General features: G+C 72.3%; 45 protein-coding genes, 1 tRNA gene and 2 pseudogenes (1 of these 48 cut by a window edge). 21 read left to right on the top strand and 27 right to left on the bottom strand.

Annotation, left to right across the window (positions count from 1 at the left end; genetic code table 11):
• A partial coding sequence (locus WDV06_RS02470) for a response regulator transcription factor (protein ID WP_463668205.1) occupies positions 1-1,241 on the top strand: 1,241 nt, incomplete at its 5' end.
• A gap of 13 nt (positions 1,242-1,254) precedes the next feature.
• Complete coding sequence (locus tag WDV06_RS02465) at positions 1,255-1,830, top strand: antibiotic biosynthesis monooxygenase (protein WP_395507903.1); 576 nt, start codon at positions 1,255-1,257, stop codon at positions 1,828-1,830.
• Positions 1,831-1,848: 18 nt separating this feature from the next.
• Here WDV06_RS02465 and WDV06_RS02460 read toward each other — a convergent pair whose 3' ends face one another.
• The 15 genes and pseudogenes from WDV06_RS02460 to WDV06_RS02390 all read right to left on the bottom strand — a co-directional run bounded on the left by WDV06_RS02460 (position 1,849) and on the right by WDV06_RS02390 (position 15,969).
• A complete protein-coding gene (locus WDV06_RS02460; RefSeq protein ID WP_395507902.1) occupies positions 1,849-3,498 on the bottom strand; it encodes a long-chain fatty acid--CoA ligase in 1,650 nt (549 codons plus the stop codon).
• A gap of 185 nt (positions 3,499-3,683) precedes the next feature.
• Positions 3,684-4,217, bottom strand: coding sequence for a SigE family RNA polymerase sigma factor (locus WDV06_RS02455; protein WP_395507901.1), 534 nt, complete (start codon positions 4,215-4,217; stop codon positions 3,684-3,686).
• Positions 4,218-4,351: 134 nt separating this feature from the next.
• On the bottom strand, positions 4,352-5,518 hold the full coding sequence (locus tag WDV06_RS02450; RefSeq protein WP_395507900.1) for a lipid-transfer protein: 1,167 nt from the start codon (positions 5,516-5,518) through the stop codon (positions 4,352-4,354).
• On the bottom strand, positions 5,515-5,904 hold the full coding sequence (locus tag WDV06_RS02445; RefSeq protein ID WP_395507899.1) for a MaoC family dehydratase: 390 nt from the start codon (positions 5,902-5,904) through the stop codon (positions 5,515-5,517). Before WDV06_RS02445 ends, WDV06_RS02450 begins: the two co-directional genes overlap by 4 nt.
• On the bottom strand, positions 5,901-6,962 hold the full coding sequence (locus tag WDV06_RS02440; protein WP_395507898.1) for an acyl-CoA dehydrogenase family protein: 1,062 nt from the start codon (positions 6,960-6,962) through the stop codon (positions 5,901-5,903). The genes WDV06_RS02445 and WDV06_RS02440 overlap by 4 nt, the downstream gene beginning before the upstream one ends.
• Before the next feature lies 1 nt (position 6,963).
• On the bottom strand, positions 6,964-7,902 hold the full coding sequence (locus tag WDV06_RS02435) for a bifunctional MaoC family dehydratase N-terminal/OB-fold nucleic acid binding domain-containing protein (protein WP_395507897.1): 939 nt from the start codon (positions 7,900-7,902) through the stop codon (positions 6,964-6,966).
• The gene (locus tag WDV06_RS02430) at positions 7,899-9,053 is read right to left on the bottom strand and encodes an acyl-CoA dehydrogenase family protein (RefSeq protein ID WP_395507896.1); all 1,155 of its coding nucleotides are present in this window, start codon (positions 9,051-9,053) and stop codon (positions 7,899-7,901) included. The genes WDV06_RS02435 and WDV06_RS02430 overlap by 4 nt, the downstream gene beginning before the upstream one ends.
• Before the next feature lie 191 nt (positions 9,054-9,244).
• Positions 9,245-9,556, bottom strand: coding sequence for a hypothetical protein (locus WDV06_RS02425; RefSeq protein WP_395507895.1), 312 nt, complete (start codon positions 9,554-9,556; stop codon positions 9,245-9,247).
• A gap of 386 nt (positions 9,557-9,942) precedes the next feature.
• Positions 9,943-10,326, bottom strand: a complete 384-nt coding sequence (locus tag WDV06_RS02420; protein WP_395507894.1) for a DUF6344 domain-containing protein — start codon at positions 10,324-10,326, stop codon at positions 9,943-9,945.
• A gap of 132 nt (positions 10,327-10,458) precedes the next feature.
• Positions 10,459-10,546 (bottom strand) — tRNA-Ser (locus WDV06_RS02415).
• Positions 10,547-10,606: 60 nt separating this feature from the next.
• Positions 10,607-11,544 (bottom strand): annotated as a pseudogene (locus tag WDV06_RS02410) (trypsin-like serine peptidase).
• 187 nt (positions 11,545-11,731) lie between these two features.
• Positions 11,732-12,778: a YeiH family protein gene (locus tag WDV06_RS02405; RefSeq protein WP_395507893.1), complete on the bottom strand. Its 1,047-nt coding sequence runs from the start codon at positions 12,776-12,778 to the stop codon at positions 11,732-11,734.
• On the bottom strand, positions 12,778-13,326 hold the full coding sequence (locus WDV06_RS02400; RefSeq protein ID WP_395507892.1) for a cysteine dioxygenase family protein: 549 nt from the start codon (positions 13,324-13,326) through the stop codon (positions 12,778-12,780). The genes WDV06_RS02405 and WDV06_RS02400 overlap by 1 nt, the downstream gene beginning before the upstream one ends.
• 102 nt (positions 13,327-13,428) lie before the next feature.
• Positions 13,429-14,334, bottom strand: coding sequence for a LysR family transcriptional regulator (locus WDV06_RS02395; RefSeq protein WP_395507891.1), 906 nt, complete (start codon positions 14,332-14,334; stop codon positions 13,429-13,431).
• A 105-nt stretch (positions 14,335-14,439) separates the two neighbouring features.
• On the bottom strand, positions 14,440-15,969 hold the full coding sequence (locus WDV06_RS02390) for a S1C family serine protease (protein ID WP_395507890.1): 1,530 nt from the start codon (positions 15,967-15,969) through the stop codon (positions 14,440-14,442).
• 266 nt (positions 15,970-16,235) lie between these two features.
• Here WDV06_RS02390 and WDV06_RS02385 point away from each other — a divergent pair, with 266 nt between their 5' ends.
• The 3 genes and pseudogenes from WDV06_RS02385 (at position 16,236) to WDV06_RS02375 (ending at position 18,855) form a co-directional block, all read left to right on the top strand.
• Positions 16,236-17,036, top strand: a complete 801-nt coding sequence (locus WDV06_RS02385) for a glycerophosphodiester phosphodiesterase (protein WP_395507889.1) — start codon at positions 16,236-16,238, stop codon at positions 17,034-17,036.
• 109 nt (positions 17,037-17,145) lie between these two features.
• Positions 17,146-17,724 (top strand): annotated as a pseudogene (locus WDV06_RS02380) (ATP-binding protein); the annotation flags it as partial.
• A 156-nt stretch (positions 17,725-17,880) separates the two neighbouring features.
• A complete protein-coding gene (locus tag WDV06_RS02375) occupies positions 17,881-18,855 on the top strand; it encodes a DUF5926 family protein (RefSeq protein WP_395507888.1) in 975 nt (324 codons plus the stop codon).
• Positions 18,856-19,068: 213 nt separating this feature from the next.
• Here WDV06_RS02375 and WDV06_RS02370 read toward each other — a convergent pair whose 3' ends face one another.
• On the bottom strand, positions 19,069-19,629 hold the full coding sequence (locus tag WDV06_RS02370; protein WP_395507887.1) for a hypothetical protein: 561 nt from the start codon (positions 19,627-19,629) through the stop codon (positions 19,069-19,071).
• Positions 19,630-19,766: 137 nt separating this feature from the next.
• A complete protein-coding gene (locus WDV06_RS02365; protein WP_395507886.1) occupies positions 19,767-20,495 on the bottom strand; it encodes a bifunctional DNA primase/polymerase in 729 nt (242 codons plus the stop codon).
• Between the two features lie 419 nt (positions 20,496-20,914).
• On the opposite strand from WDV06_RS02365, the gene WDV06_RS02360 reads away from it, so the two are divergent.
• Positions 20,915-22,504, top strand: a complete 1,590-nt coding sequence (locus WDV06_RS02360; RefSeq protein ID WP_395507885.1) for a PP2C family protein-serine/threonine phosphatase — start codon at positions 20,915-20,917, stop codon at positions 22,502-22,504.
• A gap of 134 nt (positions 22,505-22,638) precedes the next feature.
• Positions 22,639-24,105, top strand: coding sequence for an aminopeptidase P family protein (locus tag WDV06_RS02355; RefSeq protein WP_395507884.1), 1,467 nt, complete (start codon positions 22,639-22,641; stop codon positions 24,103-24,105).
• Between the two features lie 128 nt (positions 24,106-24,233).
• On the opposite strand, the gene WDV06_RS02350 is transcribed toward WDV06_RS02355, so the two are convergent.
• Positions 24,234-24,713, bottom strand: coding sequence for an ATP-binding protein (locus tag WDV06_RS02350; RefSeq protein ID WP_395507883.1), 480 nt, complete (start codon positions 24,711-24,713; stop codon positions 24,234-24,236).
• Positions 24,714-24,937: 224 nt separating this feature from the next.
• On the opposite strand from WDV06_RS02350, the gene WDV06_RS02345 reads away from it, so the two are divergent.
• The 9 genes from WDV06_RS02345 (at position 24,938) to WDV06_RS02305 (ending at position 34,793) form a co-directional block, all read left to right on the top strand.
• Positions 24,938-25,738, top strand: a complete 801-nt coding sequence (locus tag WDV06_RS02345) for a hypothetical protein (RefSeq protein WP_395507882.1) — start codon at positions 24,938-24,940, stop codon at positions 25,736-25,738.
• A gap of 113 nt (positions 25,739-25,851) precedes the next feature.
• Positions 25,852-26,577: a YcnI family copper-binding membrane protein gene (locus WDV06_RS02340; RefSeq protein WP_395507881.1), complete on the top strand. Its 726-nt coding sequence runs from the start codon at positions 25,852-25,854 to the stop codon at positions 26,575-26,577.
• Positions 26,578-26,689: 112 nt separating this feature from the next.
• The gene (locus WDV06_RS02335) at positions 26,690-27,343 is read left to right on the top strand and encodes an SCO family protein (protein ID WP_395507880.1); all 654 of its coding nucleotides are present in this window, start codon (positions 26,690-26,692) and stop codon (positions 27,341-27,343) included.
• Positions 27,340-27,879: a copper chaperone PCu(A)C gene (locus tag WDV06_RS02330; RefSeq protein ID WP_395507879.1), complete on the top strand. Its 540-nt coding sequence runs from the start codon at positions 27,340-27,342 to the stop codon at positions 27,877-27,879. The genes WDV06_RS02335 and WDV06_RS02330 overlap by 4 nt, the downstream gene beginning before the upstream one ends.
• A 22-nt stretch (positions 27,880-27,901) precedes the next feature.
• The gene (locus tag WDV06_RS02325; RefSeq protein WP_395507878.1) at positions 27,902-29,899 is read left to right on the top strand and encodes a copper resistance CopC/CopD family protein; all 1,998 of its coding nucleotides are present in this window, start codon (positions 27,902-27,904) and stop codon (positions 29,897-29,899) included.
• Positions 29,900-29,904: 5 nt separating this feature from the next.
• Entirely contained in the window at positions 29,905-31,191 is a 1,287-nt protein-coding gene (efeB, locus tag WDV06_RS02320; protein ID WP_395507877.1) for an iron uptake transporter deferrochelatase/peroxidase subunit, read from the top strand.
• A gap of 42 nt (positions 31,192-31,233) precedes the next feature.
• Positions 31,234-32,169: a prephenate dehydratase gene (gene pheA, locus WDV06_RS02315; protein ID WP_395507876.1), complete on the top strand. Its 936-nt coding sequence runs from the start codon at positions 31,234-31,236 to the stop codon at positions 32,167-32,169.
• Between the two features lie 537 nt (positions 32,170-32,706).
• Entirely contained in the window at positions 32,707-33,984 is a 1,278-nt protein-coding gene (serS, locus tag WDV06_RS02310; protein ID WP_395507875.1) for a serine--tRNA ligase, read from the top strand.
• Entirely contained in the window at positions 33,981-34,793 is an 813-nt protein-coding gene (locus WDV06_RS02305; protein WP_395507874.1) for an HAD family hydrolase, read from the top strand. The genes serS and WDV06_RS02305 overlap by 4 nt, the downstream gene beginning before the upstream one ends.
• 137 nt (positions 34,794-34,930) lie before the next feature.
• Here WDV06_RS02305 and WDV06_RS02300 read toward each other — a convergent pair whose 3' ends face one another.
• From WDV06_RS02300 to WDV06_RS02280, 5 genes are all read right to left on the bottom strand, one after another.
• Complete coding sequence (locus WDV06_RS02300; protein WP_395507873.1) at positions 34,931-35,584, bottom strand: rhomboid-like protein; 654 nt, start codon at positions 35,582-35,584, stop codon at positions 34,931-34,933.
• Between the two features lie 81 nt (positions 35,585-35,665).
• Complete coding sequence (locus WDV06_RS02295) at positions 35,666-36,385, bottom strand: ABC transporter permease (RefSeq protein WP_395507872.1); 720 nt, start codon at positions 36,383-36,385, stop codon at positions 35,666-35,668.
• A gap of 15 nt (positions 36,386-36,400) precedes the next feature.
• On the bottom strand, positions 36,401-37,312 hold the full coding sequence (locus WDV06_RS02290) for an ABC transporter ATP-binding protein (RefSeq protein ID WP_395507871.1): 912 nt from the start codon (positions 37,310-37,312) through the stop codon (positions 36,401-36,403).
• Between the two features lie 49 nt (positions 37,313-37,361).
• Positions 37,362-38,249, bottom strand: a complete 888-nt coding sequence (locus tag WDV06_RS02285) for an ABC transporter permease subunit (RefSeq protein WP_395507870.1) — start codon at positions 38,247-38,249, stop codon at positions 37,362-37,364.
• Positions 38,239-39,234: an ABC transporter ATP-binding protein gene (locus WDV06_RS02280; protein WP_395507869.1), complete on the bottom strand. Its 996-nt coding sequence runs from the start codon at positions 39,232-39,234 to the stop codon at positions 38,239-38,241. The genes WDV06_RS02285 and WDV06_RS02280 overlap by 11 nt, the downstream gene beginning before the upstream one ends.
• Positions 39,235-39,458: 224 nt before the next feature.
• Between WDV06_RS02280 and WDV06_RS02275 the strand changes: the two genes are divergently transcribed.
• The 3 genes from WDV06_RS02275 (at position 39,459) to WDV06_RS02265 (ending at position 43,246) form a co-directional block, all read left to right on the top strand.
• Positions 39,459-40,334 (top strand): M24 family metallopeptidase, encoded by an 876-nt coding sequence (locus WDV06_RS02275; protein ID WP_395507868.1) that lies wholly within the window; start codon positions 39,459-39,461, stop codon positions 40,332-40,334.
• A gap of 5 nt (positions 40,335-40,339) precedes the next feature.
• Positions 40,340-42,115 (top strand): SDR family oxidoreductase, encoded by a 1,776-nt coding sequence (locus tag WDV06_RS02270; protein ID WP_395507908.1) that lies wholly within the window; start codon positions 40,340-40,342, stop codon positions 42,113-42,115.
• Positions 42,116-42,331: 216 nt separating this feature from the next.
• The gene (locus WDV06_RS02265) at positions 42,332-43,246 is read left to right on the top strand and encodes a MerR family transcriptional regulator (RefSeq protein WP_395507867.1); all 915 of its coding nucleotides are present in this window, start codon (positions 42,332-42,334) and stop codon (positions 43,244-43,246) included.
• Between the two features lie 116 nt (positions 43,247-43,362).
• Here the strand turns inward: WDV06_RS02265 and WDV06_RS02260 are convergent, their stop codons facing one another.
• The gene (locus WDV06_RS02260; RefSeq protein ID WP_395507866.1) at positions 43,363-44,163 is read right to left on the bottom strand and encodes an aquaporin; all 801 of its coding nucleotides are present in this window, start codon (positions 44,161-44,163) and stop codon (positions 43,363-43,365) included.
• Between the two features lie 131 nt (positions 44,164-44,294).
• Here WDV06_RS02260 and WDV06_RS02255 point away from each other — a divergent pair, with 131 nt between their 5' ends.
• Positions 44,295-44,834, top strand: a complete 540-nt coding sequence (locus WDV06_RS02255) for an RNA 2'-phosphotransferase (RefSeq protein ID WP_395507865.1) — start codon at positions 44,295-44,297, stop codon at positions 44,832-44,834.
• Positions 44,835-44,872: 38 nt separating this feature from the next.
• Here the strand turns inward: WDV06_RS02255 and WDV06_RS02250 are convergent, their stop codons facing one another.
• Positions 44,873-45,775 (bottom strand): LLM class flavin-dependent oxidoreductase, encoded by a 903-nt coding sequence (locus WDV06_RS02250; protein WP_395507864.1) that lies wholly within the window; start codon positions 45,773-45,775, stop codon positions 44,873-44,875.
• 93 nt (positions 45,776-45,868) lie between these two features.
• Here WDV06_RS02250 and WDV06_RS02245 point away from each other — a divergent pair, with 93 nt between their 5' ends.
• Positions 45,869-46,759, top strand: coding sequence for a Cof-type HAD-IIB family hydrolase (locus WDV06_RS02245; RefSeq protein WP_395507863.1), 891 nt, complete (start codon positions 45,869-45,871; stop codon positions 46,757-46,759).
• Here WDV06_RS02245 and WDV06_RS02240 read toward each other — a convergent pair.
• On the bottom strand, positions 46,756-48,492 hold the full coding sequence (locus WDV06_RS02240) for a sensor histidine kinase (RefSeq protein WP_395507862.1): 1,737 nt from the start codon (positions 48,490-48,492) through the stop codon (positions 46,756-46,758). The two genes, WDV06_RS02245 and WDV06_RS02240, sit on opposite strands and share 4 nt — an antisense overlap.
• A 37-nt stretch (positions 48,493-48,529) precedes the next feature.
• Positions 48,530-49,386: the end of a thiol reductant ABC exporter subunit CydD gene (gene cydD, locus WDV06_RS02235; protein ID WP_395507861.1), read on the bottom strand. 2,683 nt of this gene lie beyond the right edge of the window; the window shows 857 of its 3,540 coding nt (coding positions 2,684-3,540); the start codon falls outside the window, past its right edge — the gene reads right to left on this strand; its stop codon occupies positions 48,530-48,532.

Genomic DNA, 49,386 nt, shown 5'->3' with positions numbered 1-49,386 from the left:
GCCCCGCCGACGCCGACGGCGAGGGCCCGGGCGGACGCCGTGGCCGCCGGGTGCTCGGCGCCCCCGCCTCTCCCGCCGCCTCCCCGGGCCCGCAGGCCACGGACGCTCCGGGTGGCGCGGAGCCCACGCTTCCCACCGGGCGGCGCCGGGCGCTGCCCGTGACCCCCGCCTGGCCCGTGCCGGCGGCCCGGACGGCGCCCGAGGACGCGGAAGCCGCGGCGGCCGCCGTGCCCGGCGCCCGGCAGCCCGGTGACGCCCCGGCGGGAGGCCAGCCGATCAGCGTGCGCGCGCTCGGCACCCTGGGCCAGGGCATCTCCGTGGACGCGGGCGCGGCCGGCCCCGGCGGATCCGGCTCCGGCCGGCGCCGTCGGCTCTCCGAACCGGCGCCCCAGGGGCGGGCCTTCGCCATAGGGGCCCCCGAAGCGGGCGCCGCCGAGGGCCCGGAGCCGCTCGACGGGCCCGGTGGAGCCGTCGAGGTGGTCAACCGTCCCGTGCCGCAGCCCATGGACGACGAGCTTCCGCCCGAGCCGCTGGACAACCCGCGCCGGCTGCTGGTGTGGCCCGCGCCGGACGCGCAGACGCAGCAGGCACTCAGCGAACGCGGCTACCGCCCGGTGATCGTGCATTCGCGGGAGGAGGTGGACGCGCAGATCGCGGCCTTCCCGGCCGCCCTGTTCGTCGACCCGCTGACCGGCCCGATCACCCGGACCGCCCTGCAGTCCCTGCGCCAGGCCGCGGTGGCCGCCGAGGTCCCCGTCCTGGTGACGGCCGGGCTGGGGCACGCCACGCGCGAGGCCGCGTACGGTGCCGATCCGGCCGTCCTCCTCAAGGCGCTGGCGCCGCGCGACAGCGAACAGCACCCCTCCCGCGTGCTGCTGATCGAGGAGCACGACGAGGTCGCCACCGCGCTGACGGCCGCGCTGGAGCGGCGCGGCCTTCAGGTCGCACGGGCGGGAGCGGACACCGACGCGGTGGACCTGGCGACCCGGATGCGTCCCAACCTGGTGGTCATGGACCTCATGCAGGTGCGGCGCCGACGGGCCGGGATCGTGGACTGGCTGCGCGCCAACGGGCTCCTGAACCGCACCCCGCTCGTCGTCTACACGGCCACCGGGATCGAGCCGGGCGACCGTCCGCGGCTGGCCTCGGGGGAGAGCGTGCTGTTCCTCGCCGAACGCGCCACGACCCCGGACGTACAGGGCCGCATCGTGGACCTCCTCGCCAAGATCGGCACCAACTAGCCATCCTGGTCCGATGGCCACCACCGACACGACCGAGCACAGCGTCCCCGCCGACAACGGCGAGGTGAGCCTGCTCATCGCGCGTCAGGTGGAACCGGGCTACGAGGAGGCCTTCGAGAGCTGGGCGCGCGGCATCCTGGAGACCGCCGCGCGCTTTCCCGACCACCTGGGCTACGGGCTGTTCCGGCCCGCGGCCGAGGGCGCCCCGTGGTTCCTCGTCCACCGCTTCCGCGACCAGGAGGCGCTCGCGCGGTGGCAGGAGTCGCCGGAGCGGGCCGAGTGGTTCGCCCACTGCGAGGGCCACCACCACACCGAGATAGCCCGGCGCGAGCTGCACGGCATGGAGACGTGGTTCGCCAAGCCGGGTACGACCCGGCCCGCGCCGCCGCGGTGGAAGATGGCGATCAGCTCGGGGCTGGCCATCTTCCCGATCTCGCTGATCGGCAACGCGGTGCTCGGGCCGTACCTGGTGGACGTGAACTTCGTGCTCCGGACGGCCGCGTTCGCTGCCGTCTTCAGCACCCTGATGACCTATGCGGCCATGCCCGCCGTCAGCCGGCTGCTGCGACCGTGGCTGACGCGCGGCTGACCGGCTGCCCGGGACCGGCTAGCCGAGGGTGGTGACGTCCAGGTCGCCGTCGGCGTACTGCTTGCGGATCACCTTCTTGTCGAACTTGCCGACGCTGGTCTTCGGCACGGCCTCGACGGACGTCCAGCGCTCCGGCAGCTGCCACTTGGCGATCGACCGCGCGAGGAAGGCGCGCAGTCCCTCGTAGTCGGCCGTGGCGCCCTCCTTGAGGACGACCGTGGCCAGCGGGCGCTCGCCCCACTTCTCGTCGGGGACGGCGACGACCGCCGCTTCGGCGACCTCGGGGTGGGCCATCAGCGCGTTCTCCAGCTCGACGCTGGAGATCCACTCGCCGCCGGACTTGATGACGTCCTTGGCCCGGTCGGTGAGGGTGAGGAAGCCGGCGGCGCTGATCACACCGACGTCCCCGGTCTTGAGCCAGCCGTCGGCGCTGAACTTGTCCTCGGGCCGCAGCGGTTCTCCGGACGCACCGCCGTAGTAGGCGCCCGCGATCCAGTTGCCGCGGACCTCCAGCTCGCCCGCGGACTGCCCGTCCCACGGCAGGACGTCGCCGGCCGGCCCGATGAGGCGGGCCTCGACGCCGGCCGGGAAGCGGCCCTGGGTCACGCGGTACGGCCACTCCTCCTCGGCACTGAGCCCGGCCGGCGGGTGCGCCATGGTGCCCAGCGGGGAGGTCTCCGTCATGCCCCAGGCGTGGCAGAGGCGGACGCCGAGCTTGTCGTAGGCCTCCATCAGCGAGGGCGGACAGGCGGCGCCGCCGATGGTCACCTGCTTCATCGAGGTCAGGTCGCGCGGGCGGGCGGTGACCTCGGCGAGCAGTCCCTGCCAGATGGTGGGGACCGCCGCGGCGTGCGTGGGCTTCTCCCGCTCGATCATCTCGGCGAGCGGTGCGGGCTGGAGGAAGCGGTCCGGCATCAGCATGTTGATGCCGGTCATGAAGGTGGCGTGGGGCAGGCCCCAGGCGTTCACGTGGAACTGCGGGACCACGATCAGGCTGGTGTCGTGGTCGGTGAGGCCCATCGACTCGGTCATGTTGACCTGCATGGAGTGCAGGTAGACCGAGCGGTGGGAGTAGACGACGCCCTTGGGCTCCCCGGTGGTGCCGGAGGTGTAGCACATGGCCGCGGCCTGGCGCTCGTCCAGTTCGGGCCAGTCGTAGTGGTCGGCGCGGCCTTCGAGGAGCTCCTCGTACTCGTGGACCCGTACGCCGAGCCCGTCGAGGGCGGAGCGGTCGCCGATGCCGGAGACCACGACGTGCTCGACCGTCGGCAGGTGCGGCAGCAGCGGCGCCAACAGCGGCAGCAGGGTGCCGTTCACCAGCACCACCCGGTCGGCCGCGTGGTTGACGATGAAGACCAGCTGCTCCGGGGGCAGCCGCAGGTTGAGCGTGTGCAGGACCGCGCCCATGGAGGGGATCGCGAAGTAGGCCTCGACGTGCTCGGAGTTGTTCCACATGAGCGTCGCGACCCGTTCGTCCTGCCGGACTCCGAGCTCGTCACGCAGGGCGTGCGCGAGCCGCGCGGCGCGGACGCCGATCTCGGCGAAGCTGCGCCGGTGCGGCTCCGCCTCGCCGGTCCAGGTCGTGACCCGGGAGTCTCCGTGAATCGTCGACCCGTGGGCCAGGATCCGCGAGATCAGCAGCGGTACATCCTGCATGGTGCTCAGCAAAGCGTCCTCCCGGTGAGCGCTGCGGCGCTGCGGCGGCTGTCGGATGCTGCCGATTCTGCGCACGTACCGGTCGGCATGTCACTACCCGGGAGTACAAACAGGCTGGTCGATCACTGTCCGGGCCGGTGGTCTGGCCGATGTTTCACGTGAAACGGGGGCCGGCCGTGTTTCACGTGAAACGGGGCTCAGCGCACCGGGGTGAGTTCCGGGTCCTCGCGGAGTTTGACCAGGGCCCTGGAGACGGCGCTCTTGACCGTACCCACCGAGACCCCGAGCAGTTCGGCGGTCTGCGCCTCGCTCAGGTCCTCGTAGTAGCGCAGCACCACCATGGCCCGCTGGCGGTCCGGCAGCCGGGTCACCGCCCGCCACATCGCGTCGCGCAGCACCTGCGCCTCCGCGGGGTCGGCGAAGGCCCGCTCCTCGTTCTCGGGAACCTCGTCGCAGATGAACTCGTCGACCTTGCGCTTGCGCCACTGCGAGGTGCGGGTGTTGACCAGGGCCCGCCGGACGTAGCCGTCGAGGGCGCGGTGGTCCTCGATGCGGTCCCAGGCGACATAGGTCTTGGCGAGGGCCGTCTGGAGCAGGTCCTCGGCATCGCACGGGTTGGCCGTCAGGGAGCGCGCGGTGCGCATCAGGGCCGTGCCACGGGTCCGGACGTACGCCGAGAACGACGGGTACGGCGTCGGGTTCGAGGCGAGCGTGCACACAGGCGTGGTCATGGCTCCACGCTAGGAGCGGAGCACGCTCCTGGGATCGCCCGCAGGTGCCGAAACGGGGTCCCCCTCAGGTTGTACGGCCCGGCCGCGTCCCACCTCCTGTAGGTGGAGGAGGGGGCGCGCGACCAGGACCGGAGTCAGAGGTCGGCTCCCAGGATCAGCCCGGAGGTCGGCACGCCCGTGCCGGCCGTGACGAGGACGTGCCCGGCACCCGGCACCTGGTTGACGGAGGTGCCGCGCAGCTGGCGGACGGCTTCGGCGATGCCGTTCATCCCGTGCAGGTAGGCCTCCCCGAGCTGGCCGCCGTGGGTGTTGATCGGGAGCGCGCCGGCGGCCGTGAAATCGGCGGCCTCGCCGGGGCCGCAGAAGCCGAACTCCTCCAGCTGCATGAGGACGAAGGGCGTGAAGTGGTCGTAGAGGATGCCCACGTCGATGTCGGAGGGCCTCAGGCCGCTGGTCCGCCACAGCTGGCGGGCGACCACGTCCATCTCCGGGAGGCCGGTGAGGTCGTCACGGTAGAAGGAGGTCATCGCCTCCTGTCGCCGGCCCGCGCCCTGGGCTGCCGCGGTGATCACGGCGGGGTTCCGGCGCAGGTCGCGGGCGCGCTCGGTGGTGGTGACGACGAGGGCCTGGCCGCCATCGGTCTCCTGGCAGCAGTCCAGCAGCCGCAGCGGTTCGACGATCCAGCGGGAGGCGGCGTGGTCGGCGAGGGTGATGGGCTTGCCGTGGAAGTAGGCGGCGGGGTTGTTCGCGGCGTATCCGCGTCCGGTGACGGCCACGTGCCCGAAGGCTTCGGGGGTGAGGTGGTAGGTGTGCAGGTAGCGCTGGGCGGCCATGGCCACCCAGGACGCGGGGGTGAGCAGCCCCCACGGCAGGGACCAGCCGAGGGCCGCCCCCTCCGCGGAGGGCTCGCGCTGCTGGACGCCGGAGCCGAAACGGCGGCCGGAGCGCTCGTTGAAGGCGCGGTAGCAGACGACGACCTCGGCGACTCCGGTGGCCACGGCGAGGGCGGCCTGCTGGACGGTGGCACAGGCCGCGCCGCCCCCGTAGTGGACGCGGGAGAAGAAGGAGAGCTCTCCGATGCCGGCGGCCTGGGCGACGGTGATCTCGGGACTGGTGTCCATCGTGAAGGTGACCATGCCGTCGACGTCGGCGGGGGTGAGTCCGGCGTCGTCGAGGGCTGCGTGCACCGCCTCGACGGCGAGTTTGAGCTCGCTGCGGCCGGAGTCCTTGGAGAACTCGGTCGCCCCGATGCCGGCGATGGCGGCGCGGCCGCCCAGGTCGTCGCGGAGGCGGACGCTCATGCCCGGGCCCCCAGGGTGACGGTCACGGTCCCCGTGACGTGGTGGCCGAGGCGGTTGGCGCCGACCACCCGGATCTCGGCGGTGTCCCCGTCGAGGGCGGTGACGGTGCCGGTGAGGGTCATGGTGTCGCCCGGGTGGTTGGGCGCGCCGAGGCGGATGGCCACCTTGCGCAGGACGGCCTCCGGTCCGAGGTGGTCGGTGATGTACCGGCCGACGAGCCCGTTGGTGGTCAGGATGTTCATGAAGATGTCCGGGGAGCCCTTCTCGCGGGCGAGCTCCGCGTCGTGGTGGACGTCCTGGTAGTCGCGGGACGCGAGGGCACCCGCCACGATCAGGGTGCGGGTCACCGGGATCTCCAGCGGTGGCAGCGCGTCGCCGACGTTCATGCGTCCTCTCCCTTTTTCTCCCCGTCGGATTTCTCCCCCTCGGATATGAGCGCGCCCAGCTCCGACAGCAGTTCGCTGCCGCAGCCCAGGTAGGCGTCCAGCTGGCGCCCCCACAGGAAGTGCCGGTGGACGGGGTGCTCCAGGTCGGCGCCCATGCCGCCGTGCAGGTGCTGGCCGGTGTGGACGACCCGCTTGCCCGCCTCGGAGGCCCACCAGGCCGCCGTGAGGGCGTGCTCGCGGGCCGGGAGTCCCTCGTCGATGCGCCAGGCCGCCTCGTACGCGGTGACCCGGATGGCCTCGGTGTCCATGTGGGCGTCGGCGGCGCGGAGCATGACCCCCTGGTTGGTGGAGAGCGGACGGCCGAACTGCTCGCGGGTGGAGGTGTACTCGACGGCACGGGCGAGGGAGCCGGCGCAGACACCGGCCTGGAGTCCGGCGAAGGCGGTGCGGGCGGCGGCGAGCACGGCGTCGTGGGCGTCGGGGCCGCCGAGCCGTTCCGCCGGGGCGCCGGTCAGGGTGAGGCTCCCCGCCGACCAGGGGGCGGTCGTCTCCACCGGCCGCGTTGCGACACCGGGTGCGTCCGTCCTCACGAGCCACAGTGTCCGGTCGCGGTCCGGGACCAGCACGTGCGTGGCGTCGCGAAGCCAGGGAACGACGGGGGCGGTGCCGGTGAGGCGGCCGTCGGAGCCGGCGGTGACCGTCCTGCGGGCGGGGAAGGCGCCGGTGGCGACGGCTTCGCCGGAGCCGAGGGCCGGCAGCAGGCGGGCGCGCTGCTCGGAGCTGCCGTGCGCGGCCACGGGGAGGACGCCGTAGGCGCAGGTGGCGGCGTACGGGACCTGGGCGGTGGTGCGGCCCTGCTCCTCCAGGAGGAGGACCAGGCCGAGGAGGCCGACCTCCTCGACGGCGGCGGTCAGGCCGGCGGCGGTGAGCGCCTTCCACAGTTCGGCGTCGCTGCCGGTGCCGGCCGCGGCGAGGCGTTCGTGGGTGGCGAGGTCGTGGAAGATCCGGGCGGCCAGGGATGCCGCCGCGGCCTGCTCCTCGGTGGGGTGGAAGTCCATGTCAGGCCGCCTCTCCGCGGAAGACGGGCAGTTCGAGGGTGCCGTCGACCCGCAGGAACTCCAGTCGGACGGGCAGGCCGATGCGCACCTTGTCGTGGGGGACCCCGGTGATGTTGCTGATCATCCGCACGCCTTCGGCCAGCTCGACGAGGGCCACCGCGTACGGGGGGTCGAAGGCCGGGAAGGGCGGGTGGTGCATGACGACGTACGAGAAGACGGTGCCGGCGCCGCTCGCCTCGACGGTGTCCCAGTCGGGGGAGGAGCAGGCGTTGCAGCCGGGCAGCCAGGGGAAGCGCAGGGTCGCGCAGGCGGTGCAGCGCTGGATCAGCAGCCTGTGGTCCCGGACTCCGTCCCAGAAGCCCTGGTTGTCGCGGTTGACCACGGGGCGGGGGCGCTGTGCCTCCGGGGCGGCCGCGGTCTTCGGCGGGGGCGGGATGGCGGCCGGGGCGTACTTGAGGATGCGGAAGCGGTGGGTTCCGGCGAGTTCGCCGTCGGCGCGGACGTCCATCCGGGTGGTCACGAAGTGGCCGGTGCCGAGTCTGGTCGTCTTGCGCGGGGAGACCGATTCGATCACAGCGTCGAAGGTGACGGTGTCGCCGGGGCGCAGGGGACGCAGGTACTCCTGCTCGCAGTCGGTGGCGACCACCGAGGTGCAGCCCGCGCCGTCGAGGAGTGCGAGCAGTTCGTCGTAGGCGGTGGAGCGGCCGGTGTGGCCGGAGAGCCCGCCCATGGTCCAGGCCTGGAGCATGGTGGGCGGGGCGATGGCGCCGGGTCCGGTGTAGGCGGGGTTGGCGTCTCCCATGGCCTCGCACCAGTGGCGGATCATGGGCGCGTTGACCGGGTCCTTGCCCCGCCCGTCGGTGGCGGCGGGCCGTCCCTCGAAGGCCCTGAGCCGCCGGAGCAGCTCCGCTTCCGCGGCGGCCGTCTCGTCGGCGGTCATCGCTTCCTCCCCTTCATGCCGAGCCGCATCATGGCGACGATCTCGCGCTGGACCTCGCTGACCCCGCCGCCGAAGGTGTTGATCTGCGCGGCGCGGTTCATCCGCTCCAGCTCGCCGCCGAGGAAGGCCCCGGGCCCGCGGACGAGGGCCTCCTCGCCGACCACCTCCTGGCAGATCCGGTACACCTCGACGGCGGACTCGGTGCCGAGGAACTTCACTCCGCTGGCGTCGCCGGGGGCCAGGGTGGCGGCGCCGACGTCCTGGACGAGGCGCCAGTTGAGGAGGCGTACGGCGGCCAGCCGGGCGTGCGCCTCGGCGAGCCGGGCCCGGACCCAGGGCCGGTCCGCAGGACGTTCTCCGGTGGCGGGGTCGGGCGTGAGGGCGTGGGCGCGGGCGGCCTCGTAGAAGTCCTCGGCCTGCATGCCGATGGCGGCGAGGGCGACGCGCTCGTGGTTGAGCTGGTTGGTGATCAGGCCCCAGCCGCCGTGTTCGGGGCCGACGAGGTGGCCCGCGGGGACGCGGATGCCGTCGTAGTACGTCGCCGTCGTGGTGAGGCCGCCGACGGTGTCGATGGGGGTCCAGGAGAAGCCGGGGCTGTCGGTGGGCACCAGGATGATCGATATGCCCTTGTGCTTGGGAGCCTGGGGGTCGGTACGGCAGGCGAGCCAGATCCAGTCGGCGTTCTGGGCGTTGGAGGTGAAGACCTTCTGGCCGTCGATCACCCAGTCCCCGTTCCCGTCGCGGACGGCGCGGGTGCGCAGGGCGGCCAGGTCGGTGCCGGCCCCGGGCTCGGAGTAGCCGATGGCGAAGACGGTCTCGCCCCGGAGGATGCCGGGCAGGAAACGGTCCTTCTGCTCCGGGGTCCCGTACTTCATGAGGGTGGGGCCCACGGTGTTGAGCGTGACCATGGAGACGGGGGCACCGGCCCGGTAGGCCTCGTCGAAGAACACGAACTGCTCGTCGGGGCCCAGGCCCCGGCCGCCGTACTCGACGGGCCAGCCCAGGCCGAGCAGCCCGTCGGCGCCGATGCGGCGCAGCAGGGCGCGCTGGGCGGACGGTTCCGCGGGGGCGCCGTCCGGCATCAGGTCCCGGAAGTAGGCGCGCAGCTCGGCGCGCAGCCGCGACTGCCCTTCTGACGGAGCGAGGTGCACGGCGCTGGCCTCCCGGCATCGCAGCGGACGAGTGGAACTGACTGTCCGTCAGATTTACTGCCGATGTCAAGGTCGGGAGACCAGGCGGCGGGCCCGTGAGCCCGGGCACGCGGGAGGGCGCCCGCACTACCGGACCCCAGCCGGTCCGGTCGTACGGGCGCCCTCAGCGGTCTGCGCGGTTCAGGAGGCTCCTACCACCACGGGAAGAAGTGCACCGCCACGTTGGAGTTGGCCTGGTGGATCGCCGTGTAGGCCGATCCGTTCACCTGGGCGGTGTTGTTCTGGTTCGACGCGCCGGCGCCGGTGGCCACCTGCTGCGAGGTGGAGGAGTTGCCGTGGTTGTTGCCGCCCACGCCACTGCCGATGACGCTGGCGACGCTCGCATTCGATCCGTCGTTCGCGAACGAGCCGTTGTCGGCCGACGCGACCCCGCCGAACAGAGCGGCGGCGAGGGGCAGCGAGGCGACGGCGGCGATGACGCGGGCGGTACGGATGCTTGCCATTCTGAGTCCTCCAGGAAACCGAAGTCGGGTTCATCCCGAGGCAGTTGGCCGACCACCTCGGTCGTTCGTGGTGCTGACGACGTCGCGAGACCAGAGTTGCCCACCGAATCCCCGGCGAACCACCCCGCAGCCTGCTATTCCCCCGCAAGCATGAGCAACAAGGGATAAACGCGGTGTGCGCCACTACTGCCCCAACCGAGTGCCCCCGTCACAGGCGGAATCCGCACCGGGCGGATGGTGAATCGTTCCGCCACATTCGCTCGGCCCGGATATGCCGAAAAGGGCCGCACCGTCCGGGAACCCCGCCGTCTCCCGGCCCTGCGGCCCTGTCGTATCAAGCTTCGCGCCCCCCGTGCGCCCCCTCAATGCGCCGGAGCAAGCCCCCGCTACGCGGCGAGCGCGACCGATTCCCGTTCGGGCTTGGTGAGCGCGAGCGCGGCCGCGGTCGCGGAGCGGCGCACGGAGGGGCTCTTGCCGTGGGCCTCGGCCCGGATGCGCTGCTTGATCGTCGGCGGCAGCGAACCGCCGCGCATCATCGCCCGCCACGTCCGCCGCGCAACGGCAACCGGCCGGCTCACCGTCGCGGCCGAAGGAGTGGCCGGCGCGGTCGGCGCGGCCGCAGCCGGAGCCGCCCTGCCCACCAGGCCCACAGCGGCGAGGAGCGCCACGAGAGCGGCGAGGAAGGAGCTCCAGAGCGACGTGATGCTGGTGCGGTGGGCCATGACGAACGCCTCGATTCCCGATGTTCCGACGGGCGGATCTGCATACATTCGTCATGATGCGAGCGCAATCGCACGTCTTCGACCACGCGCGCCGATCTTCCGACAAACACCACCCGGAAAGCCCAAGAGGGTGGGCCCCGGAACCCGGGGCCCACCCTCTGGCATGCCGCTTCTCTGAGCTGGCGGTGGGTGTGGGATTTGAACCCACGGTGACTCGCGCCACGACGGTTTTCAAGACCGTTCCCTTAGGCCGCTCGGGCAACCCACCTGGCCCGTACAGAGTACCGGGATGTGGGGGCGGGTGGGGTGGGAGTCGGCGTGGCGGAGGTCAGGACGTCTGGGCCTTGTCGTAGGCCGCCTTGGCCTCGTTGCCGAAGTAGGGGCCGAACATCGTGTTCGGCAGGAAGTTGTAGCCGAAGCTGTTCACCGAGACCTGCGTGCCCAGGCCCGTCGACTCGTCGAAGTCCTGGAACCAGGGGCCGCCGCTGGAGCCGCCCGTCATGTTGCAGGCCATGCTGTGGTCCTTGGTGAGCAGGAAGTCCTTGCCCGTGCCGGCGCTGCAGTAGACGAGCCTGGTGCCGTCGTAGGGTGCGGCCGCGGGGAAGCCGAAGGAGTACATCCTCTTGTTGTAGCCGCCGTTGAACTGGATGCCCTGCGCGCCGACGGTCTGGCTGAGCGTCCGGCCGTTCAGCGGGGCGACGACGGCGAGGCCCACGTCCATGTTCATGTCCTCGCTCGCCGCCCACTGGTCGGTGGCGAGGGTCTTGGTGGCCTGCCACTGCCCGTACGGGGCGTTGCCGTTGTCGTAGCCCGGGACGAAGATCCAGTTCGTGTGCCAGGCTCCCTGGTACTTCACGCAGTGGCCGGCCGTGATGACCGTGCTGCCGTTCTGGCTGGTGATGGAGTCGCCCGAGCAGGAGGCCGTGCGGCCCTGGAAGGTGAAGAACACCCGGCCCGAGGTCCGCACCACCGCTCCGCCGCCGGTCCAGGCCGCGCCTGGCTGCGGGAACGCCGTGGGCGAGGTCGGCGCCACCCGGGTGGGCGGGCCGGCCGCCACGGGGCCGTGCGGGCCCCTCCGGGAGCCGCCGTCACGTCGAGCGGGGTGGCCTGGCGCATCCGCTCGGCCGTCCAGAAGCCCGGGGTCCGGCCGGGCCGGAACGAGGCGGGCGACTCCGCGGCCGCCGAGGGGGAGGCCGCCGTCAGGGCGCCCGCGAGCAGGGCTCCCGCGGCGAGGAGGACGGACACCGCCGTGCGATGACGATTCACGCAGGACTCCTTCTGCCGTGCCCGGACCGGACGGAGCCGGGCAGGGTGGGGTGAAGAACTGTCGGTGCGGATCGGCTGTTCGACTTGCGGGGGCAGGGTCGCACGCGGGCCCGGAGATGTCAGGGGGCGGTCCGGGCGTTCGGTCGGATCCGGCCAGGGATTGACCAACTCCCCCTGGTTGACGCGCTCATGTGGTCACCAGGACGCCGGCGTAGGAGACGCCCGCGACCACCACCCAGGCCCCCAGGCCCAGGAGCGCGGCGCGTCCGCCCGTACGGGCGAGGCTCGGCAGGTGGACGGCGCTGCCCAGCCCGAACAGGGCCGCGGCCAGCAGGAGCTCCTGCGCCGTGTGCGCCCGGTCCAGTGCCACGTGGGGCAGCAGACCCGTCGCGCGCAGCGCGGCCGCCGCCAGGAAGCCGACGACGAACAGGGGGACCGGGGCCGGCCGCTTCCCGGAGGCGGTGCGTACGCCGCGCCGCCGCGCCCGCATCGAGAAGGCCACGGCAGCCACCAGCGGGGCCAGCAGGGCCACCCGCATCAGCTTGACCAGCACCGCCTCACCGAGCGCGGCGGGGCCGGCCGTCTGGGCCGTCGCCACGACCTGGCCGACGTCGTGGACGCTCGCGCCCACCCAGCGCCCGAAGGCGAGGTCGGAGAGCCCCAGGGGACCCTGAAGCAGGGGGAGTACGGCGATGGCGAGCGTTCCGCAGAGGGTGACGAGGGCGACCGAGGCCGCCACGTCCTCCTCGTCGCTCCCCGACACCTCGCTCACCGCGCCGATGGCCGAGGCGCCGCAGATGGAGTAGCCGGTGGCGATCAGCAGGGGCTGGTCACCGGGGAGCCCGAGGCGGCGGCCCAGCCAGACCGTTCCGAAGAAGGTCGCCACGACCACCGAGCTCACCATGGCCACCGTCGACCAGCCGAGCCGCAGCACCTGGTCCAGGCCGAGGCCGAGGCCCAGCAGGACGATGCCGATCCGCATCAGCCGCCGGCCGGCCAGCGACAGGCCCGGGCGGGCCGGTCCGCGTACGACGCCCCGTATGCCGGGGAGGTGGGCCACCGCGATGCCCAGGACCACCGAGGCGGTCAGCATCGGTACGGCGGGAACCACCTGGTGCACGCACCAGGCCGCCAGCACACCGGCGGCCGCCAGGCCCAAACCTGGCCAGGGGGACGATGTTTCACGTGGAACAAGGGGGACCGCCTCGCTCTGCGGGCGGTGGAGGAGGGCCATCAGTCGACGGGGAGCGTGTAGACGCGGCGGATGCTGCTGCCCAGCCGGGAGACGTCGGCGCCGTAGATGTGGACCGATATCGCCGTGCCGGTACAGGAGTTGCGGACCTTGTGGATGTCCCCGGGCGGGGCGAACCCGCAGACCTCGCCCTGGGCGTTGACCACGTCCTCGGTGGCCACCAGACGGGCGGCGTCCGCGCCGGGCGCGAGCCGGTAGCGGCGTTCGCTCTCCTCGCCCTGGTGCACACCGGCCACGCACCACGAGACGTGGTCGTGGATACAGGTCTCCTGGCCCGGCATCCAGACCAGGGCCACGACCGAGAAGCTGCCGTCGGGCTCGGCGTGCAGGATGTGCTGCCGGTAGTGGTCCGGGTCGCCCTCCTGCTGCTCCGCGGTCAGCAGATCGGACGCGCCCAGGTGCGGGGCGAGGCGCTCGCCGACGAGGTAGGCGGTCAGATCGGGGGCCAGCCCCCGGTCGACGACCGTGCGGATCTCACTGACGAGGGCGGCCATCCTCGTGGTCGTACGGGCCGGCGTGGTGGTGGTCATACAAGCAGCGTCGGTCGCGCGATCCATCACGTCCAACGACAGTTGTGACCTGAAATCCCAACTCCTGCTTATGGATCGGGGGTGGCCGGAGACCGGGCCGGGTCAGCAGCCGACCCGGTTCGACGCGACCCGCCTGAGCTCGTCGAGGACCACCGCCGTCGCGGGGATCCGCAGGTGGTCGCGGTAGACGTATGCGGCGATGTGACGGCGGGCGGCCGGCTCCAGCACCCGGCCGCAGACCCGGGTCAGCGAGAGGGAGGGCAGCACGAGGGCGGGCATCATCGCCACGCCCAGCCCCTGCGCGACCAGGCTCTGGACCACCAGGTTGTCGTCGGTGGCGAACCGGATGTCGGGGACGAAGCCCAGCTCGGCGCACTCGTGCAGCAGGTTCGCCCGGCAGCGCGGACAGCCGGCGATCCACTGCTCCTCGGCGAGGTCGGCCAGGTGCACGGCCCGGCGGCGGGCGAGCGGGTGGCCGGTCGGCAGCAGCACCGTCAGCTGGTCCTCCAGCAGCCTGACCTCGGCCACCTCCTCCGGGACCTCCTCGTGCAGCCCGGGATAGGTGAAGGCCAGGGTGATGTCGCACTCGCCGCGCAGGAGCCTGCGCAGGGATTCCGGGGGCTCGCCTTCGAGCAGCTCGACCTGCACACCGGGGTGGTCCTTGGCGAGGCCGCTCAGGGCCTCGGGGACCAGGGTCACGTTGGCACTGGGGAACCCGCAGACCCGGACGCGCCCGGTGCGCAGCCGGGTGTACGCCTTCAGCTGGGCTTCGGCGGCCGAGAGGCTGCCGAGGATGGACTCGGCGTGCCGGGCCAGGGACTCGCCCGCCTCGGTGAGCTTCATCTTCCGGCCCACGCGGGTGAACAGCGGTGTGCCGACGGCGCGTTCGAGTGCCTTCATCTGCTGGGTGATCGCGGGCTGGGTGTAGCCCAGCGCACGAGCGGCGGCCGAGTACGAGCCCGCGGCGACCACTTCGTGGAATGTCCGTATGTGCCGTGAATCGAACACCAGCGAAGCATAAGCAGATATTGGGAGGGGCCGTAGCCGGATTCCCGGCCACGGCCCCTCCCATCAAGCCACCGTCGAGCGGTGCCTCCGTCCTCCTCGCGGCGGTTACTTGTCGCCGACGCGCGAGCCGAGCGTGATGTCGACCGTCGTCGGCTTGCCGCCGCGCAGGTAGGTCAGCTTCACGGTGTCGCCCGGCTTGTACGTCCAGATCAGGCTGATCAGGGTGGGGCCGCTGTCGACCTGCTTGCCGCCGAACTCCGTGATCACGTCGCCGGGCTTGAGGCCCGCCTTGCCGGCGGGGCCGTTCGGGTCGACCAGTTCGCCGGCCGGGGCGCCCTGCTCGGAGATCTTGGCGCCGTCCGTCTTCGCCTGGAGGTCCACGGAGACCGAGATCACCGGGTAGACCGGCTTGCCGGTGCTGATCAGCGAGGTGGCCACGTTCTTGGCCTGGTTGATCGGGATGGCGAAGCCCAGGCCGATCGAGCCGGCCTGTCCGCCGCCGAAGCCGCCGTTGCCGGCGGACTGGATCGCCGAGTTGATGCCGATGACGGCACCCCGGTTGTCCAGCAGCGGACCGCCGGAGTTGCCCGGGTTGATCGACGCGTCGGTCTGCAGCGCGCTCATGTACGAGTTCTTGCCGCCGGAGCCGTCGCCGGAGGCCACCGGGCGGTTCTTCGCGCTGACGATGCCGGTGGTGACCGTGTTGGACAGGCCGAAGGGGGCGCCGATCGCGATGGTCGGGTCGCCGACGGCCACCTTGTCGGAGTCGCCGAGCGCCAGCGGCTTGAGGTTGGCCGGCGGGTTCTTCAGCTTGATGACGGCCACGTCGTAGCCCTGGGCCCGGCCCACGACCTCGGCCTCGTACTTCTTGCCGTCCGAGAAGGTGGCGGAGAGCTTGCCGCCGTTGGCGGCGGAGGCCACCACGTGGTTGTTGGTGAGGATGTGGCCCTGCTCGTCGTAGACGAACCCGGTGCCGGTGCCGCCCTCGCCGTCCCCGGCGGAGGCCTCGATGGTGACGACGCTGGGCAGCGCCGCGGCGGCCAGGCCCGCGACGGAGCCGGCGTCCCGCTTGAGGTCCTTCGGGGTGTTGGGCGCGCTGATCGTGGTCGAGCCGGAGCCGCTGTGGTCGCGCTGGGCCGCCCAGTAGCCGACGCCGCCGCCCACACCGCCCGCGAGCAGGGCCGCCACCAGGACGGCCGCGATCAGACCGCCCCGGCCCTTCGGCTTGGGCTGCGGGGTGCCGTCGGCGGTGAACGGCACGCCCCAGGTGCCACCGCCGCCCTGGCCGGCGCCGCCGTACGCGGGGACCGCCGGGGGCGGCGGGGGCCAGGCCTCGGCGCCGTACGCGGTCGCGGCGGGGGGCGCGGGCGGGGCGGCCGGGGCCTGCTCGTGGCCGTACGCCGGGGGCGCGGAAGGGGGCGCGGAAGGGGGCGCGGCCGGGGGAGCCGACGGGGTGGGCGGGAGCTGCTGGGTGTGCTCGGTGCCGGGTGCCGGCGCGGGGGCCTCGGCCGGAGCCGGGGGCTCGTGGGCCGCGGGGGCGGCCGGGTCGGGTGCGGAGGCGGCCACCGGCACGGGGGGTGCGGACGGGGCCGCGGGGGGCTTCGGGGCCGCGGTGCCCTCGTTCTCGGTGCTCACAGCGCTGTCTCCTCGTCACACACGGCTTACTCGGCCCATACGGCTGCTGGAAATATCAGGCATATCGACCCGACACCCTCCGGGCATCGGTCCGACTGAACGTTCGACGCGCCGCAGAAGTTCCAGGGTGAAGCCTTTCCCATGACCCGTCAGAGCACTGTAAGCCGGACCTGTGCGTCTCACGGCTTCCTTTATATCCGACATATCGGACGCACCTCCAGGAGTCACCCCGACGCGCGGGGGTGCCTCGGTGGCACCATGACCGGGTGACCCACGCTACGCCGCGCCCCATCCAGATCGTCGCCCACCGCGGGGCCTCGGAGGACGCCCCCGAGCACACCCTGGCCGCCTACCGCAAGGCCATCGAGGACGGCGCCGACGCTCTCGAATGCGACATCCGGCTGACCGCCGACGGCCATCTGGTGCTGGTCCACGACCGCCGCGTCAACCGCACCTCCAACGGCCGGGGCGCCGTCTCGGCCCTGGAGCTGGCCGACCTGACCGCCCTCGACTTCGGGTCCTGGAAGGACCGAGAGGAGTCCCCCGACTGGGACGCGGACCCGGAGCGCACCTCCGTGCTCACCCTGGAGCGGCTGCTGGAGCTGGTCGCCGACGCGGGCCGGCCCGTACAGCTGGCGATCGAGACGAAGCACCCCACCCGCTGGGCCGGACAGGTGGAGGAGCGCCTGCTCTTCCTCCTCAAGCGCTTCGGACTGGACGCCCCGCCCGCCGACGGCCCCCACCCCGTCCGGGTCATGAGCTTCTCCGCCCGCTCCCTGCACCGGGTGCGCGCGGCCGCCCCGACGGTCCCGACCGTCTACCTGATGCAGTTCGTCTCGCCCCGGATGCGCGACGGCCGCCTGCCCGCGGGCGTGCGGATCGCCGGGCCGTCCATGCGCATCGTCCGCAGCCACCCCGGTTTCATCCGCAAGCTCCAGGCCGCGGGGCATTCCGTCCACGTATGGACCGTGAACGATCCGGATGATGTTCAGCTATGCGCGGATCTGGGTGTAGAAGCGATCATCACGAACAGACCCCGACAGGTTCTGTCGCAACTCGGCCGCTGACGTCCCGTTTTGCACACCAGCCACAGACACCCCGACCGTGACAGGGCGTGCCCCGGCGCATCCGTTCCGTGTTCGTTGGTCATGAATGCGTCAGAGGTGAACGGGACGGCGGTTTCCGGTCCAGGCCAGTGGGGCATCCAGACCATGGCGTGGGGCTAAGGAGGTTCCGGGGGTGGCGTTGGTGATGGCACAGGAAGTGCCCACGTCGTCGTGCATGGACATTCGCCATGGTCCTGCGGGCGTGGGCGAGGCGAGGCACCGGATGCGCGAACAACTGCGCCTCAGCGGGGTGTCCGAATCGGTCGTGGACGATGCCGTACTGATCCTTTCCGAGCTCCTCAGCAACGCCTGCCGACACGGCCGGCCGCTGGGCGCCAGGGAGGTCGGTGACGGCGACGTACGCGCCGCCTGGCGCGTCGACAAGGCGGGACGGCTCACCGTCGAGGTCACGGACGGCGGCGGCCCGACCCGCCCCGTTCCGGCGACGCCCTCGGTCACCGCGCACGGGGGCCGGGGGCTGAACATCATCAGCGCGCTGGCCCAGGACTGGGGAGTGCGCGACGGCGCGGCGGGCGAGCTCACCGTGTGGGCGGTCGTCGCCCGGGGGCCCCGGCACGACGACTTCGCTACGCGCGTCGCTCCCCCCGCGATCGACTTCGCCGCCGCCTTCGACGATCTCGACGTCTGACGGCCCCGACCGGCACCACCGGCCATCCGCGAAGCGGCCGTCCGGGAGCGCACGCCGACCGTGCTCCCGGCCGCACCCCACCGGTTCCGGCGGTACGAACGGCTAGGCTCGCGCCCAGAGACACCGCCGTACCGCCGCAACCGGGAGACACCCACGATGGCCAAGAAGCGCCCCGCCGCGAAGACCGCGAAGCCGCAGCTCGACAACGGGGAGATCCCGGTGGTGGGCGCGCGCGAGCCCTGTCCCTGCGGTTCCGGGCGCCGGTACAAGGCCTGTCACGGAGCGGCCGCCGCGCACGCCGTCACCGAGCACGTCGCGCGCCCCTTCGAGGGACTGCCGGGCGAGTGCGACTGGGTGGCGCTGCGCGAGCTCGTCCCCGCCGCGACCGTGCCGCTGACCCTCAAGGGCGGCCTGCCCGAGGGCGTCCCGTCCGTCACGCTGGTGACGGTCCTGCCCATGGCCTGGCCGGCTCTGCGCCGCGAGGACGGTTCCGTCCTGCTCGGCCTGCAGAACGAGTCCAGCTCCGGTGACCTGGCCCGCGACATGGCCGACACCCTGGAGCGCGCGATCGCCGCCGAGCCGGGCAACCCGGTCCCGGCCCGCCGCGTACCGGCCGAGGGTCCCCGACTTCAGGATCTCCTCGACCCGAACGGCGTTTTCGAGCCGGTTGTCCACGCGGGCTTCGAATTCTGGATTCCGGACGCGGAGAGCGCCCAGAACGCCTCCCCGGAGATCGCCGCCTCCCTGGAGCGCGCCAACGCCGCCGCCATCCCGACCGTCAAGCTGACGGGCGTGGACGCGGCCTACTGGTGCGAGACCCCGGACAAGAACCACCTGCGCTGGGTCATGCCCCACCCCGAGGAGAAGCTGCTCGACGCGCTCGCGCGGCTGCACGCCGCGGGCACCTCCTCCCTCGGCGAGGGCACCAAGCTCGTCGGCTCCTTCCGCGCCCACGGTCTGATGGTCCCCGTCTGGGACCTGCCCACCGGAGTCACCGCCGCGGACGTGGAGAAGCCCGCCGCCGAATTCGCGGAGCGCCTGGCCACGGCCCTGGCAGCCGACGCCCCGCTGACCGCGGAGGAGCGCCGGGCACGCGGCGGGCTCACCAACCGCCAGGTGACGCTGAGCTGACGGCCGCCCGGCGGACGGGTGTCCCGCGTACGGTGGACGGCCGCGCGCGGGACCGGTGACCGGTGTCACAACTCCCGCTAATCGCCTGCAAATCGATGTCTGAATATCAGAGATCGAATTTGCGAACAGGCGATCTCTTGTTACCGTTCTTGTAGCCCGGTCGCTGGTGCATCCCCCGTCGCCAGCGACCGGGCCTCTGTCTTTCGGCGGTACTCAACCGCCCGACGGTGCCGGTGAGTTGCTCCCGGACCGCAGCAACAGCCGCCCTTGCTCGTCCGGAACTGCAAACTCCGCTACGGCCGAGTACGTCTCCGGCGCCCCTGCCGACTCCCCGCGGGGCGTCTCGCACAGCCCCGGATCGTCACCCGCCGCCACCGCACAGCGGATCTGCACCGTCCGCCCGGCCGGCCCCATCACCGTGAGCACGGCATCCAGCGCGCGGCCGCTGGTGTTGCGGTAGTAGCTCCGGCCCCAGGTCCGGCCTTCGCTCGCCAGCACGCACGTCTGCGCCTCCAGGCCCTGCGGGGCGGAGAGTTCGGGACCGCAGCGGGATTCGGTACGGGGCTGCTCCGGCGGTCCTGGCCGCGCGGGACCGGTGGCGGGCCGCGCCTGCCCAGCCGTACGGGAGGAGTCGGAAAGGCCGAGCGAAGAGAGCAACCCCCCGCCTTTTCCGTCGGCCTGACCGGCGAAATCCGGCCCGGCGATCGCTCCGGCCAGGGGAAGCGACAAGATGATCAGCACACCGGCACCGATACCGATCAGGCGGAGATTCATTCGCCGAAGATAGCGACGCGGGAAAGGGGCGCGGAGATCCCCGCGCCCAATTCCCCGGGAAACCAGGCGTGCCGACACCCGTACGAGTGATGCTCCGGCCACAGGGGGCCGCGCTCCCCGGACCGGCTCCCGGGCGTTCAGTACGCGAGCCGGCTGCCGCCGCCGGGAGCACTGCTGCTCGCCTCGACGAGGGCGTCCACGACCGCCTCCACCTCCGGCAGCCACAGTTCCTCCCCGCCGGGGCGCCGCGCTTCGGGCTCGCGCTCCCAGCGCACCTGCCCGCCGCCGGACGCCGCGGAGGGCGGCAGCAGCAGGTAACCGCCCTCGCCGTGGAAGCGCAGCGAGGAGGGGACGTGGTCCTTGGCGTAGAGGAGTTCGCCGAGCCGCTCCAGCGAGTAGGGCGCGACGAGCAGGGACCAGCGGGTCGGCGTGGCGACGATCGGGCCGAGCCGCATGCCCTGCGCGTCCAGCCGTACGACGGCACGCGCGGCCGCCTTCGCCGGCAGGCTCACCGCGCACGGCGCCGCCCCGCCGGTGGCCAGCAGCAGCGGGGCCGCCGGCCTCCTGCCCCACCACCAGGCCACCATCCGGGCGTCGGTGGTGGCGGCGAGCAGCCCGGGGTCGAAGGGATGGGCGCCCGGCACCACGCAGTCGGGGTCGGGACAGGCACAGCGCCTGCCGTCGGCTCCGGCCCGGCCCACGCCCGGCAGTACGGGCCACCGCCGGACGGTGGCACAGGTCAGCGCCGCGTCGAGGAGGGACGGAACCGCGCCGGCCCCGGCCTCCGCCGCGGGACGGGAGGCGGCGCGCGGGAACTTCAAGCGATCGCGGAGCCGCTGGAGACGCCTTCCGAGGATCTCGCGCATGAGCGCTCGTTCCTTTCCGTTGAACGTCGAGGGCCACATCACACCACGTGAGCGGTGTTTCACCACACGTACACGTTTCGCGTCACTAGTCCGCCAGAAGCAGGTTCACACGGTTCGTGCAGTTTTCTTACGGGTCCGTCAAACGTCCGGCGGGGCCCCGGAACGAGCCGTCCGAGCGACCCGCACCGGTGTCGAGACCGGCTGCCGCCGCTTAGGACGACGGCCCGGGCCGGGCGGTTCCCGGCGGTGCCGGGGGCGCCAACTGGCCCCGGGCACTACGGACTACGTACCCGGACCCCTTGAAGCGCCTGTCCAGTCGATCGCAAAAACCGCTCGGTTCCCGCTTTTTCCAGCCAAGTTTTAGCCTCGGCTGGACAGTGAGTTGCCGTCCCACGGACACCAGGATTCCCACTGGGACAATGCTGGACATCGATCCTCGGGTGCGTGTAGATGTGGATCCATTGATGGCGGCGCAGCACGATCTGGGGGTTTGCGATGCTACGTGGCGAATCGCACCAGGTGGAAAGGCGGACGCCATGAGCGCCCCGCATCTGCCGAAAGTGGCTGGAATCGATTCAGCAGTTACGGCGTCGGCGCAGACTGTCGCGCCCCCGCCCGGCTCCCTGTCCGCCACCACGGCGGCCACCACCGCCCGGACCGCCCCCGCCCAGGCCGCCCCGCCTGCCGCGAGCAGCATCATCCAGGACCGGCTGGCGGGCATGGTCTCCGACCTCACCACCCTCCACGAACTGACCGAGCGCCTCGCCCGGGCCGCCGACCTCGACTCCTCCCTCAGGGAATTCCTGCGCGCCGGGGCCGCCCTCGTCGGCGCCCGCCGCGGTCTGGTCGTCCTGGAGCCCTCCGACGGACTCGGCCCCGCCGCCACCATCGGCCTGGGCCTGGGCCGCGCCGACCTCGGCCACATCGAGACGGTCCCGCGCAGCGCCACCTCGTACGGCCGCATCCTCGACGGGCTCCCCGACGCCCACGGCGGCTCGGAGGTCCTCCCCGAACCCGGCGCACCGGCGCCCCCCGGCGCAGGGGGCTACGAGCCGCCCGTCGACCCCCGCCACCGCGAGGTCGCCGCCCGCCTCGGCTACGCCGCCAGCTACGCCCTGCCGCTGACCGCCGACGCCACCGGCCGGCTCGGCGCGGCCGTCTGGCTCTACGACGAACAGGCCGAGCCGAGCGACCGCCAGCGCGACCTGGTCGGCCTCTACGTCCGGCACGCGGCCGAGCACCTCGCCCGGATGCTGGAGGTGGACCGCTCCCGCACCCGGCTGGCCACCGTCGCCGAGGAACTGCTGCCCAGCCGGCTGCCCCGGATCCCCGGCGTACAGCTCGCCGCCCGGCACCGTACGGGCCCGCTCGGCGGCGGCGACTGGTACGACGCGCTGCCGCTGCCCGAGGGCGCCATGGGACTCGCCGTCGGATCGGTCACCGGATCCGGTCCGAGCGCCGTCGCCGCGATGGGCCGGCTGCGGGCCTCGCTGCGCGCGTACGCCGTCATGGAGGGGGAGGACCCCGTCGCGGTCCTGTCCGACCTGGAGCTGCTGCTGCGCCTGACCGAGCCCGCGCGCTCGGCGACCGCCCTCTTCGCGTACTGCGAGCCCGCCGCCCGCAAGATCCTCCTGGCCGGGGCCGGGCACACCCCGCCGCTGCTCATCGGGGAGCGGCGCACCGAGTACGTCGAGACCTCCCTCTCGGCCCCGCTGGGGATGCTGTCCTGCTGGGAAGCGCCCAGCGTGGAGATCGAGCCCGCACCCGGAGAAACGGTGCTGCTGTACACGGACGGACTGCTGCGGCGCACCGGTGACCCCATGGACCGGGCCTACGCCCGGCTGCACGCGGCCGCCGCGGGCCTGCCGCGCAGCGCCCGGGAGGACCCGGCGGCCGTCTGCGACCACATCCTGCGCGCGGTGCTCCCCGAGGACGGGCCCGGCTCGGGCGCCTCCGGCCCGTACCAGGACACCGAGGACGTCGTCCTGCTCGCGGCCCGGTTCGACTGACCGGCCCCCACTCCCCGACGGGCGCCCGTTTTGACTTGTATGTCACAGGACTGGCCGGGCGCCGCCCCCTCACACATACGATGAACGGGGTTCGCACCCGGACCCGTGCGTGTCGTAGCGGCTGAGGAGATGACGTGGCTGACGAGCTCACCCCGGAGACCCCGGAAGAAGAGCAGCCCCAGAAGAAGCACAAGCAGCGCAAGAACGGGCTGTACCCGGGCGTCAGCGAGGAACTCGCGGAGAGCATGCGCACCGGCTGGGCCGACACCGAGCTCCACGGCCTGGAGCCCATCGCCCAGGCCGGCCACACCGCCGACCGCCGCGCCGCGCTGTCCGCACGCTTCCCGGGCGAGCGCCTGGTGATCCCGGCGGGCCGGCTGAAGACCCGCTCGAACGACACCGAGTACCCCTTCCGCGCCTCCACCGAGTACGTCTACCTCACCGGCGACCAGACCGAGAACGGCGTCCTCGTCCTGGAGCCCACCGGGGAGACCGGCCATGAGGCCACGGTCTACCTGCTGCCGCGCTCGGACCGTGAGAACGGCGAGTTCTGGCTGTCGGGCCAGGGCGAGCTCTGGGTGGGCCGCCGCCACTCCCTCACCGAGGCCGAGCAGCTGCTGGGCATCCCGGCCAAGGACGTCCGCGAGCTGCCCGAGGCCCTCACCGAGGCCACCGGCCCGGTCCGCGCCGTCCGCGGCCACGACCAGGTCATCGAGGCCGCCCTCACCGACAAGGTGACCAAGGAGCGCGACGAGGAGCTGCGCGTCTACCTCTCGGAGGCCCGCGCCGTGAAGGACGCCTTCGAGATCGGCGAGCTGCAGAAGGCCGTGGACTCCACCGTCCGCGGCTTCGAGGACGTCGTGAAGGTCCTCGACAAGGCCGAGGCCACGTCCGAGCGCTACATCGAGGGCACCTTCTTCCTGCGCGCCCGCGTCGAGGGCAACGACGTCGGCTACGGCACCATCGCCGCTGCCGGCGCGCACGCCTGCACCCTGCACTGGGTCCGCAACGACGGCGCCGTCCGCTCCGGCGACCTGCTGCTGCTCGACGCCGGCGTGGAGACGCACTCCCTCTACACCGCCGACGTCACGCGCACGCTGCCGATCAACGGCACGTACACCGACATCCAGCGCAAGATCTACGACGCGGTCTACGAAGCCCAGGAAGCCGGGATCGCCGCCGTCAAGCCCGGCGCGAAGTACCGCGACTTCCACGACGCCGCCCAGCACGTGCTGGCCGAGAAGCTCGTCGAGTGGGGCCTGCTGGAGGGCCCGGTCGAGCGCGTCCTGGAGCTCGGCCTGCAGCGCCGCTGGACCCTGCACGGCACCGGCCACATGCTCGGCCTGGACGTCCACGACTGCGCGGCCGCGCGCACCGAGGCCTACGTCGACGGCACGCTGGAGCCGGGCATGTGCCTGACCGTCGAGCCGGGCCTGTACTTCCAGGCCGACGACCTGACCGTGCCCGAGGAGTACCGGGGCATCGGCGTCCGGATCGAGGACGACATCCTCGTCACCGAGGACGGCAACCGGAACCTGTCCGCCGGGCTGCCGCGCACCTCGGTCGAGGTCGAGGCCTGGATGGCGCGGCTCAAGGGCTGACGCCCGCGTCGTCGCGGGGGGGGGGGGGGGGGGGGGGGGGGGGGGGGGGGGGGGGGGCGGGGGGGGGGGGGCGGGGGGGGGGGGGGGGGGGGCCCCCCCCCCCCCCCCCCCCCCCCCCTCCGGCGTTCCTAGGAGACCCTCAGCAGGGCGTCGTCCCGCCACTTCAGCATCCGTTCGAAGCTCACCACGGCGCCCCGGCCCGGCCGGTTGCGCAGGCGGACGTGGTCGGCGAGCTCCGCGATCAGGTGCAGGCCCCGGCCGTGCTCGGCCAGCGAGGGTCTGCGGCGTGCCACCGTCGAGGGCGGGAAGCCCGGACCCGAGTCGGCGACCTCGATGCGGCAGCGGTCCCCGTCCAGGTAGGCGGTGACGTGGTACGCCTCGGTGCCGTCCAGGACCTCGTCGGCGGGGAGGCCGGCCGGGCCCCCCGCAGGACCGCCGCGGCCGCCGTGCTCCACGGCGTTCGCGCAGGCCTCGCTCAGCGCGACCGAAAGGTCGTAGGAGATGTCCGGGTCCACCCCCGCGGTCTCCATCGTCCCCAGCAGCAGCCGCCGGGCGAGCGGGACGCTCGCGGCTTCGCGCCGCAAGTGGAGAGACCACCAGATGCTCATACGGTTACCTATTGCCACCCGCGGTGGGGCGTAAGCCCCCGGCGGCCGGCACAGCCCTCATTCGGCCGATGCGGCATGTGCGTCCGGTGTGCATCGAGTGCGCGGGTGGGCGGTGGCGCGGAGCCGCCCGCCACCGGCGGCGGCCCGTCCCACACCGGAACCATAGGGTCCCTCCAGTACCTGCCGTAGGCAGGGACGGGGCCCAGTGCGATGATGGCCCGGCCATGTCTGCCACCCACACGACGCACGCCGGAGCGAGCCTCCGGACGACCCGGGCCGCGGTGTTCACCGCGGTCTGCGTCGTGCTGTCCGCGGCCGGCCACGCCGTGGCCTCCTGCGCGACCGTGCCGTGGTGGGCGCTCGCCCTCGCCTTCGTCGCCGTCTTCGCGATCGCGGCCCCGCTCGCGGGACGCCGCCGTTCGCGGCCCGGCATCGCCGCCGGACTGGCCGTGGGCCAGCTCGGGCTGCACGGCCTGTTCGGCCTGGGCCAGCACGGCGCCGCCGCACAGGCACCCGCCGTGGGCTCCGACACCTCGCTGGCGGCGCTGGCCGCCCAGCTCGTGTGCGGGGGCAACTCCGTGCCGCCGAGCCCCGCCGACGCCCGGCGGATCCTGGAGGCGGCCGGTCTGGATCCGGCCGCCCTGGCCGCCTCGGGCCACATGGGTCACATGCACCTGTCCGCGGCCCCCGCCACGGCGCCCGAGACCGGGCTGTTCAGCCCGGGCATGCTGCTCGGCCACCTGCTGGCCGCGCTCGCGCTCGGCTGGCTGCTGGGGCGGGGCGACGCCGCCCTGTTCCGGCTGGTCGAACTCTCCCGCCTCTCCGGCGAAGCCGACCCGATACGTCCGCTGCGCGCCGCGCTGGCCTACGTACGGGTGCTCACGGCCGGCCTCCTCGGCGTTCCCCAGTGCGGCCCCCGGGCCCGCCGGACCGCTTCGGCACCGGTGGCGGCCGCCGGCCGGGAGGCGCTCCTGCACTCCGTGATCCGGCGGGGTCCGCCGGCTGCGCTCGTCCTCGCAGCCTGACGCGGCACCTCCACTCCCCGGGACACCCGGCGGGAGCACCGGTGCCGTGACCTCCGCGCGCGCCCGTGCGCGCGGACCCACCGTTCACCTCTGCTCCGTGGAGTGTTTCCGCCATGAAGACCTCTCGTGTCTCCTTCGCCGCCGCCCTCGCCGCCGGCGCCGTCCTCGCCCTGTCCGGTACCGCCTTCGCGCACGTCAGCGTGCAGCCGGGCGATGCCCCCAAGGGCGGTTACGCGACGATCAACTTCAAGGTCCCGAACGAGCGGGACAACGCCTCGACGACCCAGCTGGAGGTCAATTTCCCGATCGACCAGCCGCTGACGTCCGTCATGCCGCAGGACATCCCGGGCTGGACGTCCACCGTCGAGAAGACCAAGCTCGACAAGCCGCTGAGCGTGCACGGCAAGCAGGTCAACGAGGTGGTCACCAAGGTGACCTGGACCGGCGGCAAGATCGAGCCCGGCAAGTTCCAGCAGTTCCCGGTCTCCGTCGGCAAGCTCCCCGACAACGCCGACAAGATGGTCTTCAAGGCCATCCAGACGTACGACAACAACGAGGTCGTCCGCTGGATCGAGGAGGCCAAGGAGGGCGCCGCCGAGCCGCAGAACCCCGCGCCCACGCTGAAGCTGACCGCCGCCGCCGGGGGCGACCACCACGACGACGCCAAGCCGGCCGACGGCAAGAACGCCGCCCAGGACGCCGCCAAGGACGAGAGGCACGACGAGGCCTCCGCCCCGAGCGGCTCCGACACCACCGCACGCGCCCTCGGCATCGCCGGCATCGTCCTCGGCCTCGGCGGGGTGGCCTTCGGCATCGCCTCCCGCCGCCGCTCCGCCTGACCCACCGGGCCCTCGGGCCCCTCGTCCACGGGCCCGCGCAGGGCCCGTGCACCGGCCCGCCCGGGCCCCTTCCAGACACCCGCACCATCCCCGATCCCAGGGACATCCCCATATGCGCACCACACGTGTGACGGTCGCCGCCCTCGCGGCGGCGGCCGCGCTCACCCTGACCGCCTGCGGCGCCGAGCCGACCAAGGACAACGGGTCGGTCACGCAGATCACCGGCGAGAAGAAGACCGGAGCCGCGACCCTCCTCGACCGCCCCTTCGACAAGCCGGAGCTGGTCCTCACCGACACCACCGGCAAGCCGTGGAACCTGCGCGAGCAGACCAAGGGCCGGCCGACGCTGATCTACTTCGGCTACACCAACTGCCCCGACGTGTGCCCCCTGACGATGAGCAACATCGCCGTCGCCAAGAAGGCGCTCCCCAAGGAGGACCAGGACAAGCTCCAGGTCGTCTTCGTCACCACCGACCCCGAACGGGACACCCCGGAGTCCCTCGGCGCGTGGCTCAGGGCGCAGGACCCGGCGTTCACCGGGCTGACCGGCGACTTCAGCACCATCCAGGCCGCCGCCCGGTCCCTCGGCATCGGGATCGAGGCCCCCAAGAAGGAGCCCGACGGCAGCGTCGTCTCCATGCACGGGGCCCAGGTCATCGCGTTCTCGCCCAAGACCGACGAGGGCTACGTCCTCTACGGCGAGGGCACGACCGTCGAGGACTACACCAAGGACCTGCCGAAGCTCATCAAGGGACAGAACCCGTGAACACCCGCACCACCCGCACCCTCGCCGCCGCCCTCTCCCTGACGGCCGCGCTCGCCATATCCGGCTGCTCCTCCTCTTCCCCCTCCTCGTCCTCCTCCTCGGGCTCCGAGTCCTCGTCGAAGGCGAGCGCGGGCACGAAGGCCGAGGAGTCGGCCAAGCCGAAGATGACCGTCAGCGGGGGCTACATGCCGGAGCCGGTCAACGACAAGATGGCCGGCGCCTTCATGGTGATCAAGAACGACTCGAAGACCGCAGACAAGCTGCTCGGGGTCACCAGCCCGCTCTCGGACGACCTCCAGGTCCACGAGACCAAGGACCAGAAGATGCAGCAGGTGCAGTCCATGGACGTGCCCGCGGGCGGCGAGCTGAACCTGGAGCGCGGCGGCAACCACATCATGTTCATGGGCCTCAAGAACAAGCCGAACGTCGGCGACAAGGTCACCATCGAGCTGCGTTTCGAGAAGGCCGACCCGGTCAAGGTCGAGCTGGACGTCAAGGAACGGACGTACAACCCCCAGAACTCCACCGCACACTGACGGACCGAGGAACTGACACGCCATGACGGCCACCGCCCCCGCTCCCTCTCCTTTCCGCGTCCGCGCCACGGCATCGCTGCCGCGGCTGGCGCTGGTCCTCGCAGCCCTGCTGGCAACCCTGTTCACCGCGGCCGCCCCGGCCACGGCGCACGCCGCACTCACCGCGAGCGACCCCAAGGACGGGGCGGTGGTCGCCACGGCGCCCGCCCAGGTGACCCTCTCCTTCTCGGAGGAGGTCGCCATGGGTGACGACTCCATCCGCGTGATGGACCCGCAGGGCAAGCGCGTCGACACCGGCGAGCTGCGGAACATGTGCAGCGGATCGGTCATCCGGTACGGGACCGCCCTGCACTCCGGTCTGCCCGACGGCACCTACACCGTCGCCTGGCAGGCCGTCTCCGCCGACAGCCACCCGGTCTCCGGCGCGTTCACCTTCTCCGTCGGCGCCCCCTCGGCCACCTCCGTCACCCTGCCCTCCCAGGCGGTGGGCGGCGGCCCCGTCGGCATCGCGTACGGCATCGCCCGCTACGCCGCCTACGCCGGGTTCACCGTCCTCGTCGGCGGCTCCGCCTTCATCCTGCTGTGCTGGCGCCGGGGTTCCGCCGAGCGTTCGCTGCAGAAGCTGGTGGTGCGCGGCTGGGTCACGCTCACCGCCGCCACGCTGGCGATGCTGGTGCTCCGCACCCCATACACCGGCTCGGGCAGGTTCGCGGACGCCTTCGACCTCGACGGGCTCCAGGCCGTCCTGGAGACCAAGACCGGTGCCTCCTTCGTGTCCCGGCTGCTGTTGCTCGGCGCGGCCGCGCTGTTCATCGCCGTGCTCTTCGGCGCCTACGCGCGCCGTCAGAAGAACGCCGACGCGCAGAGCGCCGAGGAGACGAAGGACACCAGCGACCTGGCCTTCGGGCTCGGTATCGGCGGCACGGTCGTGGCCGCCGGCATCGCCGCCACCTGGGCGCTCGCCGAACACGCGTCCACCGGTATCCAGCCCGGCGTCGCGATGCCGGTCGACATCCTGCACCTGCTGGCCGTGGCCGCCTGGCTCGGCGGGCTCATCGCCCTGCTCGTCGCACTGCGCAAGGTGCCGGACATCGAGCGGGCCGCGGTGCAGCGGTTCTCCCGGGTCGCCTTCATCAGCGTCCTGGTCCTCGCCGTCACCGGCGTGTACCAGTCCTGGCGGCAGCTCGGCAGCTGGTCGGCGCTCACCGGCACCAGCTACGGCCGGCTGCTGCTGATCAAGGTGGGCCTGGTGGCCGTCCTCGTCGGCATCGCCTACCTGTCCCGCACGTGGACCGCCAAGCTCGCCGACGTCGTGGCGGAGGAACGGGCCGCCGAGCCCGCGGCGGTGCTCGCGGGAGGCGATGTTTCACGTGAAACATCCGCCGAGGACGCCCCCGCCAAGCCTGCCGAGCCCGCCGCGCCCGCAGAGGCAGCCGAGCCCGCCGACCCGAAGCGTGCCGCGCAGCTCGCCCGGCAGCGCGCGGCCCGCGAGAAGGCCCTGGAGAACCAGGTGCGCGACGCCGACCCGGGCCGGTCGGGCCTGCGCCGCTCCGTACTCGCCGAAGCCGCGGTGGCGGTCGTCCTGCTGGCCGTCACCACGGTCCTGACCAGCACCGAGCCGGGCCGGGCCGTGGAGCAGGAGGCCGGCCGTGGCTCGGCCGCCACCGCCGTGCCCAACCGGCCGATCAAGATCTCCCTGCCGTACGACACCGGCGGCCAGAACGGGAAGGGCACCGTGCGGCTGGAGCTCGACCCGGGCCGGGTCGGCGCCAACACCCTGCATCTGTGGGCGGACGGCGCCGACGGGGGCGCCGCCGACCTGCCCGAGGTCAAGATCTCCTTCACCCTCCCGGCCAAGGAGATCGGCCCGCTGCCCGTGGCCCCGGACCGGGCCGCGCCCGGACACTGGACCGCCTCCGGCGTCCAGCTGCCCCTCGCGGGCGAGTGGCGCATCGACGTCACCGTCCGCACCTCCGACATCGACCAGACGACCGTCCAGAAGAACGTGAAGATCGGCTGAACAGCGTGACCGACAGCACCACCGCGAGCACCCCCGACATCGAGATCTCCCGGCGCCGGCTGCTGGGCACGGTCGGCGCCGCAGGCGCCGTCGGGCTCGCGCTCGGCGCCACCGGCGGAGCCCTCGTGCACTCGGCGGCCACCGACCCCTCGCCCGGCGCGCCCGGCGCGGCCGGCTCCCTCTCTTCCCTGGGCGCCACCGCGGTCGCCTTCGAAGGGGACCACCAGGCGGGGATCACCACTCCGCTCCAGGCCAAGGGCCACGTCCTCGCCTTCGACCTGGCACCGGGCGCCGGGCGCACGGAGGCGGCGGCGCTGATGCGCCGCTGGTCCGACACCGCGCGGCGGCTCATGGCGGGCCAGACCGCTCCGACGGAGGACAGCGGCATCGCCCTCGACGCGGGACCCTCCTCCCTGACCGTCACGTTCGGCTTCGGCCACTCCTTCTTCGAGCGCACGGGCCTCACCGCCCGCCGTCCTGCGGCCCTGGACCCGCTGCCCGACTTCTCCTCGGACCGGCTCGACGCCCAGCGCAGCAACGGCGACCTGTGGGTGCAGATCGGCGCGAACGACGGCCTCGTCGCGTTCCACGCCCTGCGGGCGCTCCAGAAGGACGCCGGGGAGGCCGCCCGGGTGCGCTGGCAGATGAACGGCTTCAACCGCTCCCCCGGCGCCACCGCCTCCCCCATGACCGCCCGCAACCTCATGGGCCAGATCGACGGCACCGGGAACCCCAAGCCCGCGGACCCCGACTTCGACAAGCGGATCTTCGTGCCGGCCGCGGGCCCCGGGCCCGCGGGCCACGCCTGGATGGGCGGGGGCTCGTACGCGGTCGTCCGCCGGATCCGGATGCTGCTGGACGACTGGGACAAGCAGTCGCAGGCCCAGCAGGAGCAGGTCATCGGCCGGAAGAAGTCCGACGGGGCTCCCCTGAGCGGCGGCGGCGAGACCACGCCCCTGGCACTGGACAAGCTGGGCCCCGACGGCAAGCCGGTGATCCCGTCCAACGCGCACGCGCGGATCTCCGCACCCGCGCAGAACGGCGGCGCCGCCATGCTCCGGCGCCCCTTCTCCTTCCACGACGGAATCGCGCCGGACGGCACCCCCGACGCCGGCCTGCTCTTCATCTGCTGGCAGGCCGATCCGCTGCGCGGATTCGTCCCGGTCCAGCGCAAGCTCGACCGCGGTGACGCGCTCTCGGCGTTCATCCGGCACGAGTCGAGCGGCCTGTACGCCGTCCCGCCCGGCCCGCGCGCCGGGGAGTACGTCGGGCAGCGGCTGCTCGAAGGGTGAACGGCCCCACGGCGGCGCCCGGCCCGGCATTAGGCTGATCGCATGTCGGCCACGCGCTTCACCTATCTCGGTCCCGAGGGCACGTTCACCGAGGCGGCTCTCCGCACCCTGCCGGAAGCCGCCACCCGGGAGCTCGTCCCGATGGTGTCGGTCCCGGCCGCCCTGGACGCCGTACGCAACGGCGAGGCAGCGGCCGCTCTGGTGCCGATCGAGAACTCGGTGGAGGGCGGCGTCACCGCCACCCTCGACGAGCTGGCCTCGGGCGAGCCGCTGATGATCTACCGCGAGGTGCTGCTGCCCATCGCGTTCGCACTGCTGGTGCGGCCCGGAACCCGGCTGTCGGACGTCAAGACCGTCACCGGGCACCCGGTCGCCCAGCCGCAGGTGCGCAACTGGCTGCGGACGCACCTGCCCGACGCTCTGTGGGAGTCGGCCGCCTCCAACGCGGACGGCGCGCGGCTGGTCCAGGAGGGCCGGTTCGACGCCGCCTTCGCGGGGGAGTTCGCCGCCGCCACGTACGGGCTGGAGGCGTTGGTCACCGAGATCCACGACGCGCAGAACGCCGAGACCCGCTTCGTGCTGGTCGGCCGGCCCGCCCGGCCGGCCGCTCCGACGGGCGCCGACAAGACCTCCGTGGTGGCGTGGCTCGGCGACGACCACCCGGGTGCCCTGCTGGAGCTCCTCCAGGAGTTCGCCGTCCGGGGGGTGAACCTGATGCTGATCCAGTCCCGGCCGACGGGCGAGGGCATCGGCAACTACTGCTTCGCCGTGGACGCCGAGGGGCACATCTCCGACCGCCGGGTGAGCGAGGCTCTGATGGGGCTGCGCCGGACCTGTCCTCAGGTCCGGTTCCTGGGCTCGTACCCCCGCGCCGGCGTCGCGCTGAGTGAGGTGCGCGCGGCGCGGCCGGGCACCTCCGATGGCGACTTCACGGAGGCTTCCGACTGGCTGGCCCGCTGCCTCGACGGCCGGGCGTAGCCCGGTCCAGGCTTCTTCCACTTGTCCACAGAGTTATCCACAGGGCGAGAGGGCGACCTGGGGACAAGTCGACAGAGCGATCCGACAAGGTCGACAAATCGGTCGGGTGGCCCAGGTTTCGCGCGAGGAAGCGGTAGGTGAACGACGTCACCCCGGTATCACCGATCAACTCTTTGGAGCGAGCCATTCCCACCCGAATGAGTGTGTGAGGGCGGTTTGAACCCTGAACGACACCTGCCCCTCAAGGATCGCTATTGATCTAATTCGGTGTCCACAGATGCGGCACACAGCCTGTGGATAAGGGCACCCCCGGGGGAATTCCTGTGGACAAGGCTGAGCGCTCAGCGCCGTCCAGGGCCCCACCGCCCCCAGCCGCCGCGCCCCTTTTCGGGGAATCGGGCCGGTTTTATCAACCCCTTCGAGGGGCCCGTTCCGGCCACTGGGGCAAGGGATTTGCATTCCCCTCAATCGGGACATAATGACACGCAGCGTGATATCGGTGTGATCCCAGGAAGCCCAGACCGGTAGCCTGGAGGGGTGATTGACCTTCGGCTGCTCCGTGAAGACCCTGACCGTGTCCGCGCCTCGCAGCGCGCCCGTGGAGAGGACGTCGGCCTCGTCGACGCGCTGCTCTCCGCCGACGAGCGCCGCAGGTCCTCCGGCATGCGCTTCGACGAACTGCGCAATGAGCAGAAGTCCCTCGGCAAGCTCATCCCCAAGGCCACTCCGGAGGAGCGGGCCGCGCTGCTGACCAAGGCCGAGCAGCTCAAGGCCGACGTCAAGGCGGCGGAGGCCGAGCAGAACGAGGCGGACGAGGCTGCCCGGCAGCTCCTGCTCAAGCTCGGCAACATCGTCCACGAGGACGTCCCCGTCGGCGGCGAGGAGGACTTCACCGTCCTTGAGACGCACGGCACGATCCGCGACTTCGGCGCCGAGGGCTTCGAGCCCAAGGACCACCTGGAGCTCGGCGAGGCGCTGGGCGCCATCGACGTCGAACGCGGCGCCAAGGTCTCCGGCTCGCGCTTCTACTACCTGACGGGCGTCGGCGCGCTGCTGGAGCTCGCCCTCGTCAACGCGGCGATCGCGCAGGCCACCGAGGCCGGCTTCATCCCGATGCTCACCCCCGCGCTGGTCCGCCCGCGCGCCATGGAGGGCACCGGCTTCCTCGGCCAGGCCGCGGAAAACGTGTACCACCTGGAGAAGGACGACTACTACCTGGTCGGCACCTCCGAGGTCCCGCTCGCGGCGTACCACATGGACGAGATCATCGACGCCGAGAAGCTGCCCCTGCGGTACGCCGGCTTCTCGCCGTGCTTCCGCCGCGAGGCCGGCACCTACGGCAAGGACACCCGCGGCATCTTCCGCGTCCACCAGTTCGACAAGGTCGAGATGTTCTCGTACGTCGCGCCGGAGGACGCGGAGGCCGAGCACAAGCGGCTCCTGGAGTGGGAGAAGCAGTGGCTGACCAGCCTGGAGCTGCCGTTCCAGGTCATCGACGTCGCCACCGGCGACCTGGGTGCCTCCGCCTCCCGCAAGTTCGACTGCGAGGCGTGGATCCCGACCCAGGGCAAGTACCGCGAGCTCACGTCCGCCTCGAACTGTGACGGCTTCCAGGCCCGCCGCCTGCAGATCCGCTACCGCGAGGACAAGAAGACCGCTCCGCTGTCGACGCTGAACGGCACTCTGTGCGCCGTTCCGCGCACCATCGTGGCCATCCTGGAGAACCACCAGCAGGCCGACGGCTCCGTGCGGGTCCCGCCGGTGCTCCGTCCGTACCTGGGCGGCCGCGAGGTGCTGGAGCCGATCGCCAAGTGAGCCCGGCCCCGTTCCCGTACAAGCTCGTCGCGACGGATCTCGACGGCACGCTCCTGCGTGACGACGACACCGTCTCGGAGCGCACCCGCGAGGCGCTCGCCGCGGCCACCGCGGCGGGCGCGGCGCACATCATCGTCACCGGCCGGGCCGTGCCCTGGACCCGGGGCGTGCTGGACGACCTCGGCTACGACGGGATCGCCGTGTGCGGGCAGGGCGCGCAGGTCTACGACGCGGGAGCGCACCGGCTGCTGACCTCGGTGACGCTCGACCGGCAGCTGGCCGGTCTTGCACTGTCGAAGATCGAGGCCGAGGTGGGTCCGCTGGCCCTGGCCGCCAGCCGGGACGGCGTGGACGGCGAGGTCCTGTTCGGCCCCGGCTACCAGGTGCAGGAGGGCCTCCCGGCGCTCTACCTGGAGGACACCACGGCCGTCTGGAGCGCTCCGCTCAACAAGCTGTACATCCAGCACCCGGGGATGGGCGAGGACGAGCTGGTCAAGGTGGCCCGGGAGACCGTCGGCAGCCTGGTCGACATCGTGATGGCCGGCCCGGGGATAGTGGAGATCCTGCCGCTGGGACTGAGCAAGGCCACGGGCCTCTCGCTCGCCGCCAGGCGGCTGAAGGTGAAGGCGGCCGAGACGATCGCCTTCGGGGACATGCCCAACGACATCCCCATGTTCGGCTGGGCCGCGCACGGGGTCGCGATGGCCAACGCCCACGCCGACCTGAAGGCCGTGGCGGACGAGGTGACCACCTCCAACCAGGAGGACGGCATCGCGGTGGTGCTGGAACGCCTGCTGGGCGCCGCCTGAGCCGCACCGGCTCCTGAACGGAAGGTCCGGAACAGCCCGCGCCGCGAGGCGCGCTCGAAGTGGCTGTTCCGGACCTCTTTGTTGCTCCCCGCACCTCCCACTGTGCCGGGGGCGTACGCCCCTTACCAGCGAATTTCTTATGTTTCACGTGAAACATGGACCTGGTGCGGGTCCGGATGGAGCGTCAGCGGCCAGGCCAGCAGTCCCACGGCCAGGGAGATGGCGTGGCCGAGGTCGGTGAAGCTGCCGCCGGTGAGCAGGGGGATGCCGAAGAAGGCCACGGCTCCGGCCAGGTAGAGCCATCTCCAGGGGTGGGGGAGCCGGTAGGTCAGGACGCCGACGGAGGCCGCGAGGCCGTAGCTGACGCCGATGTCCACGACGTGCGTCATGCTGTGCGGCGCCCGGTTGTCCTGGATGGCCATGAGGAGGACCTTCTGGCTGGCGAGGGTGGCGACGATGTGGGCGGTCGCGACGATCACCAGCCAGCGCAGGGTGCCGAGCCAGCGTTCGACGGTGGCGTGGAAGATCTCGAAGAGCAGGGTGTAGAGGGCGAGCGAGGCGGGGTTCTCGATCCAGAAGGCACTGCTCACCAGGGCCCGCAGCGGGTACTTGACCAGCTGGTGGATGTTGCTGCTGTTGCGGTGGAGCAGCACGTGGTCGAGCCGGTCGGGGGCGATCGCCACGATGACGCTGGTCACGGCCACGATCAGCAGCCACGTATGCGTGCCGGGCGCCGAGCGTATCCAGGCCCGCAGGGGCCTGGACGGCTCGGGTCCGGTGTGCTCGATCATGCCCCGATGATGCCCCGTACGGCGGTGCCCCGCCTGACCGGTGGGCCGGGCGGGGCACGGATTTCGGCCGGTGGCGGCGGGCTACTCCTCGCCGGCCAGGGTGAGGCGGCGCAGCTTCTGGCCCGCGTACGCGGTGGCGCCGACGGTGACCGCGAGGAGCAGGAGCACGGCGGTGGGCAGGGCCACGCTGGAGTCGACGTACCCCTGTCCGGCGACCTTCTCGGCCAGGGCCAGGGCCCACTGCTGGACGCTGAGGGTCTTGGCGCCGGAGACCAGGCTGCCGAACAGGGACTCCCAGATCAGGGCGTAGACCAGGCCGAAGACGACCGCGTGCCGGCTGACGGTGCCCAGCAGCAGGAAGAGTGCGCTGTAGGCGATGGAGGCGACGAGCGCGGCGACGGTGTAGGCGACGGCGATCTGCTGGCCGTTGCCGTTGAGGATGAAGCCCGCGATCAGGGTGGGAACGGCCGAGAACACCATCGTGACGGCGATCGCTACGATCAGCTTGGTCATGATGATCGTCGGGCGCTTCACCGGCTTGGAGAGCAGGTAGACGATCGAGCCGTCGTCGATCTCGGGCCCGATGGCCCCGGTCCCGGCGATGACGCCGATCAGGGGGACCATCGTGGCGAGCGCGAAGCCGCCGAGCAGTTCCGCCGCGACCTTGTCGTCCACTCCGGTGAAGAAGCGGACGGCGACGGAGATGAGGATCAGCAGGGCCGGCAGCGCGAAGAGGATCGCCGCACGCCGACGGCCGAGGAGGGCCCGGTACGTGAGCCGGGCGACGGTGGGGTCGTACATGGGTTCCAGCTCCTTTCAGGCCGCGACGAGGTAGGAGAAGACCGATTCGAGGGACTCGTCGGAGGGTGAGACCGTCAGCAGCCGGATGCCGTGCGCACGGGCGACCCGGGGCAGCAGCTCGGTGAAGCGCCCGAAGTCGACGGCCTGGACGCGCAGGGCGCCTTCCTTGAGGTCGACCTCGATGCCGGCGGTCGACGGGTCGGCGATCAGGGCCGCGGCGAGGGCCCTGTCGTCCGAGGAGCGGATCAGGTAGCGGTGCGGGCGGTCCGTCATCAGGCGGCGGATCTTGCGGAAGTCCCCGGAGGCGGCGTGCCGTCCGGCGACGACCACCTCGATGTGCGAGGCCAGCTGCTCGACCTCCTCCAGGATGTGGGAGGAGAACAGCACGGTGCGGCCCTCGTCACCCATCCGCCGCAGCAGGTCCATGAGCTGCATGCGCTGGCGCGGGTCCATGCCGTTGAAGGGCTCGTCGAGCAGCAGCACCGACGGGTCGTGGACGAGGGCGGACGCCATCTTCACGCGCTGGCGCATGCCCTTGGAGTACGTTGCGATCTTGCGGTCCTGGGCGTACTCCATCTCGACGGTGGCGAGCGCCCGCTGCGCCGCCGCCTCGTCGAGGCCGTGCAGCTCGGCGTTGGCGACGACGAACTCCCGCCCGGTGAGGAAGTCGTACATGGCCTCGCGCTCGGGTACGACGCCGATCTGCCGGTAGACCTGCTCGTTGCGCCAGATCGGCGCGCCGTCGAGGGTCACGGTGCCCGTGGAGGGGGCGAGGAAGCCGCCCATCATGTTGATGAGGGTGGACTTGCCCGCGCCGTTGGGGCCGAGGAGGCCGGTGACTCCGGGAGCGATCCGCATGGTCACGTCGTTGACGGCGACGACGTTCCCGAACCAGCGAGAGGCGTGGTCGATGTCGATGGTGGTCATGGGCGCAGCCCATCCTTGAGGAGGGTGGTGGTGGACGACGGGTGGGAGGTCACAGCCCGGCCTTCCGGTAGCGGGCCATCAGAGCGGCGAAGGAGCCGGCGATGAGGCCGAGGATGACGAGCAGGTAGACGGCGCCGGTGCCGGCCGAGGGGCCCTCACCGCCGGGGAAGGCGGAGGTCGCACCGAGGAACGCGGTCTGCACGCCGTCGATCAGGGTGATCGGCGAGAAGAGGCCCAGCCACTCGATGGGGCCGGTGTTCCCGGTCCCGTAGGCGACCGCCTGCACGGTGGAGACGGCGCCGTAGGGGATGAGCAGCATGGCGATGACCGCGGCGACGCCGAACCCGCGGCGCGGGGTGAGCGCGGCCATGACCAGCCCCAGGCCCGCGAAGAGGAGTGACAGCAGAAGTACCGACACCAGTGCCTGCCCGAATCCCTTGGTCTGGTGGCCGAAGTCGAACTTCGCCAGCAGCGAGCCGATCCACATGATCAGCAGCGGGGTGGCGGTGAGGATGAACAGGGCCGAGGCCATCGCCGCGTACTTGGCCAGGACGTAGTCGACGCGCTCGATGGGCCGGGAGAAGTACAGCGGCACCGTCTTGAACCGCAGGTCCCGCGAGACCGACTGGGGCGCCTGGGACGCGAGGTAGAGCCCGATGACCACCTGGGTGGTCAGGGCGTACGTCGTGTACTTGATCGGCAGGTCGGTGGAGCCGGGCACCGCGATGGCCACGGCGACGATGATCAGCGCCGGGACGCACATCACCGCGAAGAGGATCATCGGCAGGACCTTGGACTTGGCCGAGCGGCCGAGCCCGTACGCACCGCGCAGCGACTGCGAGAACAGCGAGGTGCGGGCGTAGGCACGGCCGAGCCGGGGACCGTCGTAGGACCGGTAGCCGATGTTGTGGATCTGGGTCGAGGTCTCAGGCGCCATCGGTACCGGCTCCCTTCGGCTGGATCTGGATCCGCTGCGCGGACTGGTCGCTCTCGCGGAAGACCTCCGCGATGTGGTGGCGGCGCTGTTCCATGCGGACCAGGCCGACACCGAGGTCGGCGACCGTGTCGCGGATGGTGTCGTAGGTGTCCTCGCCCGTCGCCTCGACGAGGAGGATGTGGCCGGCGCCGGGCAGGCCCTGTTCCTCGCCGGCGTGGAGGGTGATGCCCGCCGCGGTGAGGGCCTTGCGCAGGGCGGCCGTTCCGTCCGGGTGGGTGTCGGAGTCGGTGACCTCCACCGCCAGGGTGGTCGTGGTCTGCGTGAAGTCGCTGGTCGAGCTGGAGCGCAGCAGCTTGCCCCCGTCGATGACCACCACGTGGTCGCAGGTCCGCTCCAGCTCTCCGAGGAGGTGGGAGGTGACCAGGACGGAGATGCCGAAGTCGGTGTGGACGCGGCGGATCAGGCCGAGCATCTCGTCGCGGCCCACCGGGTCGAGGCCGTTGGTCGGCTCGTCGAGGAGGACCAGCTGCGGGTCGTGGACCAGCGCCTGGGCCAGCTTGACGCGCTGCTTCATGCCGGTGGAGTAGCCGCCGATGGGCCGGTAGCGCTCCTCGTACAGCCCGACGTGGCGCAGTGTGTCGGCGGTCCGCTCGCGGGCGGCCGTCGGCGGGAGGCCGGACATCCGCGCCATGTGGACGACGAACTCGGTGGCCGAGACGTCGGGCGGCAGGGCGTCGTGTTCGGGCATGTAGCCGACGCGCTCACGGATGGCACTGCCGTGCGTGGCGACGTCCAGTCCGAGGACGGCGGCACGCCCCTCGGTGGCCGGGGACAGCCCGAGCAGGATCTTGATCAGCGTGGACTTGCCGGCTCCGTTGGCGCCCACGAGCCCGGTCACTCCGGGCCCGATGTCCAGGGAGAGCCGGTCGAGGGCGGTCACTCGGGGGTACCGCTTGCTCAGGCTTTCGGTCGCGATGACAGTCACGGCTCCGACGTTAGTGCCGGGGCCGGGGCGGATCGTCAGACCTGGAGCGGGACCGCGTATCCGCCTTGAGGACTACGGACCCCGACGCGAGGCTGACGCCGGCCGGGTGGGGGCGGGGGTTGTCCACAGGTCCGTGCACGGCTCTTGACGTGACCTCCGGTCATTGTCACATTCATCAGTGTCAACTTGACGGCGGGCACGGCTGACAGGGACGGACGGCTGGCATGGCTGGGGACACGGGCACCAGGGAACGCACCGCGCACGGCTCCGCGCGGCTCACCGCCGAGCTGCGCGGCTTCAGGGAGGTCCAGCGCCTCGCCTACGAGTGCGCGGAGACCGTGGCGGCGCAGCTGCGCCCCGGGGTGACCGAGCGCGAGGCGGCCCGGATGCAGCGCGACTGGCTGCGCGAGCGGGGCGTGCGGGACTGGTTCCACCTGCCCTTCGCCTGGTTCGGGGACCGCACCGCGTTCACGGACTTCACCATCCCGCTCCAGTTCTTCCCGACCAACCGGAAGCTGGAGCCGGGGATGCCGTTCATCCTCGACATGGCGCCGGTGTACCAGGGTTACGCCGCCGACATCGGCTATTCGGGCAGCCTCGGCCTCAATCCGGTGCAGGACCGGCTGATGTCCGACCTGCGCCCACACCGGGCGCTGATCCTGGAGCAGGTGCGCGAGCGGCGCACGCTGCGCGAGATCTACGAGAACGTCGAGCGGCTGATGACCCGCCAGGGATACGCCAACCGGCACCGGGCCTATCCCTTCGGTGTCATCGCGCACAAGATAGACCGGGTCAAGGAGCGCCGCTGGTCCCCGACCGTGTTCGGGTTCGGCACCCGGTCCCTCAAGGGGCTGGCCTCCGACGCCCTGCACGGCCACCGCGAGGGCTGGTCCCCGCTGTGGAGCCCGTACCACTTCTCCGACCACCCGCCGCAGCCCGGCCTGTGGGCGGTGGAGCCGCATCTGGGCTTCCGGGGCACGGGGGCGAAGTTCGAGGAGATCCTTGTCGTCACCGACTCCCGGGATCCCGAGGAGAGCGCGTTCTGGCTGGACGACGACCTGCCGCACGTGCGGCGCTGGACCGAGGAGAAGGCGGCATGAGCGGGATGAGCGGTACGTCACTGGCGGACGCGCGCGAGCGCCGGGTGAGCACGGGCGGGGTCGAGCTGTCCGTCGTCGAGCTCGGTGAGCCGGACCGGCCCACCGTGCTGCTGGTGCACGGCTACCCGGACAGCAAGGAGGTCTGGTCCGAGGTCGCCGAGCGGCTCGCGGCCCGGTTCCACGTGGTCCTGTACGACGTGCGCGGACACGGCCGGTCCTCGGCTCCGGTGCCGCTGCGCGGGGGCTTCACCCTGGAGAAGCTGACGGACGACTTCCTGGCCGTGGCGGACGCCGTCAGCCCGGACCGGCCCGTGCACCTGGTGGGGCACGACTGGGGTTCCGTCCAGGGCTGGGAATTCGCGACGGTCGCCCGTACCGAAGGCCGGATCGCCTCCTTCACCTCCATGTCCGGCCCCTCCCTCGACCACTTCGGACACTGGATCAAGAAGCGGATGAAGCGGCCGACCCCGCGGCGGGCCGCCCAGCTGCTGAACCAGGGCTCGAAGTCCTGGTACGTGGGGATGCTGCACACACCGGTGCTGCCCGAGCTCGCGTGGCGCGGCCCGCTGGGCAGGCGCTGGCCGAAGATCCTCGCGCGGCTGGAGGAGGTACCGGCCGACTCCTCCTACCCGACGTCCTCGCTGCCCTCCGACGCGGCGCACGGCGCCTGGCTCTACCGCGACAACGTCCGGCCGCGCCTGCGCCGCCCGCGCGCCGACGCGTACGCGCACGTCCCGGTGCAGCTGATCACCCCGACCGGGGACGCCTTCCTCTCCGAGCGCCTCTACGACGACCTGGAGCGGTGGGCCCCGGACCTGGTGCGGCGCACCCTGCCCGCGAAGCACTGGATCCCCCGGACCCGGCCCGACCAGGTGGCGGCTTGGATCGGCGAGTTCGTCACCGCCCGGGAGGAGCCGACGGCGAAGGCGCCCGAGCAGAAGGCCCCGGGGAAGCACGCCGACCGGTTCGCGGGACAGCTGGTGCTGGTCACCGGTGCCGCCAGCGGCATCGGGCGGGCCACCGCCTTCGCGTTCGCGGAGGCCGGGGCCCGGGTCGTGGCCGTGGACCGCGACGGCGAGGGGGCGGCCCGCACCGCCGAGATGGCCCGGCTCATCGGCGCCGCCGACGCCTGGGGAGAGTGCGTCGACGTCAGCGACGAGCAGGCGATGGAGAAGCTCGCGGCCAAGGTCGCCGCCGAGTACGGCATCGTCGACGTGCTGGTCAACAACGCCGGCATCGGGCTGTCGGGGTCCTTCCTGGACACGGCTTCCGAGGACTGGAAGAAGGTCCTCGACGTGAACCTGTGGGGGGTCATCCACGGCTGCCGGATCTTCGGGAGGCAGATGGTCGAGCGGGGTCAGGGCGGACACATCGTCAACACCGCCTCCGCGGCCGCCTACCTCCCCTCCCGGACCCTGCCCGCGTACAGCACCTCCAAGGCGGCGGTGCTGATGCTGAGCGAGTGCCTGCGCGCGGAGCTCGCCTCCCGGTCGATCGGGGTCTCGGCGATCTGCCCGGGCATCGTGAACACCAACATCACCGCCACCTCCCGGTTCGCGGGGGTGGACGCGGCCGAGGAGAAGCGCCGTCAGGAGCGGTCCTCCCGGCTGTACGGGCTGCGGAACTTCCCGCCGGAGAAGGTGGCCGACGCGATCCTGCTCGCGGTCGTGAAGAACCGGGCGGTGGTGCCCGTGACCCCCGAGTCCAAGGGCGCCCTGTGGATGTCGCGGTACATGCCGAACACACTGCGGCGGATCGCGAGGCTGGAGCCCCGGCTGTGAACCGCGGCGGCGCCTGCCGGACGGGCGCGGCCGGGAGCGGTCCGGTTCCGCCGCGCACAGAGCCCGGCACGGACATACCCCGCTCCATCCGGCGGTCGTACCATCCCTCGCAGGAGGGCTCGCTGCTCACGGCGGTCGAGTACCTGGCGGCGCCTCCTGCCGCCCGGACCGCGGCGGGCGCGGTCGGCCGAGCCGCCATGTCGTAGGGAGCCGGGATTGTCCGATCAGGCGCCAGCGGAGTACCGGATCGAGGATCTGGCCCACCACAGCGGGGCGACCGTGCGCACGATCCGCGCGTACCAGGACCGCGGCCTGCTGCCGAAGCCGGAGCGGCGGGGCCGGTCCAACGTGTACCGGGACACGCATCTGGCGCGGCTGCGCCAGATCGCGGACCTGCTGGACCGCGGCTACACCCTGGCCTCCATCAAGGAACTGCTGGAGGCCTGGGACGCGGGCCGCGGGCTGGGCGGGGTACTCGGCCTGGTCGCGGAGGTGCACGGGCCGTGGACCGACGAGGAGGCCGACCGGATCAGCCGGGAGGAGCTCGACGCGCGGTTCGGCGGTCTGCCCGACGACGGCGCGGTGGACGAGGCCTGCGAGCTCGGGGTGCTGGAGCGCATCCCGGGCCGCGCGGACGAGTTCCTGGTCCCCTCCCCGCAGGAGCTGGCGGTCGCGGCCGAGCTGTACGCGGCCGGGGTGCCCCTCGCGGCGATCACCGGCCATCTGCGGGAGCTGCGCGGCCAGGTGGAGCACATCGCCTCGCGCTTCCTGGAGTTCACCACCGAGCACGTCTTCGCCCGGTACCTCGGGCAGGTGCCGCCGACGGACTCGGACGCGGCGGAGGCGGCGACCATGGTGCGCCGGCTGCGGCCCCTGGCGCAGCAGACCGTCGACGCCGAACTGGCGCGGGCGATGAGGATGTTCGCGACCCGGCACCTCCAGCGCCATCTGGGTGCCCCGGGCGCGGTCCAGACGACGGGGCCCGCGCCGGTGGCGCTGCCCGCGGGGACGGTACGGGCGGTGCAGGAGCTGGTGGGCGCCGAGCACGTGGCGGAGTTCGTCCGGGCCGCGACGGAGCGCGAGCTCCAGGCCCGGACGATGAACGACCTGGCCAGCAGGGGCGGCCGGTAATGCTCGATCGGTAGTCCACAGGCGACCCCCGGGGCGAATCCCTCAGATGGCGCCGAAAGCCTTCGAAACGGTTGTGGACAACTGCCCTTTTCCTGTGGGCAACAGGGGTGGAGGTGTCAGACGATCGCTTCGAAACCGGTGCCGGGACGGGGCATATCGGCCAAGGGGGCCTGTACGTCCGGCTGTCCGGTCAGGGGCTGTCCGGTCAGGGGCTGCCCGGGCTGGTTCCGGCCGCGCTCGCGCCCGTAGAGGAGGGTGGCCAGGGCGAGACCGAGGGCGCCGCCGACCAGTTGCGCCGCGACGAAGCCGGGCAGCGACTGGGGGGCGATACCGGTGAAGGAGTCGCTGAACGCCCGGCCGATCGTGCCGGCCGGGTTGGCGAAGGAACCCGACGAGGTGAACCAGATCGCGGCGGCGAGGTACGCGGCGACCGCGGCCGGGACGAGCCTCGTGCGGCCGATCCGGCCGAGCCCCTGGATGACCAGGACCAGTCCGGCGGTGGCGACGATCTCACCGATCAGCAGGTGGCCGCCGTCGCGTACCTGGGTGGAGAAGGTCCCGGGGGCGCGGCCGAACATCGTCTCGGCCAGCACGGCGCCGCCGATGGCACCGACGGTCTGGGCGGCGGCGTAGGCGAAGGCCTCCCGGGCGTCGAGCCCCTCGCCGCCCGAGCGGCGTGCCCACCAGGCGCTGAGGGTGACGACGGGGTTGAGATGGGCGCCGGACAGGGGCCCGAACAGGGTGATGATCAGCCCGAGGCCGATCGCGGACGCGAGCGAGTTGGCGACGAGGGCGACACCGGTGTCGCGGCTGAGGGACGCGGCGTGGATGCCGGACCCGATCACCACCACGAGGAGGCTCGCGGTGCCGATGAGCTCGGCAGCCGTGCGCCGCAGCAGTGAAGCCTTATTTGTCATAGTTTCTCCCTCTGAGTAGCCGTACAGCGGAAAATGTATTCCGTATCTTGGAATGACGATAGAGGGAGCATTCCACTGCCAGAGGGGGAAAAGGGCTGTCCGAAGGCCGATCAAGGCGCCACGCTGGGCACATGGACGAAAAACGCACCGTGAAGGTGTCCAAATACGTCTCGAAACACCTGCGGCACCAGCCGGAACGCATCGGACTGGTGCTCGACCCGCAGGGCTGGGTGGAGATCGACGATCTCCTTCGAGCCGCGGCGGCGCACAGGTTTCCCATCAGCCGTGCCGAGCTCGACCACGTGGTCGCCGCCAACGACAAACAGCGGTTCGCCGTCGAGGGCACCCGCATCAGGGCCAGCCAGGGGCACACCGTGCCCGTCGACCTCGGCCTGCCGGAGGCCGAGCCGCCGGCTTACCTCTACCACGGCACCGTCGCCACGGCCCTCGACTCGATCCGCGCCGAGGGCCTGCGCCCGATGGCCCGCCACCACGTGCACCTGTCTCCCGACCGGGAGACGGCGACCCGTGTGGGGGCGCGCCGGGGCCGGCCGGTGGTCCTCGCGGTGGACGCAGGGGCGATGCGCGCGGCAGGGCACGTTTTCCTGCTCAGCGCCAACGGGGTGTGGCTGACGGACGCCGTTCCGCCGGAGTTCCTGCGCTTGCGGTAGCGGCAAGGGAACCCCGGCGGGCCGGCGGGAGGCCGTGTCTAGGCGCCCAGCTGGGCGAGCGCCTCGGTGGCGATCCGTTCGAAGACGGCCTCGTCGGCCGCGAAAACGGAGTCCGGGATCGGGGCGTGGACCACCAGCTCGGTGAAGCCCAGCTCGCGGTGGCGGCCGGCGAAGTCGACGAACGCGTCCACGGACTCCAGCATGGTGCCGCGCTCCGGAGTGAACCCGGTCAGCAGCACCCGCTCGATCGAGCCGGGCTCCCGCCCGATCTCCGCCAGCGCCTTCTCCAGCTTGCCGACCTGCCCGCGCAGGGCCTCCAGCGACTGCTCGGGCGTCCCCTCGAACACCTTGGGGTCACCCGCGGTCACCCAGGCCTGACCGTGCCTGGCCGCGAGCTTCACACCCCGCGGGCCGGTCGCGGCCACCGCGAACGGCAGGCGCGGACGCTGGACGCACCCGGGGATGTTGCGGGCCTCCTCCGCGGAGTAGAAGGTGCCCTGGTGGGTCACCGCGCTCTCGGTGAGCAGCCGGTCCAGCAGCGGGACGAACTCCGCGAAGCGGTCCGCCCGCTCCCGCGGGCTCCACTCCTCCTGCCCCAGCGCGGTGGCGTCGAAGCCGTTGCCGCCCGCGCCGATGCCCAGGGTGATCCGCCCGCCGGAGATGTCGTCCAGGGACATCAGGTCCTTGGCCAGGGTCACCGGGTGCCGGAAGTTCGGCGAGGTGACCAGCGTGCCCAGGCGCAGCCGGCTGGTGACGGCCGCCGCGGCGGTCAGCGTGGGGACCGCACCGAACCAGGGGCCGTCACGGAAGGTCCGCCAGGTCAGGTGGTCATAGGTGTAGGCGGTGTGGAACCCGAGGCGCTCGGCCCGCTCCCACTGGTCGCGGCCGCCGTCGTGCCACGGGCGGACCGGCAGGATCACAGTGCTCAGGCGAAGACTCATGTCACCGAGCGTACGGGGCGAGCCGCCATCCCGCTGTGAGCCACGTTTCACGTGAAACATCTCTGTACGATCATGGTGAACGGGTGGGAACCCATGGGCGAAGATGGAGCGGTGACCTCGGCTCCCCAGCGCCCCGAAGGGCCCTTCCCCGCACCCCGGCTCATCGCCACCGACCTCGACGGCACCCTGCTGCGCGACGACAAATCCGTCTCGCTGCGCACGGTGGCCGCCCTCGCTGCCGCCGAGGAGGCCGGGATCGAGGTCTTCTTCGTCACCGGCCGCCCGGCCCGGTGGATGGACGTGGTCAGCGATCACGTCCACGGGCACGGCCTGGCGATCTGCGCGAACGGCGCCGCCGTCGTCGACCTGCACGCCGGCCGGGAGTTCGTCCAGGTGCGGGCACTGCCGCGGGCCACCGCGCTCACGGTCGTGGAAACCCTGCGCGCGGCCGTCGCCGGCACCTCCTTCGCGGTCGAGACGACCGCCGGCATCAACTACGAGCCGGCCTACCCCCCCTTCTTCCAGGACCCGGGGGCCACCGTCGCCACCGCCGAGAAGCTGCTGCGCGAGGAGTCGGACGGCACCGCCGCACCGGTGCTGAAGCTGCTCGCGCACCACGCCGAACTGAGCCCGGACGAGTTCCTCGCCCTGGCCCGCTCGGCCGCCGGCGCCTACGCGTCCATCACCCGCTCCAGCCCGACCGCCCTGCTGGAGATCAGCGAGCTCGGTGTGTCCAAGGCCAGCACGCTGGAGCTGTGCTGCGCCGAGCGCGGCATCTCCCCGGCCGAGGTGGTCGCCTTCGGCGACATGCCGAACGACGTCGAGATGCTCCGTTGGGCCGGGACCTCCTACGCGATGGGCAACGCCCACCCGGACGTGATCGCGGCCGCCTCGGGCCGTACCGTCGCCAACAACGAGGACGGAGTCGCGGTCGTCATCGAACGCATCCTCGCCGAACGCGAGGCGCGCATGGCCGGACTCTAGAGCGGGGCCTCCCACACCAGGGCGGTCCCCCCGCCGTCCTCGCCGATCCCGGGGCCGTACCAGCTGGAGCCCCCCAGCGACTCGGCCCGGCGGCGCAGGTTGCGCAGCCCGCTGCGCCGGCCGCCCTCCGGGATGCCCACCCCGTCGTCGGCGACCTCCAGCCGCACTCCGGGCCGGCCGTCGGCCAGGCTGACGGTGGAATCGACCACCACCTCGATCCGGGACGCGTACGCGTGCCGGAAGGCGTTCGACAGGGCCTCGCGCAGGGCCGCGATCAGGTTTTTGCCGACCAGCTCGCCCACGGCCGCGTCGAGCGGCCCGACGAAACGGTGGGCGGGTTTGAAGCCCAGCGGGACGGCCGCCATGTTGATCTCCCGCAGGACGCGGGTGCGCAGCCCGGCCGGGGCCTCCGCCGGGCCCTGCTGGAGCGCGAAGATCGCGGTGCGGATCTCCTGGATCGTCACGTCCAGCTCGTCCACGGCCTTGCCCACCCCGTCGCGGACCTCCGGCACGATGGAGCGGCGCTGCGCGCCCTCCAGCATCATCCCGGTGGCGAACAGCCGCTGGATGACCAGGTCGTGCAGGTCACGCGCGATCCGGTCGCGGTCCTCGAACACCGCCAGCCGCTCCCGGTCGCGCTGCGCCTCGGCCATCATCAGCGCGAGGGCGGCCTGCGAGGCGAACTGGGTGGCCAGGGTCCGCTCGGCCTCGGTGAAGGGCCTCTTGCCCCGGGCCCGCGGGGTAACGAGCGCTCCCAGCACCCGCCCGCCGCTGTGCAGCGGCAGCATCATGCAGGGGCCGTACGGGCTCGTGAGCCTGCTGATCATGCGGGGATCGGTGGACGCGTCCTCCACGAACACCGGCTCACCCTGGAGGAGTTTGACCACGATCGGGCTCTCGGCGGGAACCACCAACCCCAGCGAGGTGGCCGGATCGTCGGCGGAGACGGCGACGATCTCCATCCCGCCCTCCTCCGCCGGCAGCATCACGATCCCGGCCGCCGAGTCGGCCAGGTGCCGGGCCTGTTCGGCGACCACCGCGAGGGCGTCGTCCGCGTCCCCGCCCGACAGCAGGGCCGTGGTGACGGCGACGGAACCGTCGATCCAGCGCTCCCGCTGGGTGGCGGCCTCGTACAGCCGGGCGTTGCCGATGGCGATGCCCGCCTCCGTGGCCAGCACGCGGACCATGTGGACGTCGTAGTCGTTGAACTCGCCGCCGCCCTTCTTCTCGGCGAGGTAGAGGTTGCCGAAGATCTCCCCCTGCACCCTGATGGGCACGCCGAGGAAGGTCTTCATGGGCGGGTGGTGCGCGGGGAAGCCGGCCGACCGCGGATCCTTCGTCAGATCGCTGAGCCGCACGGTGTCGGAATGGGAGATCAGTGCTCCGAGCAGGCCCCTCTTGCCGTCGGGACGGCGGCCGATGCGCTTCGCCTGTTCGGGGCCGAGCCCGAAGGTCACGAAGTCCGAGAGCCCGGGGCCGTCGGTGTCGACGACACCGATCGCCGCGTAGCGGGCGTCCGCGAGTTCGGCGGCCGTCTCGCAGATGCGGTCGAGCGTGGAGTGCAGTTCGAGACCTGTCCCGACGGAGCGCATGGCCTCCAGCAGTTGCGGCACCCGAGCGGTCAGCTCGGTGGACAGCCCCTGCAGACTGCGGGTGGCCTGGGTGGCGGCCTCCCTCGGGTCCTGTGCTTCCCGGGCGGGCTCCGGCGATTCCTGGGACTCCTGCACTGACATGTCCTTGAGACTAGTTAGTCCCGTTTAGGAGGGAAAGTCAGCCCGTGGAACCGGCCGGAACCCCACCTGCCCGGCGTTCCCGCTCCAGCAGGCTCCGCAGCGGGCCGTCGACGGCCGCCAACTCCGCGTACGCGCCCCGCTGCACCACCGCCCCCCGGTCCAGTACGAGGACCTCGTCGACCGCCTCCAGCCCGGCGAGCCGGTGCGTGATCAGCACGGTGGCCCGGCCCTCGGTCGCCGCCAGCAGGTCCGCTGTCAGGGCGTCCGCGGTCGCGAGGTCCAGGTGCTCGGCCGGTTCGTCCAGGACGAGGACGGGGAAGTCCGCGAGCACGGCCCGGGCCAGGGCCAGCCGTTGCCGCTGGCCGCCCGAGAGCCGCTGCCCGTGTTCGCCGACGAGGGTGTCGAGTCCGTCCGGGAGTCCGTCGGCCCACTCCAGCAGTCGGGCAGCGGCGAGCGCCTCCCGCAGCTGTTCCTCGCTCGCACCGGTCCGGGCGAGCCGCAGGTTCTCGCGCACCGAGCTGTCGAAGATGTGGGCGTCCTGGGCGCACAGGCCCACGAAGCGGCGGACGTCGTCGCCGTCCAGGGTGCGCGCGTCCGTCCCGCCCAGGGTGTAGCCGCCCGCGCGCGGGTCGAGGAACCGCAGCAGGACCTGGGCCAGCGTGGTCTTGCCCGAACCCGAGGGACCGATGACGGCGATGCGCCGGCCCGCCTCCAGCGTCAGGTCCAGGCCGCCCAGCGCGTCCCGCTCCTGGCCTCCGTGGCGGGCGGTGATGCCCGTGAGCCGCAGCGGGAACGGCGAGGACGGCACCACGCCCGGCTCGGCCGGTTCGGCGACGGGCACCGGTGCGTCGATGACCTCGTAGACCCGCTCGGCGCTGCGGCGCACCCGCTGCC

Source organism: Streptomyces racemochromogenes, assembly GCF_044129415.1.
Classification (GTDB): domain Bacteria; phylum Actinomycetota; class Actinomycetes; order Streptomycetales; family Streptomycetaceae; genus Streptomyces; species Streptomyces racemochromogenes_A.
This window is presented reverse-complemented; position numbering and strand designations above follow the sequence as displayed.

Coding starts and splice junctions, on each gene's coding strand:
- WDV06_RS02465 (WP_395507903.1), top strand. CDS start 1,255: ATGGCCACCACCGACACGACCGAGCACAGCGTCCCCGCCGACAACGGC.
- WDV06_RS02455 (WP_395507901.1), bottom strand. CDS start 4,217: ATGACCACGCCTGTGTGCACGCTCGCCTCGAACCCGACGCCGTACCCG.
- WDV06_RS02450 (WP_395507900.1), bottom strand. CDS start 5,518: ATGAGCGTCCGCCTCCGCGACGACCTGGGCGGCCGCGCCGCCATCGCC.
- WDV06_RS02445 (WP_395507899.1), bottom strand. CDS start 5,904: ATGAACGTCGGCGACGCGCTGCCACCGCTGGAGATCCCGGTGACCCGC.
- WDV06_RS02440 (WP_395507898.1), bottom strand. CDS start 6,962: ATGGACTTCCACCCCACCGAGGAGCAGGCCGCGGCGGCATCCCTGGCC.
- WDV06_RS02435 (WP_395507897.1), bottom strand. CDS start 7,902: ATGACCGCCGACGAGACGGCCGCCGCGGAAGCGGAGCTGCTCCGGCGG.
- WDV06_RS02425 (WP_395507895.1), bottom strand. CDS start 9,556: ATGGCAAGCATCCGTACCGCCCGCGTCATCGCCGCCGTCGCCTCGCTG.
- WDV06_RS02420 (WP_395507894.1), bottom strand. CDS start 10,326: ATGTATGCAGATCCGCCCGTCGGAACATCGGGAATCGAGGCGTTCGTC.
- WDV06_RS02405 (WP_395507893.1), bottom strand. CDS start 12,778: ATGGCCCTCCTCCACCGCCCGCAGAGCGAGGCGGTCCCCCTTGTTCCA.
- WDV06_RS02400 (WP_395507892.1), bottom strand. CDS start 13,326: ATGACCACCACCACGCCGGCCCGTACGACCACGAGGATGGCCGCCCTC.
- WDV06_RS02375 (WP_395507888.1), top strand. CDS start 17,881: ATGGCCAAGAAGCGCCCCGCCGCGAAGACCGCGAAGCCGCAGCTCGAC.
- WDV06_RS02370 (WP_395507887.1), bottom strand. CDS start 19,629: ATGAATCTCCGCCTGATCGGTATCGGTGCCGGTGTGCTGATCATCTTG.
- WDV06_RS02365 (WP_395507886.1), bottom strand. CDS start 20,495: ATGCGCGAGATCCTCGGAAGGCGTCTCCAGCGGCTCCGCGATCGCTTG.
- WDV06_RS02360 (WP_395507885.1), top strand. CDS start 20,915: ATGCTGGACATCGATCCTCGGGTGCGTGTAGATGTGGATCCATTGATG.
- WDV06_RS02350 (WP_395507883.1), bottom strand. CDS start 24,713: ATGAGCATCTGGTGGTCTCTCCACTTGCGGCGCGAAGCCGCGAGCGTC.
- WDV06_RS02345 (WP_395507882.1), top strand. CDS start 24,938: ATGTCTGCCACCCACACGACGCACGCCGGAGCGAGCCTCCGGACGACC.
- WDV06_RS02340 (WP_395507881.1), top strand. CDS start 25,852: ATGAAGACCTCTCGTGTCTCCTTCGCCGCCGCCCTCGCCGCCGGCGCC.
- WDV06_RS02335 (WP_395507880.1), top strand. CDS start 26,690: ATGCGCACCACACGTGTGACGGTCGCCGCCCTCGCGGCGGCGGCCGCG.
- WDV06_RS02325 (WP_395507878.1), top strand. CDS start 27,902: ATGACGGCCACCGCCCCCGCTCCCTCTCCTTTCCGCGTCCGCGCCACG.
- pheA (WP_395507876.1), top strand. CDS start 31,234: ATGTCGGCCACGCGCTTCACCTATCTCGGTCCCGAGGGCACGTTCACC.
- WDV06_RS02300 (WP_395507873.1), bottom strand. CDS start 35,584: ATGATCGAGCACACCGGACCCGAGCCGTCCAGGCCCCTGCGGGCCTGG.
- WDV06_RS02295 (WP_395507872.1), bottom strand. CDS start 36,385: ATGTACGACCCCACCGTCGCCCGGCTCACGTACCGGGCCCTCCTCGGC.
- WDV06_RS02290 (WP_395507871.1), bottom strand. CDS start 37,312: ATGACCACCATCGACATCGACCACGCCTCTCGCTGGTTCGGGAACGTC.
- WDV06_RS02285 (WP_395507870.1), bottom strand. CDS start 38,249: ATGGCGCCTGAGACCTCGACCCAGATCCACAACATCGGCTACCGGTCC.
- WDV06_RS02275 (WP_395507868.1), top strand. CDS start 39,459: ATGGCTGGGGACACGGGCACCAGGGAACGCACCGCGCACGGCTCCGCG.
- WDV06_RS02270 (WP_395507908.1), top strand. CDS start 40,340: ATGAGCGGTACGTCACTGGCGGACGCGCGCGAGCGCCGGGTGAGCACG.
- WDV06_RS02260 (WP_395507866.1), bottom strand. CDS start 44,163: ATGACAAATAAGGCTTCACTGCTGCGGCGCACGGCTGCCGAGCTCATC.
- WDV06_RS02255 (WP_395507865.1), top strand. CDS start 44,295: ATGGACGAAAAACGCACCGTGAAGGTGTCCAAATACGTCTCGAAACAC.
- WDV06_RS02250 (WP_395507864.1), bottom strand. CDS start 45,775: ATGAGTCTTCGCCTGAGCACTGTGATCCTGCCGGTCCGCCCGTGGCAC.
- WDV06_RS02245 (WP_395507863.1), top strand. CDS start 45,869: ATGGGCGAAGATGGAGCGGTGACCTCGGCTCCCCAGCGCCCCGAAGGG.
- WDV06_RS02240 (WP_395507862.1), bottom strand. CDS start 48,492: ATGTCAGTGCAGGAGTCCCAGGAATCGCCGGAGCCCGCCCGGGAAGCA.